Source organism: Microvirga sp. RSM25 (assembly GCF_044784385.1).
GTDB classification, from domain to species: Bacteria; Pseudomonadota; Alphaproteobacteria; order Rhizobiales; family Beijerinckiaceae; genus Microvirga; species Microvirga tunisiensis.
The window spans coordinates 742,540-800,210 of the sequence record NZ_CP173040.1; the positions used below are offsets into that span (position 1 = coordinate 742,540).

The following is a 57,671-nucleotide window of genomic DNA, read 5'->3' on the forward strand; positions in this document are numbered from 1 at the left end:
CCGCCGCAAAGCGTCCTCAGCCCGCCTGCTATCTTCAATGTCGGTCAGGACGCCATACCACTTGATGATGGTGCCGTGCTCATCGCGCAGCGGCACGGCACGGTCCAAGAACCAGCGATACTGCCCGTCCGCCGCTCGGCGGTAACGCGACTCGTTTTCGTACGGCTCGCCCGCCGCTGCGCACACCTTCCACTTCTTCAAATTGCGGTCCAGGTCGGCCGGATGAACAACGCTTTGCCAGCAGGATCCGGCCGTGTCCTCCTGAGACAAGCCTGAGTATTCTCGCCACCCCCGGCTGGCAAACGCAGCAATAGGCCCGGAGGGCCCCGGCAAAACGATGTACACCATGGCCGGCAGGTTTTCGATCAGATCGCGCAGCTCTTGTTCGCTCCGCCGGGCTGCCTCTTGGGCGCGCTTGCGCTCAGTAATGTCTTCACATGCGACCAGGATGACGAGGCAGTTCCTCAACAGCACGGACCGGGCCGTCTCGCGCACCCAGAGCACTGTGCCGTCCTTGCGCACCTTGCGGGCCTCCCAGCTCATCGCCTGATTGGGTTGAGCGAAGCAGCGGGCGACATGGCTCTGGACGGCCTCTCGGTCAGGCTCGTAGAGTACACTCAGCACCGGGGTGCCGACCAGTTCATTAACCGTATAGCCGAGTTGCTCGGCCCCGAAGGGATTGACGGACAGGATGATGCCGGCCGCGTCCGCCATGAAGTACATGGTCGGGTTGTTCTCGAAGACCGCCTTCCATTGCTCCTCGCTCTCCCGCAGCGCCTCTTCCGCCTGCTTACGCGCGGTAATGTGCCGCCCAACGCCGCGGTAGCCTATGAAGTGCCCCGTCTGGTCAAAGACCGGCAGCCCCGAAACGGATACGTAGCGCTTGCCGCCGTTGGGTGTCGGCCGCGCGAGCTCGAAATCACGGAATGGCAGGTGAGCATCGAGCGTCTCCCGGTGTTTGCGCCAAGCTTCTTCATCTGGCTCCAGGTAGGGCACCTCCCAGCGTGTCTTCCCGATTTCAGAGCCCGGCGCCGGCGCGTCGGCGACGCTTTCGGCGAACTCCTGGCGGATGAAGCGATGCTGCGCGTCGGTCTCCCAGTACACGTCGAAGGAGAATTGCACGAGAGTGCGAAAGCGCTCCTCGCTCTCCCGCAACGCCTCCTCGGCGCGCTTGCGCTCGGTAACGTCCATAGCCGCCCCGACGATCTCAAGCAGGTCGCCGGATGCGCTGTAAACGGGATGGCCTATACCGTGCAGGTGCTTGATCTCGCCGTCCGGAAGGACGACCCGGAAATCGGTTTCGGAATCGCCCCTGATACGAATCGCGATTTCCGTGTTCGCGAGCCACTTTTCTCGATCCTCCGGATGGATGCGCTGGAGAAGCGCCTCGAAGGACGGGATCCCTGCTTCCGGATCGAAGCCAAACAAGCGGTAGCGTCCCTGCGACCAGTAGGTGATCGCCTTCGTGGCGGGTTTCCATGCCCAACTGCCGCTTTTGCTCAGCGCCTCCGCTTCCGCCAGGTAGGCCTCGCTGCGCCGCAGTTCCTCCTCCGTCCGCTTGCGCTCGCTAATGTCATTGTTGATCTCCAAGATCGCGACGGGGCGGCCCCGCGCGTCCCTGTGCATAGACCACCGACTTGCCACGATGGCCTGCGTGCCGTCTCTCTTGGTGTGTACGAGTTCTCCTTCCCAGCGGCCACTGCGGTGCAACTCGGCCATGATCTCTTTGAGTGGCCTGGGAAAGATCGTCTGCGTGAGTTGGTGAGAGACCTTGCCGACAGCTTCCTCCTTGCGCCACCCGTACAGCTCCTCGGCGCCGCGGTTCCAGTAAATGATGACGTCGTTCATGTCGCGCACGAAGATTGTGTCGTGGGTGAGGTCGAGAAGCCCGGCCTGTTCGCGCAGCACCATTTCTCGCGATCGTCCTCGTGCGGCGAGGACGGCCGTCACGCCGATCGCCGCAAGGCTAAGAAGGCGGTTTGAAAGAGCAATGCTTGGCGATGCATCGTGCTGCGACAGCACATAGCTGAGTATCGTCAGCACCATGCATCCCACTGACACCAGCGCAACACCTCGCGTCTGAAGATACCTCGCTGAGAGCAGCACAACCCCCACGTAGAGCACGGCGACTGCAATCTCTGTGGAACTCATGGTGTCAAGAATGAAGACCCCAATGGCGATGGCAGCGCTAATGACGGGAAGAACACGCGACGTGACAATTGTCGATGAAGGCGCATGATCTTGCATTTGCTTCTACTCCAGCCGCATGTCCCGCCTTGCGAGGGACATGGCGAGGATCCCAGTTCCGGAGCGACGGAGCCAAACCGCTGGCCCCTATCGCCAGTCGCTCCATTTGCAGTGTTGGTAGTTTGTCTCGATCGGCCTTGCGGGTAAAGCGGCAGCATCGAAGGCGTTGACGAAGCGTAACAACATGGCGCTGACCGAGAAGACGACCAACGGCTGACACGGCGTTGCCACGTTAACGTGAGCATGAGGGAGCGCCGAGCAGATCGACTGGCATGTCCATGCCGTCAGCTACAAACGCCACCGGGTCCGGCCCTAAATCATCGCTCATGGGGTCTCGTAGCGCCGCCAACTTATCGGGAGAGTTGTGCTTACCCCGGGTTCGGTTCAAAATTATCGTGCAAAAAGGGCTGCGCCTGGAGGAGAAATGGATCCAGTGCCGCAGCCCTAAGTTCGCCTAATATGCAGGAGGGAAGTTCAAGTAGTATTCGATGTCACCCGGAGATGATCAACCTGAAATTGGTTTCAGGTTTGAAGTCTTAAGGTATGAGATCTCTATACGGAAGTTTACTCGGATCAGTAGCTGCGCGAGAGCGGAGAAAGCGGCATACGGACTATGTTCGTGGGCCCTGAACAAAGCAGTTTCAGGTGACTGGCCTTGGATTCCAGGCAACCTGAGAAGTATCCGATTGCGCGGATGAACTCATCAAGGCTGCCATGAGCCAAGCGACAAAAAGCCTGAGCCAGTTCAGGCTCAGCCGCAGATTTTGCCCGGCGGCCACCAGCAGCGCATTGATCGCATCCCCGGCTGCTCCGAGCAGGTGATTACGTCCCAGCCGCCCGTCCGCCTTCATGGGCCCGATCATCGGCTCGATTGCAGACCGGCGGCTCAGCTCGCGCTTGATCGTGGGCGTGAGCCCCCGCCGCTGGCGGGTGATGAACACGCGCTCCTTGTGCGCATAGCCGTGCCCGCGATAGCCCTGGTCGACATAGATGCGCGAGGGCTCCACGCCCGTCATGGCCACGACCTGATCCATCGTCGTGCGGAGCGTGTGACGGTCATACGGGTTGCCCTCCAGCGATTTGGAGGCGAGCACAAACCCTTCGCGGTTGGTCACCGCCAGCGCCACCTTGGAGCCGAACTCATACGGCCGATGTGCCTTGCCTTTGGCGATGCACACCACCTCGGGCGCATGCAGGCTGTAAAGTTTGTTCTGGCTCGTGCGCTCCTGCGTCAGAAGACGCTCTGTCAGGCTTAGCAGACGGGCAAAGCGAAGGGTGAGGCCCTCATCCGCGGCGACCTTGCGGGCGACATCGCGGTACACGCGTCCCAAATAGGTCTTCAGCCGTTTGAGCTCGCGCCGCGTCTGGCGCGCATGGGTATAGCGGCCCACCTGCACGGCTGCGCGTTTGGCCAGACGCGTGTGAGCCTGACGCAGCGTGAGGCCGCACTTCTTGGCGTGCCGCACCAGGGCGAGGAGAGCCTTGAGAGAGAGCTTTGCGTCGGTGGGATGAGTGATCGCCGTGGGCTGCACCGCGCCGCTCTCCAGCCCGGCCTGGATCGTGGCCGCCAGCAGCATCTCCAGTCCCGCTGGTCCAAGCCGCTTGCGCCAGCGCGTGAGCAAGCTCGGATCACAGGGCAGCTGATGCTGGAAATACTCGCAGCCGCAAAACCACTGTTCGCGGTAGGGATGCCTGTTGCCAGGCACCCCCGCACAGATCTGAACGTGCCCCATTCAGGCATTCGACCCTACCTCGGGTGTGTGCCGGTAAACCGCTGGTCGAGCCACGGATGAAGGATACTCGCCTTCTTCCGCAGCCTTGCGGCCTGCCGGACACGGTTCAGCCCCGGTGACACGCTGGCCCGGCTCTGGGTCCGGGGCGTGCGTGGATGGCCCGTGTTCCCCTCGGTCCCCGCCCTTGGCTCCGCCCCCTCCGCCGCCAGTGTCCCGGCTTTGTTCGCAGGCTTCGTTGCTACTATGGCGAGGTCAGACTTCTCCGGCTCGTGCATCATCGGCTTCGGCTCCTCGCCTTCCCGATGCGGACCGTCGGCTGATACGCACACTGACGGTCGAGCCGGAGATCTCCCGGTTCCCGCGCAAAGAGCGTGCGTGCATGCCAGGGTCTGCGACCACGCCGGATCCCCGCAGCCCTTGCGCTGGCGCGCTGCGGGATGTTGCCTTCCACGTACTGGAGCGTGTCGGCATCCGGGATAAGAACCCTATCGTGGCTCCATGGCTGGCCTGCACGTGCCCCTGCCGACACTTCGACGGCAGCCTCGCGGCGGCCTTCGCACGGCTCGGGGTCGATGTGGATCGCTACTCCTTCATCGCGGTGGACTTGCACCACCTGCTCTTTGCCGGTCTCCCGGCGCTCCCAATACGGGTTCTCGATCCAGCGCTGGACCACCGCTTCATCAGACAGGTTGAAGGTGTGCTGAAGATAGGACAGACCCACCATCAGGCGCGTCGGCTTCGCAGGCCTCCCGAGTGGGCAATAAAAGCGGCCAAACTCCTGATCGAAGCCGTTCCAGCCGATCCGCCCTGCCAAGCGAAAGAGCTCATGGCGCTGATCGAGGATCGGATCGAGACGGCTGCGGTAGAGATCGCCGGAGCTCGGCAGCGTCGGCTTGGGTCCCATGGCAAAACACCAAGTTTGAGCGGGTCAGTCCCCAGATACTCTGGCATTCTACGATATACTCTGGCATTCTACGATGCTTCGCGAAGCCGAAGAATCCTTCACCCTCAACAAGTTGTGGGTTGTTCAGGGCCGACTATGTTCATCTCCTGATAGGTGTCAGAACTAAGGCCGGATCCGACAGTGGACCCCCCTTTGGAATCCTACCTGTGCTTCCTTTCTCGAAGGACCTCATTCTGTGTGAACCGGAGGGCCACGCCAACGAAAAACTAGGGTCACATTTTAGGCATGATGAGCTAATGCACAGCCATACTCACGTATGATTTCCTTCTTCGTGACCGAGTCGTATTTATCTTGGCGAGGTCTATGATCCTAAGTTTCTTGTTTCTCGCACGCAGAAGGACACGCAGAAGGACGAGCCGCGTGCAAAAATCCTCGATTATCACAATCATTGACGATGATGAATCCGTCCGAGCCGCGATCAAGGGGCTTCTAAGGGCGATTGGATACACGGTATACACATTTTCATCCGCCGAAGATTACCTGGGCTCGCCTCGTGTGAACGACACGTCGTGTCTTATCACGGATGTTCAGATGCCGAGCATGAATGGATTCGAGCTGCAACGCCACTTGGTAGGCAAAGGTCAGCGCACGCCCATCATTTTCATAACGGCTTTCCCCGAGGAGCCAATCCGGGCGCGTACACTGGATACCGGAGCTATCTGTTTCCTGAGCAAACCTTTCGATCCACAAGTCTTGATTAACTGTCTTGATCGAGCTCTGAAAGAAACCTGATAGTGCTACTGAGGGCCAGTTCCAAACATAGGCTGGACAGGGATGGATAGGCTCAGCCAGGCGGCGAGCCACTATCCACCCAAGGTCGATTGTTTCCTCCGCCGGAATCGCCAGCTACCCGGTTCGATTTTGCTGACGATACAGCCGAGCTTAATTATGCCAGGGTACCCCGGTCACAGGCATTCCCTTGCGTGAAATCAAGCTGTTCTGTTCTCCACTTTCACCGCTCAAGGTGCTAATTTAATTGCGATCGTCTGGTAGTTGGAGAGATGCCTCATGTCGCACCGTTCAGCTCCAGTGCCTGCGAACGCCGAAGAGCCGGTCATCTTTATCGTGGATGACGACGAATCCCTGCGCGATGCACTCGGAAGCCTGTTTCGCTCTGTCGGGCTCAAAGTCGAGATGTTCAGTTCCGCCGCCAAACTACTGCGCAGCACCTTTCCGGACGTGGAAAGTTGTCTGGTGCTTGATGTCAGGTTGCCAGGACTGAGCGGCCTCGACCTTCAGGCGGAGCTGGCCAAAGCAAATATTCACATTCCGATCATCTTCATAACGGGCCATGGTGACATTCCAATGTCGGTGCAAGCCATGAAGGCTGGAGCCGTCGATTTCCTGCCCAAGCCGTTTCGCGATCAGGACATGCTGGATGCGGTCGCCATGGCGCTCGAGCGCAATCGTCAGCAGCGACGGGCCGCGAACCAGCTGTCGGACCTGCGGGTCTGTTTCGAGACCCTGACTCAGCGCGAGCGCGAGGTGATGAGCCTGGTCGCCGCCGGTCTGATGAACAAGCAAATTGCGGGGGAGCTGAGGATCAGCGAAATTACCGTCAAAATCCACCGTGGCCAAGTCATGCGGAAAATGGGCGCACGTTCGCTGGCCGATCTGGTGAGAATGGCCGAGGTGCTCAGAGGCCACTCGTCCTCACAGTAGGCCTACGGGTACGGAGACAGCACGAGGGGCCCGCGCTGAGATGACAAATTCCCGCTCAATGAACAGCGAGGAGCCATGGCAGGCCGTATTCGAGAACAACCCGACCATACTTCATCACCGATGTGCCCGGCACCATCCTGTCCATCAATCCCTTTGGCACTGTGCAGCTCGGCTACACTGTCGGCAAGCTGACTGGGCGGTCTGTGCTGAGTCTCTTCCATGAGGCCGATCGGGAGCCCCTACGCGAGACACAAATAGAGCTGGCGCATGTCACCGGCGTCACGACGGTGGGGCAACAGGCGGCCTCAATCGCCCATGAGGTCGATCTGCCGTCCGAAGCGACGGCTGAGTTTAGCGGAAGTGGCGAGAGTGACTGGGTCTCTGGCGACACGCACGAGGCCATCGCGCCTGTAAAACCTAAGTATGATATCATTGGAGTATATTCGCTTCATACTCTTGGCACTTACAGCGGCTTCGTAATCAGAGAGCTTTCCATTCCCCACATCGGGAAGGTTGGCCACTTGTCCAAAGTTCCGATCATTTCGGTCATCGACGATGACGAGTCCGTTCGGACGGCGATGAACAGCCTTCTGAGCTCGGTTGGAATGATCGTTCATCTGTTTGAATCCGCTGAAGACTTCTTGCAGTCCGCGTACGTGAGCGATACGGCGTGTCTGATCACGGATGTTCAAATGGCGGGCATGAGCGGAATCGAGCTGCACCGATTCTTGATCGCCCAAGATCAGGGCATACCAACAATATTTATCACGGCTTCCCCCGAGGAGAGCATTCGGCCGCGACTGCTGAAAACTGGAGTGGTTTGTCTCCTGAGCAAGCCGTTCGACGAGCAAGCGCTACTCCAATGCCTCGATACCGCTCTGAAGAGAAATAGGGATGAGGATGTCATGCAATAGTTTCCCAGTCGCTGGTCCTCAGGTCAGCGAGCCAGTACGAAGGGTCAAGCGGCTTGCAGTTCACTTTACGCCTATTGCCATTTAGACGGTCGCTCGAGACGCCGGGGTATAGAGCTCGAAGCCAGGCAGCCGCACCCGGTCTTTTGGTCTGCGAGACAGTCTCCAGGATGGCGCCAATTGAGCAAACCTGTAGCGTACAATCCTGCGACGGTAACCTAACGTCAGTCAACATGACAGCCGAAATCACCTAGTGATAGAGCTCGCGCCGGTGCCGCGCCTTCAGCACCAAGTCTACGGCCATGGCCAATTCGGCTTGATCGAACTCAAAGCATCCGAGACTATCAACCGCCGAGCGGGTGGTATGCGAGTAAATCTCGAGCCAGAACGGCGGCAGATCCTGCACGCCGGACGCGTCCGGAAGTTCGCTGAGACGCACCTCGAGGGAGCAGAACCGTGCAACAAGAGTGGTTCGAACGCCGGCTGTATTCTCGGCCGCGAACACGAGCTGGACGTAGGCGCGGATGATCTGTTGCTCAATCTCGTCCGGGGAGAGGTCGGGCAAGGGAGAATGACCGGTATCAATGCGACAGTCCCATGCCATTCGAAGCTCCATTGTTGTCTCGCTGCATTCTCAATTCTCCAAGGGGAATGGGCGCGACGCACCTTTTATGCAGCGCGTCGATGCTCGCTGAACCCGAGCGGAGCAGCGGCTCGCGCCGCCTGTGTCCCCTCAATGACATGCCGAATTGTTTCTGACACGACAGTCACTGTCGGCTCGTTCAGGACGATGTCGCCGCGCGCCGAGAGGCATGTGGTGTGAGCGGCGATGATGACAGGGCGGCTGGGATAGGCGTCGTGATACTGGTCTGCCAGAATCCAGCCATCGATCAAGCCCGGTAGAGCAGCACGGCAGTATAGCCAGCCGATCCGGTGCTGCCGATGCCTGAGGATGAGAAGGGCCCGCTCGCCCGTGTGGGCGGTCAAAACAGTGTAGTTGGCAACCCGGCACTCCTGCGCAAGCCGCTCGCAAAAACCCGGATTGCTGTCCACGATCAGGATGCATTCTTCGATGATCGGGCTCATAGCGGTCTCCTGCACGATGGCGCTTCGCCGGCTCTCGCTGGTGAAGTTCACCTCGAGAGCCTTGACGTTCTGACATTAGCCGATTTCATCATTGGGCTCGATTGTCTTTGTGGGTGGGCCAATCATCGGGAGAGATTGCGGCGGTCATACTTTGGTTTGGGTCGATCGATACGACGATCCTCGTGACACGACCGGTCTGAATAGAAACCCCTTAGGACATCCAGTTGGCACGGTGATGATGAGATGATGTGAAGCCAAAGCGGACATGGACCGCCGGAACTGGCAAACCCGTGGCATTGTCTTGCGTCAGTCAAGCGCGATAACGTGAGAGTGACCAGCTTCAGCGTAAAACATCAGGGCCTGCGGTCATGTAGCACCGCGCTTGGAGGCCGGAGACATGACTGCACCCGCCCCGCGAGGCACAAACGTCATCAACAATCACATTGCCAAACGGGCGCCATCCAGACATGACACCCCCAATGGCCGGACGTGGCGTGGCGATGGATCGTGCCATCATCCAGCGCTGGACGGATCACTAGGCCTCGCTCTTGTTGGAGCAGTTCAACCTCCGCAGGCGTCCGGTCACTGGCGAGTGGCAGTATTTCTACCGCGCCAGTGATAGCACCGGTGACACGGTTAATGTCTGGTTTAGCGAGTGGCAAATTTTCACCGCCGCACAACGCTTTCTTCGCAAGGCTTTCAAGCGACACGGCCGACCAGGGCGGATTACCAGTGATGATCGCCAGACCAACCATGAAGCGATTCTGTCCTGCGATATGACGGAGAGGCTGCAAGAAAGGCGCAAGCTGAAACCAATCTGTATCCGGCAGAGCATCGATCTCAATAATCGCGTTGAGCAGGACTATCGGGCCATCAAGGGGCGCGTCAGTTCAATGTTGGGTCTGGAGTCAATCAGCAGTGCCCGTGTGATTCTGAGCGGGATCAAACTGGTTCACATGGTGTGCAAAGGGCAGGCGAAGTATGCCTGCCGCTCGAACCTCTCGCTTGTAGAGCAGTTCGATCTGATCGCTGCATGAGGTGGAGCGAAGCTCGGATCCATGCCTTCAACTCTAGCCAAGAGTTGCGATAGGGTCGTACCTGATGTCCACATGTGACAGCGCCGACTAGCTTGTGCTGCCGTCCTCAACCAGAAAGTTGAGTGTGCAGACTGTCGCACCCGCCAAGTCGGTGACCTGCAGCCGCCACTCGCTTCCGCGCCACCCTTTCTTCCCAGCATCTCTGAGGAGTTCACCTGCCACCGTAATTGCATGGGCGCGGGCCTCGTCACGGCTGGCGAGGACGGTGCCTTGCTCGTCGAGAGCCTCTTCTCCGTCGCAGATGTGAAAGAAATACCTGAGCATGGTGGATACCTGCACTTAGATTTGCAAGGAAGCAACTTCAAGACAGCGATCGCAGCTCTGGAATTGGCTTGTGCTTATGGTCCTCTGCTGCATCATTCAGTATCATAAAGGCGGCGACTGCCGCGGCTAGAGCAATGAGCGCTAAGGCAACATCAATGATTCCGCACTGATGCTTGCGCAGAGAGATACTCATCTCCGATGCCGGTGAACAGTGATGAACAAACTCTGTCGCAATTACTGACGCCGAAGTAGAGGCGCTTCGATCTCGGCACGTGGGGAACGTCGCTTCGTGCATCCAGTTGCTCCTTGGGTGCGTAAAAACTCGCAGATCGTGGTCCTCAGCTTGCTCAGGTCGCAATACCCGGAGAGAAGCATCGTATGCGAATAGTCTCGGTTTCATCATGGAAAGACCAGACGACATCCTCGACATCCGGGTTGCCTTAAGCCAAGGTGAATTCGGGTCCCTCATACCAGCTCCCCTCAGTCAGGACATGATACTTGTCCCGCTCCATCTTCCGGCCTTCGGTGCTGCTGCCGTCATTGTAGCTGCGGCATAAGCCGCCCAGCTTATTCCTGGCCGAGTTGCACCAGAACCCGCTGCGCTGACGTGAGCTGAGGGCGGCTCTCTGGCGGAAGCGCATCGGCAACCAGGCTAAGCAAGCGGTGTTACACGACGGCTGCTACAGCCAACACTGCGAGCACATTGTCGAAGCGTTCGAGCATGGACAGACGTCCTAACGCGCCATTGATACTTACTTTTCAAGACTACGCCGCAGTTGCGAACCTCTCGATTGTACATGGGTTCGGCTTGGGACGTACCACGGTGCGACGGCCCTCCGCCCTAGGGACCAGGTTACTTATACCTTGATGTTACTGCTGTCTCGCATCTAATGATCTTCACGAAAGTCCTGCAACCGAGAGACCTGCGTGCCGAAAGAAGCTGACGATCATCTCGGGTCGGCGCTGCAGGCGGCTGAACTCGCGCGGCGCCAGAAGGTGGAGATCGGCCACTGATCCAGGTAGCGCATTTTCCATGGCTCGCTTGACGAACGCATTGCACTGCTCCTCTGAATTCAGTTCGGGTGCATAGGCCGGCAGGTAGGCCACGGCAAAGTCCTGCGGATGGGCCGCGATGAAGGCGGTGGTGACCTGCGATCGATGCGCGTTGAGCCGATTCCAGACCACCAGCAGCGGCGTGCCGACTTTCCGACGAAAGGAGCGCAGAGCCGAGATCACGGTCTGGCTTGGGATGCTGGTGCGGAAGTGGCGAGCGTAAAGGTGTCCGTCCGGCGTGATCACTACGATGCTTGACACCTCCCGCCGCTTGCTCACCCGCCGCAATACCGGGGTCAGCCCGCGTCGTGCCCGGCCGAGCGCGGAAGCTGTGGCCCGTCTCATCCACGAGCAGGAGCATCCAGTGCTCCCGCTGCGCTTTTCTCTAGGACGGCAAAGCTGGCTTCTCTATTCGGCCGTTTGGGGTCAAGCGCTTTTGGCTGGCTGATCGCACAAGATGGCATTGCATGTCCCGCGGGCTCTCGCTTCTCTCCGAATCGGCTCTTGGCCCTTCCACTATGGGGTCAGACCAATGAAGCGGAACAATCTGTCTGGCGTCCTCCTGACGCCATGAGGCGCAAGGAGCTACCGGCTTTGCGAACTCACTTCATCCATCGTCCCGCGAGGGACACACGTCCGCTCAGGCGCGGATCCTGGACGTCCTCCTTGACGGGGCAGTCTGTGTGTGGATTTGCTTCGGTTTTGTGGAGAGCGGCTTTGTAGCTATTCGGCCAGCGTCTCGAACTGAACCGGACTGACATAATCCAGTGTCGAATGACGCCGGATGGGATTGTAGAAGCCGTCGATGTACCGGCCGATTGCCGCCTTGGCTTCAGCTCGGGTCTGGAACACCGTGCGCCAGACCAATTCGGACTTCAAGGTCTTGAAGAAGGTCTCGACCACCGAATTATCATAGCAGTTGCCTTTGCCGGACATCGAGATCCGGATGCCGTGCTTTCGCAACTCGGCCTGATACTCGATCGAACAGTATTGACTGCCACGGTCAGCGTGATGGGTCAGCCCCTCACCGGGTCTTCGGATGACCAGGGCTTTGCGCAGCGCCTCGAGAGCCAGCTCCTTGTGCAGCCAGCTCCTTGTGCAGCCGGTCACTGACCGCCCAGCCAACCACCCGGCGAGCGAAGAGATCGAGGATCACGGCCAGTAGAGCCAGCCCTCACTGGTCCAGATGGACGAGATATCAGCGTTCCATTTCTGGTTCGGACGGTCGGCCGAGAAGTCCTGCTCGAGCAAGTTGGGCGCGATCGGAAAAGCATGATGGCTGTCGGTGGTGCGTTTGAAGCGCCGTTTCTGCCGGGCCTTGAGGCCGTTCTCGCGCATCAATCGAGCCGTCCGACGGCGCCCGATCGGCAGGCCCTGATCCTGGAGTTCGCGCGTCATGCGTGGGCTGCCATAGGTGCCATTCGACTCTCTAAAGGCGGACCGGACATGGGCGAGCAGCACCAGATCGTCGCGCTGACGCTGGCAGGCCGGACGACTTCGCCAGGCAAAGTACCCGCTCTGGCTCACCTCAAGAACTTGGCACAGGCGCTGGATGGGGAATGCCGCTTTCGCCGCATCGATGAACATGAACCTCATCGACTTCCCTCCTTGGCGAAAAAAGCGGTGACGGATTCAACGGGTCAGCGCACCATGATCGATTTTTCGGTGTCTGAAAGGATCCATGATGGCGCGTACGGGGCGGCCGGGTTTATCGGCAGAGCAGAAAAGGGAACTCTGGGCCCGGTGGAGAGCTGGCGAGTCGCTGAGTGACATCGGCCGTGCTCTTGGCAAGCATGCCGGGTCAGTCTTTGGCGTCGTGCTCGCCAAGGGAGGCATTGCTCCATCGCCGAGGACACGCTCTCGGCTTTCGCTCACGTCTGAAGAACGCGAGGAGATATCGCGTGGCCTCGCAGCTGGATGGTCATTCCACCAGATCGCGAACCGGCTTGGGCGATCACCCTCGACCATCAGCCGAGAAGTCTGTCGGAACGGGGGATGAAGGAGATATCGTGCCACGCAAGCTGACGAGCGTGCCTGGCAACAAAGTTTGCGTCCGAAAGCCTGCCTTCTGGCGATCAACAAGTCCCTCCAGGAGTTGGTAGCGGAGAAGCTTCAGAACCAGTGGTCTCCTGAGCAGATCTCAGGGTGGCTCAAGGCTGAATATCGCGATGACGGAACGATGCGTGTATCTCACGAGACAATCTACAAGAGCCTGTTCATCCAAGCCCGCGGCGTTCTCCACAAGGAGCTGACCCGCCACCTGCGGAGCAGACGGGTCATGCGGCGCGGCAAGACAGCGAGCACGGCCGGCCAGCCGAGAGGCCAGATTATTGATGCTGTCTCCATCAGAGATCGCCCGGCCGAGATCGAGGACCGGGCTGTGCCGGGGCATTGGGAAGGCGATCTGCTCGCGGGCGGCAAGAACACGCATATTGCCACCCTAGTTGAACGCCAATCCCGGTTTGTCATGCTGGTCCATGTCGAAGGCAAAGACAGCGCCAGCGTGGTGGAGGCTCTTGTTCGCCAGGTGCAGCAACTTCCTCAGGGATTGATGTCGTCGCTGACGTGGGATCGAGGCATGGAACTGGCCCAGCACAAGCGGTTTAGCGTCGCGACTGACGTGGACGTCTACTTCTGTGATCCGCAAAGCCCCTGGCAACGCGGGAGTAACGAGAACACCAATGGCTTGTTACGCCAGTATCTCCCCAAGGGATCGGACCTGTCCGTCTACAGTCAGAATGATCTCGACGCGATTGCCCTTAGACTCAACACCCGGCCGAGGAAAACCCTTGGCTTTAGGACCCCTGGCGCTATGCTAGCCGAAGCTGTTGCGCTGATCGATTGAACTCACCGTGGCCTTCTTGAGGATGTCGCGCTCTTGGCGCAGCACCTCGTTCTCGCGCCGCAGCCGCTTGAGCTCCTCCACGACGTCCTCATTGGGCGGCGTGGCCGACGAAGGCCGCGTGTCCTCGTGCTCCGCCATCCAGCGCGCGAGCGTCGAACGGTTCACCCCAAGATCGTCGGCGATCGCGCGTTGGGAGCGCCCACTCGTCAAGGCGAGGCAGACGGCCTCATCCTGAAACTCTCTCGTAAAACGGGTCTTCGGCATGGAGATCCTCCTGCTTCATGAGAAGCTCGCCATTTTTCCGGAGCAAGTCCACCATGCCGCCTTGCAAGCAGAAGGCCATCGGGTCAGCCGCGGACGGATCGAGCGACTGATGCGCCGGCATGGCCTTCGCGCCCTGGCCCGTCGGCGCTTCCGGCCTGCAACGACGGACAGTCGTCATCAGCTGCCGATTGCGCCCAACCTGCTGCAGCAGAAGTTCACCGTCTTCGAGCCGAACCGGGTCTGGTTGGCCGACATGACCTACATCCCCACCGATGAGGGCTGGCTCTATCTGGCCGTGGTGCTGGATCTGGCCACCCGGAAGGTGGTGGGCTGGGCCATGCGCGATCACCTGCGCGCTGAGCTGACCCTGGGAGCATTGATCATGGCAGCCCAGCGCCAACGACCAGGCCTTAGTCTTATTCACCATTCGGATCGTGGAAGCCAATACGCAGCTGAGGCGTATGCCCGGCAGCTTGCTGCGATGGATGCCAGGCCATCGATGAGCCGGACAGGCAATTGCTTTGACTGTGAGAATATCAGAGCCGCTCGGAGGGCCTGACCCTTGCTATGATTGACCGCGTGTCATTGCGTTGACGTGTCGGTCCTCCGGGCGGCACCTGGCAGTCTGCTGTCGCGTGACTTGATAGGAGCTTGAGGGATCTTGTCCCGTCACAGTCCTGTCCGCCCGCAGGAACCCGCCAGGACCTCACCCGCGGAGGACCAGGAATGCATGACACCGATCCCGCCGAGATCATTATCGGCATCGACACCCACAAAGAAGCCCATGCTGCTGTTGCTCTCAATGGACTGGGCAGCCGCCTTGGCGCGATGACCCTGCCGGCGACCCGTAGAGGCTATCAGGAGCTGGAGGCCTGGGCCCATTCATTGGGCCGCGTCCGAGCCTTTGGCATTGAGGGAACCGGGTCCTATGGGGCTGGCTTGTCGCGCTTCCTACAGGAGAGGGGCCATCGCGTCATTGAGGTCAACCGACCTAATCGCCAGATCCGGCACCAGCACGGCAAGAATGATCCACTGGATGCCGAGAACGCGGCTCGTGCCGTTCTCAGTGGCCAAGCCCGTGCGACTCCCAAGTCGGGCACCAGTTCAGTTGAGATGATCCGCCACCTCAAGGTGGCGCGCGACACCGCCGTGAAGAGCCGCACCCAGGCGATGGTCACCCTCAAGACGATCATCATCAACGCTCCCACTGCCTTGCGAGAGCCTTGAGGGGCTCACCGGCACGATGGCGCTGATCCGGCATCTCGCAGCCCTGCGGCCAGGAGGGATGACAGACCCGACAGCCTCCGCCAAAGTAGCCTTACGCGCTCTGGCCCGACGCTGGCTGATGCTCGATGCTTTGACCACCGCCTACGCCCCAGCTCTGAAGGAGGCTCATGGGATGGCGACCGGCACGGCGGCCGAGATGTTGATCCTGGTGGGCGATAATCCTGAGCGTATTCGCTCCGAAGCGGCATTCGCCAAACTGTGCGGGGCCTGTCCCATTCCCGCCTCGAGCGGCAAGACCTCGCGGCACCGGCTCAACCGCGGCGGCAACCGTCAGGCCAACGCCGCTCTGTATCGTGTGGTCATTCCCCGGATGCGCAGCCATTCTCCCACCCGCGACTACGTCCGAAAGCGAACGGCAGAGGGTAAGGGCAAGATGGAGATCATTCGCTGTCTGAAGCGCTTTGTTGCACGGGAGATCTTCGGCTATCTCTGCCGCGCCAGCAGGCCTCCCACGACCATCTCTTCAACCCCTTGACCTCTATAGGAGCATCAATGCCCCGATGGAATCCTTCTTCCATTCCTTGAAGGTCGAGCTGGTTCATCAGCGTCGCTGGACGACCCGCGACGAGGCGCGACGGGATCTGTTCGGCTATATCGAGAGCTACTACAATCGGCAGCGCATGCACTCGGCCCTCGGGTATCTCACACCCGAACAGGCCGAGCGGACAGCGAGCTAACCCGGTGTCCACTCAATCGGGGGAAGATCACTTTCCGGCTCCCCGCCGCTGAGCCACTCGCATGGCCCAGGTCTTGAGCCACGACCACTTCGTCACTCGTGTGAGCAGGGCTTGCGCGGCTTCGAACAGCAGGGTTCGCACCATGGCATCACCGTATAATGAGTTCCGGCCGACCCGGCGGCTCTCGCCCGATTGATGCTGGACCGAAGTCAAGCTCAGGGCAGATCCCACTGCCTTGGAATTCTGGAACCGGGCGAGGATGTCAATTGCCGAGACAAAGGCCAAGGAGACCACGGGGCCACCCCAGGAAACGTCATCAGCCGGCGGCAGGTTTCGTCATCGCGCACCACCGCCAAGAGCCGGTGGTGAAGAGTGGCAAAGTGCTCGCGCAGCACCTGTCGGGCTTGGAGCAGGGGCGCGATGATCTCAGCCAGATCCGGCATGCCCTCCATGAGCCCATGGATGCCCGCCTCGAACTTGACGGCGCCGATGACACCGACCTTGAGGCCGAAGTTGCGCGACAGGCCGCGGATGTCGTTCTCAACCGCGAGGGCTTTCTCCTGCAGGAGCTTGCGGGCGGTGAGCAGGGCTCGGCGCTTCTGGCTTGAGAGCATTTTGACGTGAACCGGTCGGAACAGGTTGACCCGCATCATCTGGGCGATGCCGCGCGCATCGTTGCGGTCGCTCTTGTTGATCTGCGCCTTGAGAAAGGCTTTGGCATGTCGGGTTTCGATGCACACGACAGGCAGCCCGGCCTGGGCCAGTCCCTCGAAGAGCCATTGCGAGAGCGGCCCCGCCTCGAGATCAATCCGCTCAAGGTGCCAGGCGGGATCTTGCAGAAGCTGCAGCAGGTCCTCGGGATGAGAGACGACCTTGATCTCACGGCAGATCTTCCCTGTCTCGTCAACGATGCACACCGACGTCTCTTTGACCGAGACATCCAAACCCGCATAGTGTTTCATGCTGCGCTTCTCCCTCTGAGGCCTGAGGCCGCTCCGAACGATCCTCGTTGTACCATCAGCCTGCAGTGCAGCACCTCACCGGGAATCGAGGGCTCCGGCGGCAGGCCGAATACCCATCAAAATCCAGCATACGTCTGACGAGAGCGGCAAGCGGCGGAATTCTGGGCTGATCTGTGCGGAGGCCGTGGTCGTCCCCTCACGGAGCTCAGCTCGCCGATTGACGGCTCTACGAACTCGGATGCTCCCCACAAAAACGTCAGGCCTCCGGCACCTGATGTCGGGTTTGTCAGGTCCACGCCATGGTGCTGTTCCGCCCGGCTTCCTGCCGCACTCTCATGGAAGTCCTTGAAGCATAAGCACAACATTCCTTCTGAGGCTCGATCCGCCAGAGTGGCACGAGTTTTGAAACTCCTTCGGTGCGAGGCACCAGGAGCGGCCGACTGGCATTCATGGCGTGCGGGTTGCCACGATCGATGGAACGAAGGAAGGAAAGCACCATGGCAGGGTGGCACCGTCACCCTAACGAGTCTACTTGCCTTTTTGAACATATCGGCCGGGAGGCCGGCGACGTCCTCTTAATGGGTGAGGGTTGGTCGGAGTGACCTGAAAGAGCGCTTCTCGGCTCAAGTTGACGAAGCCGAATTGTCTATCATGGCTTATGATGATCATAGATCCCCGGATCGACCGGCATATCCAAGTTCTGTCGATGAGGATTTCGCCCCCTCCTAAGTTCAAAGGAATCCGATGACCAGTCAACAGCCTTCATGGGATGGGTAATTATTAGCGGGATTGTCGCTTTGCCTTTATGTGCTAGTGATCCTATCTTGAAGGACGCTCTACTTGAGACAGGACAGCAGGGCCCTGGGGCTTCATCCAAGTTCTTCGACTATGCGCGTGCTCCATCACTTGAGAAGGTGATTTCAGTCGGGGCAGATTTCATCGTCCGCACTGATTGGACCATCATACGCTTGCTGGCGCTCGACCGTCAGTTGGTGGACTGGGACGCAATTCTCAACCCTATGCAGCCCGACGGCGTGCGCGCAATCGATGACCGTGCAGAATTTCGGGCCGCGAACTAAACGGCCAAGGGATGCCGCTCTTTCAGGCAAGACCCATCTTCAAGCAGAAGGATGAGCAACCGGCAAAAAGATCGTTGAAATCATTCGCCACGTTTGCGACCCGCCGGGGCGGCGCAGAAATCAATCTATCGCAGCGAGAAGGCGGGCCATTGCGGGCATGTAAACCGCACACGTCAGAGGTGGCCATCCTGATGGACTGGTGACCGGTCATGCAGTGATTTTCAAACTAGGCTATCATTCAAGGCCGTCCACTTCCGGCATCCTTGCCTTTCAATGCTCAACAACCTAACCACTCTGTGCAGGTCACCATGGAACGGCAGAACTCATACCGCGGTCTGTTGAAGATTCCTGGCCTATTCCGTCTGATCCTTGCTGCTTCCCTGTCCCGCCTGGCCGGATGCATGTTCGCCCTCACTTTGGTTTTGTTTGTGCTGGCGCAGTTTTCGTCACCGGCCCTTGCAGGGTGGCTTACATTTGGGGCGATCGTTCCTGGCCTGATTGTAAGCCCTGCCGCGGGCGTTCTGCTTGATCGGGTAGGGCCAACAATTGCGATCAGGATCAACATGATCGCCAGCGCTGTCTTCATTGCCGCGATCAGCTTCGCCGGTTGGGCCGGTTGGTCCAATCCGCCGATCTTGTTCATCCTGGTGATACTATTCTCGCTCACTGACCCTTTGGGCGCCGCGGGAACCCGCACTCTGCTGCCGCGACTCGTTCCACACCACGCGCTTGGTCGGGCCAATGCGCTGGACACCGCGGTCTATGCCATCGTCAATGTCATTGGGCCGGCGATGGCGGGCGTGGTCGCCGCCTGGCTCGGGCCGGAAGCTGCAATGTCTATGATCGCCGCAGTCTATGCAGGTGCCGCGATTTGCTTGTCCAACGTCCAACGCTTGCCGGGATTGGCTTCCACACAGACATGTTTTCTGCGCCAAACGATCGAAGGCATTCAGATGGTGGCTCGGCAGCCGACGCTACGCGGCCTGGCCCCCACCTATTCACTGTATCAGATCACATGGGGTGCCCTCAACGTGGTGGTTCCGGTGTTCGTGGCCGATCACTACGCCACGGCGAGCAGTTCAGCAACCGGGCTTTTGTGGGCTGCGATGGGTATTGCCGGAGGTGCCGGTGCGATCTTCGCCGGGCATATGCGCGTCATTGGACGCGAGCGCTATGTTATGGCCGCCGGAATGGTCGTCACCGCCCTTGCAGCATGGCCGGTTGCGGCGGAGTTTGGATTCGGCGGTCTGGCAATCGGCCTGATGCTCGCCAGCGTGATGTCCGGCCCAATCGATGTCGCGCTGCTGACCTTGCGCCAACGGTGCACCGATCCGCAACAGCTTGGCCGCGTAATGTCCATTTCGATGAGCCTGAATCGCGCAGGCTCCGCGGTGGGCTCGGCCATTGCGGGGATGGTGATAACGGAATCATTGACAGCCACATTCGTTTTGGCTGGCATCGCCTCTGTCGGTGCAGCCATCGCAACCGTGTCTATTCCTCCCGATACAGCGCCAGCGGGCTAAAGTTCCGTTGCTGTAACGTCGCTCTTCAGTGACCGAGGAGTTGGGAGGGCTTCTAATGATCTTTACGGGATCCCGGAAACGGAGAGACCTGCATGGCGGAAGAAGCGGACGATTATCTCGGGGTGACGTTTGAGGCGGCCGAACTCGCGACGGGCGAGCCGATGCAGGCCGTCGACTGAGCCGGGCAGAGCGTTCGCCATGGCGCTTGACGAACGCATTGCACTGCTCCTCGGGCTTGAGAAGCTATGGGGACGCGGCGAGGACAGTGCATCATCGTCGGTGGAGTTAGCCAAAGGAGCGCCCCATGCCACAGTCCCATGACTTGAGCCGGTCCCGGATCGCACTCGCGCAGGACAGCACGATCATCGCAGTCGTCGAGATGAGCTAGGCCAGCTGGCTCGTGGCCGCCATGGTGCCAGGTGTCGAGCGCCATCCGCTCAAGAAGCTGGAGCCGGACCAGGACGGGCTGCTGCGCCTTCTGCACCGCTGGCAGGACGAAGCCGTCCAGGCTGGCTGCACGATCACCCGCATCGCGGTCGCCTTTGAGGCTGGCCGTGACGGCTTTTGGCTGGCCCGCTGGTTGCGGGCGCGGGGCATCGAGGCCTACGTGATTCATCCCACCAGCATCGCCGTCTCGCGCGAGCATCGGCGGGCCATATGTGGACATCGGATAATCGCGGGTAGCGCGAGAGCTCTAGCGGAGACGCCGATCAGGCGACAGTCTGGTTAGCCCAACAGAGCAGGAGCAGATGATGACCCACTATGCCGGTTTGGATGTGTCACAAAAGGAGACCACGATCTGCATCGTCGATGAGCAGGGCCGCCTGTGGCGCGGCACGGAGCCGACCGATCCCGAGGCTATCACCGAGATTCTGCACCGGCACGGTTGCGACCTCCAGGTCGGAGTTGAGACTGGTCCGATGATGCCCTGGCTTGTGCACGGACTGCGTCGCAATGGCTTGGAGGTGATCTGTCTCGATGCCCGCCACGCCAAGGCGGCTTTGGCCATGCAGCTCAACAAGACCGACCGCAATGACGCTGAAGGGTTGGCGCAGATTGTTCGCACCGGCTGGTACCGCAGCGTCCACGTCAAATCCTTCGAAGCGCATCGGCTCCGCGCCCTGCTCGGTGCCCGCCGGCAGCTGGTTGGCATGACCACGCAGCTGTCCAACCACATCCGCGGCATCCTCAAGGTCTTTGGCCTGGTGGTCGGGATGGCCCATGGCCGTACGTTCTCTGAGCGGGTCGAGACCCTCGTGACGGATCAGCCTGCCGTGGCTGGGATCGTGCGGCCGATGCTGCAGGTCTGGCGCGAGCTGAAGGACCAGATCACCCGCTTCGACAAGGCCGTGCGGCAGGAGGTGCGTCGGCGTGCCGAATGCCGGCTTCTGATGAGCGTGCCGGGGATCGGGGCCCTCTCGGTGCTGGCCTTTGTCAGTGCCATCGAACACCCTGATCGCTTTCGCCAATCCCGCAATGTCGGAGCGCATCTGGGCCTGACGCCGCGGCAGTACCAGTCCGGCGAGGTCGACCGACGCGGCCGCATCTCCAAATGCGGGGACGAACTGGTACGATCATACCTGTTCGAGGCGGCCGGTGTCCTGCTCACCCGGGTGCAGCGCTGGTCGCCGCTCAAGGCCTGGGCGGTGCGGCTGGCGCAGCGCAGTGGGTTCAACAAGGCCCGGGTCGCCCTGGCCCGCAAGTTGGCTGTGGCGTGTTAGACAATGGTGCAAAGTTTGCGATCAGCTTTGTCCATACAGTCGCTCGCGAGGCGCTCCGGCGTCACACCACAGATCCCACGTTAAATCCTTCAACCGGCTCTGGACGAACCAGAGACCGATGAAGGACGAGGACCGCCATGGTCAAGCTTTGCAAGAGGCGCCGCCCCCTGCGCCTTGAGATCGGCTTCGAGGTCAGACGGGGCAGTCGGGATGTCTTGGGACGCGCCTATGAACGCCTCCTGCCCCTGCGCACCGGGTCCCGGCCATCAAGGGCACAGGCCGCTATTTCCGAGGGAGCATGCGATGAGAACTCAGCACCTGAGAGCCGTTTCGGCCCCACAGCCCCTGCAAGTCGCTCTCTACGCCCGTGTTTCCTCCGACCAGCAGGCTGAGCATCACACCATCGACAGCCAGTTGGCGGAGCTGACCGCACGGGCACAACAGGATGGCCATTGCATCCGAGATGATTTGCGGTTCATCGACAACGGCCACAGCGGCGCCAGCCTGATCCGTCCCGCGCTGGAGCGTTTGCGCGATCTCGTGGCGTTGTCGGCGATCGATCTCGTCTATGTCCTGTCCCCGGATCGCCTCGCTCGCAGTTATGCCCATCAGGTTCTGTTGATCGAGGAGTTCACCCAAGCCGGCACCCAAATCGTCTTCCTCAATCATCCGATCGGGACCACGCCCGAGGACAGCCTGCTGCTGCAGTTGCAGGGCATGTTCGCCGAGTACGAGAGGGCCAAGGTGCTGGAGCGCAGCCGGCGCGGCAAACGCCACCGCGCCCAAACCGGGGCCGTCAGTGTCCTGTCCCGTGCGCCCTTCGGTTACCGCTACATCAAGCGTGAGGCTGGCGGGGGAGATGCACGCTATGAGATCGACGAGGAGGCCGCCCGGATTGTGCGCCAGATCTTCACCTGGGTCGGGCACGAGCGCTTGACACTGGCCGGGGTCTGCCGGCGCCTGCACGACAGCGGGATTCCAAGTCCGACTGGGCGGCTCCACTGGAGCCGGGCGATGATCCATACCATGCTGCTCAACCCTGCCTATGCGGGACAAGCCCTCTATGGTCGCCACCAAAGCGTGCCATGGCGGCCGCCGCTTCATCCGCCGCGCGGCCATGATGGCCTGCCGCGACGGCCCTGGCGGCAAGTGCTCGCCCCGACTGAGCGGCATATCAGCATCGCGGTGCCGGCGATTGTCGGCGAAGAACTCTTTGCAAGTGTCGCCGAGCAGTTGGAGGAGAACCGCAGACGCTGTCGCCAGCGGCTTGCGGGCGTCCAGTATCTGCTGCGCGGCCTGCTGGTCTGCCAGAAGTGCGGCTATGGGTTCACCGGCCATCACCATCGCGGGCAGTGGCGCTACTATCGCTGTTGCGGCACCGACCGCAGCCGCTTCCACGGTGCATTCCGGTGCGATGCCCGGCTGGTCGCCACGGACTTGCTTGATGAGGCGGTGTGGAACGAAGTTCGCCGGCTGCTCGGCGATCCGGCACAGGTGATTGCAGAGTATCAGCGGCGCCTGGACGCGGTGCAGGCTACGCCGCATCGGCTCGAACTCGATGCCCTTGATCGTCAACTCGCCAAGGCCCGCCGCGCAACCGAGCGGCTGATCGACAGCTACACGGAGGGACTGATCGAAAAGCCCGAATTCGAGCCGCGCCTGGCTGCGTTGCGCCGCCGAACAGCCCGGCTGGAAGCCGAAGCCAAGGCTCAACAGGAGGCCGATGAGCAAGTCCGCTCGCTGCACCTCGTTATCGGCAAACTCGACCTGTTTGCCACGACGGTGCACGATCGGCTCGCGGGTGCGGATTGGGCGACGAAGCGCGACATTATCTGTACCCTCGTCAAGCGCATCGAGGTGGCCGATGATGTTGTCCGGGTGATCTTCCGGGTTGATCCCGGCTTCTCAGGTCCACCTGAGACAGGCCGAACTTTGCACCATTGTCCAATACGTCGTCATCCTGCATGCGATCTGGCGGACGGGGGAACCCTTCCGGTGGAGCAAGATGGAGGCAGGTGCCGCATGAGAATGGGGAGGAGAGAGATGAGCCCAGCGTTTGTCATGAGGTGAGTGCTGGGTGCTGTGCTTGCTCCTCGGGGCGAGGGTACGGGTCATTCCGTGAGCGGGGCCTGTGAGAGCTGGAAGCTCCAGCTGATCACGCTGTGGACCTTGGAAGGCTCGTGCTGTTGAACCCGATCATGCGGCGGCCAGTGCCGACCGCGGAGAGAACCGTGATCCGGGGAGAAGCAATGGTGCCAGAACTCTTTGCGCTTGACCGGAGACCCGCGATTGGAGAACGGCCCCCGCCTCGCAAGGGTGTTGGACAGTGTTTTGGTCGGATCGCTTGCGGTCATATGTCCGGCCTGTTGTTGCGCTCGCACATGACCGTTGGCCAAAATGGCTTCCGCGACACGAGGTCCAAACAAGACGGCGACCTGTCAAGGCCATTGGCCCGCACGGAATCTCTCGTGTCTTGGATCGATCGATCACACCATCTCCTCGTTTCCTTGCAAGGCCCGGCCTCAGCCCGGGAGCGGGATGGGCGGCTCCCGTCTCAGGCTGATCTCTAAACGGCGTGCGCCCGTGCCGGCGGGGCAGATTGAGGTTGATAGACCTCACCCGTGACCATCAGCTTCCAGGCGATCCGGGCGATTTTGTTGGCCAGCGCCACCGCGGCCAGCTTCGGCGGCTTGCGCTTGAGCAACGCCGCCAGCCACGGCGAGGCGGAGCCGCGGCCGCGGCGCACCTGCTGAAGCAAGGCCGTGGCGCCCACCACCAGCACGCTGCGCAAGGCCTCGTCGCCCGCTCGGGTGATCACCCTCAGCCGCACCTTGCCGGCGGTCGAATGATCCTTCGGGGTCAGGCCGAGCCAGGCGGCAAAGTGCCGGGCCGATCGAAAGGCCTCCAGGGCCGGCGCCTTCATCACCAGCATCGAGGCGCCGATCGGCCCGACGCCGGGGATCCTGGCGAGACGGCGGCTGCACTCGTCGGCGCGATGCCAGGCCATCAGCTTGTCGTCGACCTCCTCGAGCCGGGCCTGCAACTGGGTGTAGTCCTTGGCGTGGATGTCGAAGAGCTCGCGGGCCAGAGGCGGCAGCGTGTCATCCGCTTTGATCCGCTCCAACAGCGGCTCGACCCGGCAGATCCCTGTAGCGGCAATCAGCCCGAACTCGGCCGCGTAGCCACGAATGGCATTGGCGAGCTGGGTGCGCTGGCGGATCAGGCGATCGCGCAAGCCCACCAGCATCAGGGCCGCTTGCTGCTCAGGGGACTTGACCGGTACAAAGCGCATGGTCGGCCGGCTCATCGCCTCACACAGCGCCTCGGCGTCAGCGGCATCGTTCTTGCCGCGCTTAACGTAAGGCTTGACGAACTGGGGTGGGAGCATCCTCACCTGATGGCCGAGCGACTGCAGCAAGCGCGCCCAGTGGTGCGATCCGCCGCAGGCCTCGATCCCGACCATGGTCGGCGGCAGCTTCGTAAAGAAGGCCACCATATCCTGGCGCCGCAGCTTCTTGCGCAGGACCGGCTCCTCGCCCGCGTTCACCCCGTGCAATTGGAAGACGTGCTTTCACGTATCCATGCCGATGCGAATAATGTGGTCCATGGACGGTCTCCCGTGTTTGAGATCTGCAACGACCTCATTCTGGCACAGCGATGCCGTAAGGGGGCCGTCCACCCCAACACACAGATCCTTATGCTTCCCCCTGCAACCTGTCGGCCGAAGCAGCCGCTTATGATCGCGCGAAATGTTTGCTCACGATCAGATGAAACGAGCGCTCACCATCGCGTAAAATCGCCGCTCACGATCAGCGAAATCCGCACAGCCCCGGTCTCAGCTGTCCTGGAAAGGTCGCCCGTGCGAAAAAAGCGTTGGTGTCACTCCACTAGCTGGACTAAGACGATCCTCGCGATTGGCTGCCGAGGCGTGCTCGATGGCACGGTCAGAAGGACCTAACCATGCGTTTTGTGATTGCCGCCACCCTTGCCTTTGCCGTCGTCCAGGCGCAACCTGCCGCGGCTGCCTCCTCCCAAACCTGCGCTGTGGTCAGCGAGGCCGACATCGCCGAGCTCTTCGACCGTTGGAACGACTCTCTCGCCACGCTGAAGGCCACGGAAGTGGCGAAGAACTACGCGGATGATGCCATCCTGCTCCCGACCCTGTCGAACAAGCCGCGCCTGACCCAGGCCGAGCGCATCGACTATTTTGAGCACTTCTTACAGAATCACCCGCGCGGCAAAGTCGATAGCCGTGTCATCAGGATCGGCTGCAACTCAGCGGTTGATGCGGGCACCTACACCTTCACGTTCAAGGACGGCTCGCAGGTTCCGGCCCGCTATACCTATACCTACGAGTACAAGAATGGCACGTGGCTGATCTCCTCGCATCATTCCTCAATGATGCCCGAGAAGGCGTTGGCACATTGAGCACGTAAAGGTTCTGTTGCAACTTTTGACATAGGTCGGGCGAAGGCCAACAGGGACGCGAGTTACGCGACTTCACCGAACAGGTTAGCCATGAAGTCGCGCTGAGCGCCCATGGCATTTGCTAGTGCACAGACAACCTGTCCCTTGCGGAGCATCGCCATTGCCTCAGAGCCAGCAATGGTCTGCAAGCTGGTCGAAAAGCTTTTGAAATCCAGCCCCGACCGGACCAGACGCTTGATGCGCCGGCGGTCCTGCTCGACATGCGGTTGCCCCAAGGTCTTGCGGAAGAACGTCTGGGCGGCAGTCGCATCCCGCTTTGGAGAAAGCAGAAAGTCGATGGTCTGCCCGGTTGCATCGACGGCGCGGTAGAGATAAACCGAGTCACTTTCACCCGAATGCATGTTTCGTCCACACGCTAGGAGCCGTTTGTCATGCGCCGATGCGGACGGATGCGCTGGTCCCGTTCTGGTACATAAGCCTGAATCCAGCGAAACACCGTCGTATCGTCAACTTGGAGGCCTCGATCAGCCAACGTGCGAGCGGTCATCGTGCACATGGCTGATTACGAGACGGTTGCTCAGTGGCTTCAGGATGAAGCGGATCCTTTGCTTGTTAAGAGCTTCGACATGGAGATTACCACCAACCAGTTCCTTGGGCTATTCAAGTGCTTCAGCGTTGACCTGGCGAATGGGGGTCTCAATCTGGCCGGACCTACACCTCCAATAGGTAGCTCAGTATGAGGGGGAGGCGGTCGCTTCCCTCTTGGCCTGGGGTGTCCTGACGAAGCGGGCTCGCGGCTAATTTGCCTGTAGGCTTGCTGGTGTGATAGGCAGGCGAAACGCCGGCACATACTAAGGTTTGGAAGCAGTTACGACAGGCGACCCAACGCTTGGGAGAAGAGGGGCTGCGATGATCCCAGCAATCAGCACGAATGCCGCAACGATAAGTCCCACCCGCCCATAGACAGCAATAAGATACCCTCTCCTCATTCTCCACCCTTGTGTTATTGAAGTTGCCGGAGTTATGCAGCTTGACTGTGACCAGATCAAGACACGGCCCAAAGCGGCTCTCCCCATTACTAACGATCTTTAACGAGTGCACGTGACGTTGAATCGGTTGCTCAGACCGTGGCGATGCCGTTCTAAGCACCCTAGACATCTGATTCAAACATCAACGCCCTCGTTGCGAAGCCAAGTGCAGACGTTTCATGTCTCGCAAAGTCCCATACGGCGACCGCTGGCAGGCATTGTCAATGCAGGACTTGGAAAAGATGCCCCAGAGTGAGAACGGCATCTTAAAGGCTCCCCCAGACGAACTCGATAGTGGCTCTGAAAGCAGGCGCAGCCGCAAGGGCATGGAACAGATAGAAGCCATCATCCGACATCTTGGACGTGGAACGGTGCCCCTGGAGCAAGAATGGCTTCTGCGGCCTTCTAATGAAGCGCGCTGCTCCGGCGCATGAGGTATTCCCAGCTTTTGAAGCGCCGAAGGATCCAGGCCACCGCATCCTCGAGGCTCGGGAATGTTTCCTGCACTCCGGTGATCGGACCGAACCCAGCCTCTATGAACCAGCTGCCCCTGAGCTCAGGGCCTTCGCAGTCATCCGGACGGCAAAGCAGAATGGCTGCAAGCGTACCGTCCACGAAGACGAGCCGCCCGTCTTCTTCCCGGGTCAAGCCGCTTCCGACGCGAGCACATTGCCAAGTGACTTTCATGCTCGCGGGCGAATGCCCGCGCTGGGACGCAGGGTTCATTCACATATGATGGGCTTGTCTGGTCGCGTACCTGCACAGGAGCTGGCAATTCGGACCAAGTGTTTAGATGGGTTGTCTAATCGCAGCTCATTGATCAAGTCCTTTCTCGCAATTGCTCAACGATGTCATTGCCGGTCTTTTGACGGGCGGCGAACAGAAGGCAGATATTGCGGCCGCGCTGCGTACTCGTTTGGCGCCATTGATGGCCGGTTGCCGGGAGCAGGGTTGTCTTCGCGGTCGACACTGGGAGCATAAGGATCTGTGGTGCACTCAGTCATGAATCAGTTTCAGGAGCCCGCCATCTCACCATGTTTACCTGCCCGTCAGCGAGAGCTGCCCTCGAGCGCTCCATAGCCGCCCCAGAAAACCTCATGCTCTCGTGACTCCTGTCTGAGAGGTGGGCTCCAACACCTCATCTTCTCAGGCAGGACGCACCTCGGCAACCGTGCTCGTCACGCCGCGGAGCGGCTTCGTTCAATCTCACGCCAACATGCTCAGCGACAGCCATCCCTGGAAATTTGTTGGGCCCCCGACACCTCTTATCGGCTTTGTGGAGTCTCCGACACGGTGCTGTGTGGCCTAGTATCCTGCCGCACTCTCATCGAAGTCGTTGAATAATCTGCAGAACATTTCTTCTGCAGCTCTTTCTGCGCAGTTGGCTTGCCTTTTGCAACTTCCTCGTTGCGCGGCGCTGTAGCTGCCGACCGGATCTTCAGGTTTGGGTGACAGCGCGATCAATGGAACGAGGGAAGAAAAGCAACGTGTCAGGGCAGCACCATCAACTTAAGCTGATAAACGCTCCTTCAGGCCATCCCGTGATGCTAGAAGCGCATGTATGATCAAAATTTTGTCTCGCGTGGACGAACGTGAATCTCAGTCGCACTTTACTGGGATCTGGCGCTGACCATCGCCGCGGAGGAGGTCGTCTACATGCCGTCTTACGTCATTCGCTGCCCGCAGCGCCTGCGGTCACCTTCCGCCCTTCCATCGCTTAGAGAGTGAAATGCCACCATGTCCGAACAACCCTTGCCGACGCTGCCGATGTGGCGCGTCGATCACATCGAGCCCTCGCCCGAGATATTGGCGCTATGCGCCAACGGTCCGATCCACCGCGTGCGCGTCCCGTCCGGGCACGAAGGCTGGTGGGTGACAGGCTACGACGAGGCCAAGGCGGCGCTGTCCGACGCGGCGTTGCGGCCCGCGGGAATGCCGCCGGCGGCATTCACCCCGGATTCGGTGATTCTCGGTTCGCCGGGGTGGCTGGTCTCGCACGAGGGGGCGAGCATGCCCGGTTACGCACGATCGTGGTGCCGGCCTTCAGCAACCGCAGGGCGAAGCTGCTCGCGCAGCAGGTCGAGGCGATCGCCGCGCAGTTGTTCGAGACGCTGGCGGCCCAGCCCCAGCCCGCCGACCTGCGGCGCCACCTCTCCTTTCCGCTTCCGGCCATGGTCATCAGCGCGCTGAGGGGCGTGCACTACGAGGATCACGCCTTTTTCGCCGGGATGTCCGACGAGGCGATGACGCACCAGCATGAAAGCGGCCCGCGCAGTGCGTCGCGCCTGGCCTGTGAAGAACTGCGCGCCTACATTCGCGGCAAGATGCGGGACAAGCGCCAGGATCCGGGCGACAACCTGCTGACGGATTTGCTCGCGGCGGTCGACCAGGGCAAGGTGACAGAGGAAGAGGCGATCGGCCTGGCGGCGGGCATGCTGGTGGCGGGGCACGCGAGCACCGTCGCGCAGATCGAATTCGGCCTGCTTGCCATGTTCCGCCATCCGAAACAGCGCGAACGCCTGGTCGGCGATCCATCTCTGGTGGACAAGGCGGTGGAGGAAATCCTGCGCATGTACCCGCCGGGCGCGGGCTGGGACGGCATCATGCGCTATCCGAGGACCGACGTGACCATCGCGGGCGTGCATATTCCCGCGGAGAGCAAGGTGCTGGTCGGCCTGCCGGCGACGTCGTTCGATCCGCGCCATTTCGACGACCCGGAAATCTTCGACATCGGGCGGGACGAAAATCCGCACCTGGCGTTCTCCTACGGGCCGCACTACTGCATCGGCGTGGCGCTGGCCAGGCTGGAACTCAAGGTGGTGTTCGGTTCGATCTTCCAGCGCTTTCCCGCGCTGCGCCTGGCGGTGGTGCCCGAAGAACTGAAGTTGCGCAAGGAGATCATCACTGGCGGGTTCGAGGAGTTCCCGGTGCTCTGGTGATGGGCGGACGCCGCCGGGAATCGCGATCTTCTCCGTAATTTGCCAGAGCGCCTGGCGCGCGCCGGTCAGATCATCCAGCCAACAGGTAACCAATATGGACGTGCAAGAAACCACGGCAGCATGCCGGGACGCCTTCGCCGAACTGGCGTCGCCAGCGTGCATCCACGACCCGTATCCGTTCATGCGGTGGTTGCGCGAGCACGATCCGGTGCATCGCGCGGCGTCGGGCCTCTTTCTGTTGAGCCGCCACGCCGACATCTACTGGGCGCTCACGGCCACGGGCGATGCGTTTCGGGGACCGGCGCCGGGCGAACTGGCGCGCGATTTCCCGCGTGCGGCGACCAGCCTGTCGCTCAATCTGCTGGCGTCCACGCTAGCGATGAAGGACCCACCGACGCATACGCGTCTGCGCCGGCTGATCTCGCCCGATTTCACTATGCGCCAGATCGACAACCTGCGGCCGAGCATCGCGCGCATCGTCGCAGCGCGCCTGGACGGCATGGCGCCCGCGCTGGAGCGCGGGGAGGCGGTGGACCTGCATCGGGAATTCGCGCTGGCCGTGCCCATGCTGGTTTTCGCCGAACTGTTCGGCATGCCCCAGGACGACATGTTCGGGCTCGCCGCCGGCATCGGCACCATTGTGGAAGGCCTAGCCCCGCACGCCAGCGATCCCCAGCTCGCCGCGTCGGACGCGGCCAGTGCCAGGGTGCTGGCCTACTTCGGTGACCTCATACAGCGCAAGCGCGCCGATCCCCGCCACGACATCGTGTCGATGCTGGTCGGCGCACACGATGCCGACACGCTGTCGGATGCGGAGTTGATGAGCATGCTGTGGGGCATGCTGCTGGGCGGCTTCGCCACCACTGCTGCGACCATCGACCATGCGGTCCTGGCGATGCTGGCGTATCCCGAACAGCGGCACTGGCTGCAGGGAGACGCCGTGGGGGTGAAGGCATTCGTCGAAGAAGTCCTGCGCTGCGACGCGCCCGTCCTGTTCAGCCCCACTTCGCGTATCGCCCAGCGCGACATCGAACTGGGCGGCGTGGTGATCCCGAAGAACGCGGACGTGCGCGTGCTGATCGCGGCCGGCAATCGCGACCCGGACGCCTTCGCCGATCCCGACCGCCTCGATCCCGCGCGGTTCTACGGCACCAGTCCTGGCATGTCGACCGACGGGAAGATCATGCTGAGCTTCGGCCACGGCATCCGCTTCTGCCCCGGTGCGCAACTGGCCCGGGTGCAGTTGGCCGAGAGCCTACCGCGGATCCAGGCGCGCTTCCCCGCGCTGGCATTGGCCGAGCAGCCGACCCGGGAGCCCTCCGCGTTCCTTAGGACGTTTCGCGCGCTGCCGGTGCGGCTGCATGCGCAGGGAGGCTGAGATGCGCGTCGTGGTCGACCAGGATCTGTGCGGAACCACCGGGCAGTGCGTGCTGACGCTGCCGGGCACCTTTCGCCAGCGCGAGCCGGACGGCGTGGCCGAAGTGTGCGTGGCGACGGTCCCGCAGGCGCTGCACGCCGCCGTGCGGCTCGCGGCCAGCCAGTGCCCGGTCGCCGCCATTCGGGTCATCGAAAACGACGCTGGCGATGACGAGCGCGCCAGCGCCGACCCCGCGCCTTCTCCGGCGGAGGCCGAGCGGCATGCCGCGAAAGACCAACGCAATCCAGGAGGACACGATGGGACGGTTTGAAGGCAAGGTGGCCGTGGCGACCGGCGCCGGCATCGGCAAGGCATGCGCCCTCGCCCTCGCGCGCGAGGGCGGCAGAGTGGTGGTAGCCGATATTGATGGCTCGGCGGCCATGGCCTGCACCGCGCAGATCGCGGCCGAAGCGGGCCACGCGCTGGCCCTGGCCATGGACATCGCCGATGCGCAGGCGATGGCAGCGCTGTTCGAGACGGCGGAGCGGCACTGCGGTGGGGTCGACCTGCTGGTGAACAACGCGAGCGCCATGCATCTGACCCCGCGCGACCGCGCGATCCTCGACCTGGACCTCGCGGTCTGGGATCAGACCACAGCGACCAACCTGCGCGGCACGCTGCTCTGCTGCCGGCAGGCAATCCCACGGATGATCGCCCGCGGCGGTGGCGCGGTCGTCAACATGTCGTCGTGGCAGGGGCTCAGCGGTGACACCGCGCAGACGTCCTACGCCGCGTCGAAGGCGGCGATGAACATGCCGTCGGCCTCGCTCGCCACCCAGTACGGATCATGCGCAGATCCGCTGCAACGCGGTTGCGCCGGGTGTCACCATGACCGAGCGTCTCCGCGTCAAGCTGGACGAGTGCATGCAACGGCATCTGCGCCGGCACCAGCTCCTGCCACGCGTCGGCCGCCCCGAGGACGTGGCCGCGCTGGTGGCGTTCCTGCTCTCCGACGATGCTGCGTTCATCACCGGCCAAGTCGTGTGCATCGACGGCGGCATTCTGGCGCATGTGCCGACGTACGCCGACGGTGGCAACAGCCGCGCCGCGCGGCCTGCCGGCGACACCGCCGAAGCGGCCGCGGCGCCGCGCTGCTGATTGACATGCTGCTCAACCCGCTGGACCGCCGGCACCGGCTGCGGTACGACATCCCGGTCGAGCCCGGGGCTTTCCCACTGGTCGGACATCTTCCCGCCATCGTCTGCGACCTGCCGCGGCACGCGGAACGGACGCTGGGCAGCCACTTCTGGCTGGATTTCGGCCCTGCCGGACACCTTATGACCTGCGCGGATCCGGATGCGTTCGCACTGCTCCGGCACAAGGACGTGTCCTCGGCGCTGATCGAAGAGATCGCGCCCGAATTGCTTGGCAGAACGTTGGTCGCCCAGGACGGCGGCGCGCACCGGCAGGCGCGCGACGCGATCAAGGCGGCGTTCCTGCCCAAGGGGCTGATCCAGGCCGGCATCGGAGACCCCTTCGCGCCCGTCATCCGGGCGCGGGTGCAGGCGTGGCGCGACCGCGGCGACGTAACCATCCTGCGCGGAACCGGCGACCTGATGCTCAAGCTCATATTCAGCCACATGGGAATCCCCGCGCAGGACCTGCCGGGATGGCATCGCAAGTACCGGCAACTGCTGCAGTTGATCGTCGCGCCCCCGGTCGACCTGCCCGGACTGCCCTTGCGGCGCGGCCGCGCCGCCCGCGACTGGGTCGACGCGCAGTTGCGCCAGTTCGTCCGCGACGCGCGCGCGCATGCCGCGCGCACCGGGTTGATCAACGACATGGTGAGCGCCTTCAATCGCAGCGACGCTGCGCTCTCCGATGACGTCCTGGTCGCCAATATTCGCTTGCTGCTGCTTGCTGGTCACGACACCACCGCCTCGACGATGGCCTGGATGGTGATCGAGCTGGCGCGGCAGCCTGTGCTGTGGGACGCCCTGGTCGAGGAGGCGCAACGCGTGGGCGCGGTGCCGACCCGGCACGCGGACCTGGCGCAGTGTCCGGTCGCCGAGGCGCTGTTCCGCGAGACTCTGCGCGTGCATCCGGCGACCACGCTCCTGCCGCGTCCCGGGCTGCAGGAACTGCAACTCGGCCAACGGCGCATTCCCGCGGGCACCCATCTGTGCATCCCGCGGCTGCATTTCTCGACCTCGGCGCTGCTGCACGGGGCACCTGATCAGTTCCACCTAGCGCGGTGGCTGCAACGCACGGAGCCGATCCGGCCAGTGGACATGCTGCAGTTCGGTACCGGCCCACACGTCTGCATCGGCTATCACCTGATATGGCTGGAACTGGTGCAGTTCTGCATCGCCTTGGCGCTGACCATGCACAAGGCCGGGGTGCGGCCGCGGTTGCTGAGCGGCGACGAAAAAAGGCCGGCGTTACTACCCGACCGCACATCCCATGACAATCCGCATCGGGTTCTCATGAGCTGGCATCGCATGCCCCGTGTGGCGAGGCAGCGGCGAGCCCCCCGGCATTGCTGCACTCGGCGCGCGCTCGGTGCGACGCCGGCAACACCGCGGGGGCTCGCCGCTCGCCGTGGCCGTCTCCTGTCAGGGACAAGGACATGAACAACATACAGACCGGTTCCACGCTACACGACGACCGAGCTGGCGTTTCCGCGCGCGGCGCATCCGGCAGGCTGCTGCCGGAGATCTGGATGCAGGACGGCGCAAAGCGGGTCGAACAGGCGCTGGCGCGTCTTCTCTGCGCCGAAGACGACGGTGGGACCGAGCTGATGGCGGCAATGCGCTACGCCACCTTGCATGGCGGGAAGCGCACCCGCGCCTTGCTCTGTCTGGCTGCCAGTGCACTGGCCGACACGCCGGCGCACATGCTCGACGACGTCGGCGCCGCCATCGAGATGATGCACGCCTGTACCCTGGTCCACGACGACCTGCCCGCGATGGACGACGACGTGCTTCGCCGCGGCCTTCCGACCGTGCACGTCAAGTTCGGCGAAGCCACTGCGATCCTGGTCGGGGATGCGCTGCAGGCGCACGCCTTCCTGACCCTGGCAAGCCTGGATGCGCCGGGCGACAACCGTATCGCGCTCGTGCGCGAACTGGCGCAGGCGGTGTCCGCCGAGGGTGCCGCAGGCGGGCAGGCCATGGATCTCTCGCTGGTCGGAAAGCACGTCGAGCTGGACAGGATCGTGGCGATGCACCGGATGAAGAGCGGAGCGCTAGTGCGCGCGTCCGTTCGCATGGGCGCGCTATGCGCCATCGCGGAGGATGCCGCACACGCTGCGCTGTACTGTGCGCTCGATCGCTACAGCACCTGTTTCGGCCTGGCGTTGCAGGTGGTCGACGACATTCTCGACACGACAGCGGATACCGCGACGCTGGGCAAGACCCCCGGCAAGGACGCGGCGGCGCAGAAGCCGACCTGCGCGTCGATCATGGGGCTGCAGGCAGCGCGCCAATTCGCGCTGGAACTGTTGCGCGACGCCGCGGAGGCCATCGCCCCGCTGGGGCCGCGTGCGGAACGGTTGGCCCAGATGCTGCAGCGGGCCAACGCGTATCTGTTCAAGCACGCGCCATGCGCATGAGTGCGCCCGTCCGCATGGAGTCGCCCCTGTGCCGCTGCGATCGGCCGGCGGCAGCTGTGCATGCTGCACTGTGTCCGAGTCCGCGGCGCCGATCGCAGCGGGTGCCCAGCACGGCCGCGGCGCACGTGGCGCGCTGCGCGCAAGCCTATGCGGCGGACCGGCGCCAGCATCGGGGTGCGTCGCCGCGCCGGAGCAGGGCGGCCGTCCGGCGCTGCCCATGCGCCGGACCGCGCCGGGCCTGCGGCGACGTGCGCAGCGTCTGCCCGATCCTGATTCTCGTCAACTGTCTGCAGAAGGAGCATCCCGCGTGAACGCGCTGTCCGAACAGATCCTTTCCGAATTGCGCCACCTGCTGAGCGAGATGAGCGACGGCGGCAGCGTCGGTCCGTCCGTCTACGACACGGCGCGAGCTCTGCAGTTCCACGGCAACGTCACCGGTCGTCAGGACGCATACGCGTGGCTCATTGCGCAGCAACAGGCCGATGGCGGATGGGGAAGCGCAGACTTCCCGCTGTTCCGCCATGCGCCCACCTGGGCGGCGTTGCTGGCATTGCAGCGTGCCAATCCTCTTCCCGGCGCTGCTGACGCAGTCCAGGCTGCAACCCGGTTCCTCGAGCGCCAGCCCGATCCCTACGCGCATGCGGTGCCGGAAGACGCGCCGATCGGCGCGGAGCTGATCCTGCCGCAGTTGTGCGGCGAGGCCGCATCCTTGCTGGGCGGCGTGGCGTTTCCGCGCCACCCGGCGCTGTTGCCGTTGCGGCAAGCGCGCCTGGTCAAGCTGGGGGCGGTGGCGACGTTGCCGAGCGGCCATCCGTTGCTGCACTCCTGGGAAGCCTGGGGGACGTCGCCGACCACCGCATGCCCGGACGACGACGGCGGCATCGGCATCAGTCCGGCGGCCACCGCCGCGTGGCGTGCGCACGCCGTGACACAGGGGAGCACGCCGCAGGTCGGGCGCGCCGACGCGTATCTGCAGGCGGCATCGCGGGCGACGCGCAGCGGCATCGAAGGTGTCGTTCCCAACGTCTGGCCGATCAATGTGTTCGAGCCATGCTGGTCGCTGTACACCCTGCATCTGGCCGGGCTGTTCGCGCATCCCGCGCTCGCCGAGGCGGTGCGCGTGATCGTCGCGCAGCTCGACGCCCGCCTAGGCGTGCGCGGTCTGGGCCCGGCCTTGCACTTCGCGGCCGATGCGGACGACACCGCCGTTGCGTTGTGCGTCCTGCGCCTTGCAGGCCGCGACCCGGCGGTCGATGCGTTGCGCCATTTCGAAACCGGCGAGCTGTTCGTCACCTTCCCCGGTGAGCGCAATGCCTCGGTGTCGACCAACATCCATGCCCTGCATGCGTTGCGACTGTTGAGAAAGCCCGCCGCCGGCACCAGCGCCTACGTCGAGGCCAATCGGAACCCGCACGGTCTATGGGACAACGAAAAATGGCACGTTTCGTGGCTGTATCCCACCGCGCATGCGGTCGCTGCGCTGGCGCAAGGCAAGCCCCAGTGGCGCGACGAGCGCGCGCTGGCGGCGCTGCTGCAGGCGCAGCGCGACGACGGCGGCTGGGGCGCCGGTCGCGCGTCCACATTCGAGGAAACCGCCTATGCGCTGTTCGCGTTGCACGTGATGGACGGGAGCGAAGAGCCGACAGGGCGCCGGCGCATCGCGCAGGCGGTGGCGCGTGCGCTGGAGTGGATGCTCGCCCGCCATGCGGCGCATGCATTGCCGCAGACGCCGCTGTGGATCGGCAAGGAACTGTATTGCCCTACCCGGGTCGTGCGCGTGGCCGAACTCGCTGGGTTGTGGCTGGCGCTTCGTTGGGGGCGGCGCGTCCTGGCCGAGGGAGCAGGAGCGGCGCCATGATCCAGACCGAACGCGCGCTGCAGCAGGTGCTGGAGTGGGGGCGTTCCCTGACCGGGTTCGCCGACGAGCATGCCGTGGAAGCGGTCAGGGGCGGCCGGTACATCCTGCAGCGCATCCACCCGAGCCTGCGCGACACCAGCGCCCGCACCGGCCGCGATCCGCAGGACGAAACGCTGATCGTGGCGTTCTATCGCGAACTGGCGCTGCTGTTCTGGCTCGACGATTGCAACGACCTTGGCCTGATCGCGCCGGTGCAGCTCGCTGCGGTGGAGCAGGCGCTGGGGCAGGGCGTGCCGTGCGCGCTCCCAGGATTCGAGGGCTGCGCTGTGCTGCGCGCTTCGCTGGCCGCGCTCGCCTATGATCGTCGCGACTATGCTCAGCTTCTCGACGATACCCGGTGCTACTGCGCGGCGCTGCGCGCCGGACACGCGCAGGCGGCAGGGGCGGAACGCTGGTCCTACGCCGAGTACCTGCACAACGGCATCGATTCGATCGCCTACGCGAACGTGTTCTGTTGCCTGTCGTTGCTGTGGGGGCTAGACATGGCGACCTTGCGCGCGCGTCCGGCGTTTCGCCAGGTCCTGCGGCTCATCTCCGCGATAGGGCGCCTGCAGAACGATCTGCATGGACGCGACAAGGACAGGTCGACCGGCGAGGCCGACAATGCGGGGATCCTGCTGCTGCAGCGCTATCCGGCTATGCCTGTGGTGGCGTTCCTCAACGACGAGCTAGCCGGCCATACGTGCATGCTGCACCGAGTGATGGCGCAAGAACGCTTTCCCGCGCCGTGGGGAACGTTGATCGAGGCCATGGCGGCTATCCGCGCGCAGTACTACCAGACCTCGACCAGCCGCTACCGCAGCGACGCTGCGGGGGAGGCCAGCGTGCGCCGGCCTGAACGCGCGGGAGGCGGCGTGCGCACGCTGCCGTCGGTCCGATCCGACGCAACGCCGTCGCCCGGTGCGACGGATGGAGCGAGCGTGAGCGACACCGTCCTGAGCCGGCGCAAGGACGACCATCTGGACATCGTGCTGGATCGGCGAACGGCGCCGGCCACGGTCGCCGCCGGCTGGGAGTACATCCGTTTCGAACACTGCGCATTGCCCGAGTTGGACCTGACGCAGATCGACCTGCGCGCCTCGCTGCTGGGCAAGACCATGCGCGCGCCGCTGTTGATCAGCTCTATGACCGGCGGCATGCCACGCGCCGAGGCCATCAATCGGCATCTGAGCGAGGCAGCGCAAGCCTTGGGGATCGCTATGTGCGTCGGTTCGCAGCGCGTGAGCCTGCAATCCCGCAACTCCCAGGGGCTGACGCGCGCGCTGCGCCGCCTGGCCCCAGACATTCCCTTGCTGGCCAATATCGGCGCCGCGCAACTGCGCGAGGCCGACGGCCTGGAACTGGCGCGCCGGGCGGTGGATGCGCTGGAGGCTGATGGACTCATCGTCCATCTCAATCCGCTGCAGGAAGCGGTACAGCCGGAGGGCGACCGCGACTGGCGCGGCGTCCTGGCGCAGATCGCTCGCGCCGCGCGCAGCGTGGGCGTGCCGATCGTGGCCAAGGAAGTAGGGTCGGGTCTGTCCGCCTCGGTGGCCTGTACGCTCGTCGAGGCGGGCGTGGCGGTGATCGATGTCGCCGGCGTCGGCGGCACTAGTTGGGCCGCGGTGGAGGGCGAGCGCGCCCGCGATGCCGCCGACCGTGCAGTGGCGATGGCGTTCGCCGATTGGGGGATTCCGACCCCGGCCAGCGTGCAGGCGGTACGTCGGGCGCTGCCAACGGTGAAGCTGATCGCGTCGGGCGGGATCCGCGACGGCGTCGACGTGGCCAAGGCCATCCGCCTGGGCGCGGACATCGCCGGGCAGGCGGCCGGCGTGCTGCGCGCGGCGACGGTGTCCACCGAGGCGGTTATCGCGCATTTCGAGATCGTCATCCGCCAGTTGGCCGTCGCCTGTTTCTGCACCGGCTCGGCTGATCTGGCGGCGTTGCGTCAGGCGCGCTTGTTGCCCTCGGCGCATCTGTCCGCCGGTTGATGCCGGCGTCGCCCGCACGTGGCGGGACAAGTATCTGGCATCTCTACATTCAAGATTGGCGGAGATCATATTACGAGCGGAAGCCATGCACTATGAGTGCTGATCGAATCAGAAGAGTGTGACGTCACGATCGCCTAGATTCGGACTGCGAGGTCGCATATTTGCCAGAAATAAATTGGCTCAAAGATTTTGAATTCGCAAACGCTCATTCCAGATTCGAAAAATGGCACTTTCAGCAATAACGGCCTCAGCATCGCGTACCCTCTCAATTATTGACCGCAAGTCATTTTCCCCGAAACGCGGCTGATTCGGATCGACAAGTGCATCAATGAGGTCAAGCGTTGCGTGCGGATGCTTATCAGGATGCTTCGAGGCTTCTAAGTAGGTCTTCATAAGTCTTGCAACGCGAGCACTGCGGGTGTTTCCTGGGGAGCATGCAACGACATGATCACTCTCCCGAGACGTGGCTCGACGAGGCGGATCGCAAGCGGCTTGCCGCAGCGCTTGCTGGCGCCCGTGAGGCCCGTGTTTATCGCCGCCTCGAGGCGCTGCTGCTGGTGGCCGAGGGGCATTCCATGGCTGAGGCGGCCCGCCGCTGCCGCGTCAACCGCTCCAGCGTCCACCGCTGGTTGATGCAGTACAAGGCTGAGCATGAGGCCACCACGCTCCGCGACCGGCCGCGCAGCGGGCGGCCCCGCCGGCACCCGAGGCTGACGCCGCAGCGACTGGCGGCAGCCCTGGCACGCGACCCGCGCCGCTGCGGCTACCAGGCCACAAGCTGGACGGTGCCGCTGCTGGCGTACGACCTGGCGGCGAAGGGCCTCGTGATCCTCCCTCGCATTGGATACTGCTGGCGAACGGGCGCGGATTTTCAATCCGCCTGTGGCGGGAGAAACAGGGCGCCCTATGATCGACCGTGGAGGGGAGCGGCCGATGTGAATGTGGTGGTCCCAACCCCGATGGCGAACATGGTCCACGGGCTGCTGCGCACTTGAGAGTGGTGACGCCCAGGCGATCCCGGTTAGGAATGTGATGATCTCGCACAGCCCCGCCCTCCGTTGATGTCTCGAGGAGGAGCCTGCCATGACGCGCAAGTCGCCATCCCGCCTGCAGCGGGATCTCGCCCCGGTCCACCCCCATGCGGCCGCCGTTGATATCGGCGCCCGGATGCATGTGGCGGCCGTCTTGCTCCGCTGTGATCCCGAGCCGGTGCGCACCTTCGGCACCTTCACGGGCGACCTGCAGCGCCTCGCCGACTGGTTTGAGCAATGCAGGGTCGCCACGGTGGCCCTGGAGTCGACCGGGGTCTCCTGGATCCCGCTCTACGAGATCCTCACCCAGCGCGGCTTTGCCGTGGTGGTGGTCAATGCCCGCGAGGTCAAGCAGGTGCCGGGCCGCAAGACGGACGTGTGCGACGCCCAGTGGCTGCAGCGTCTGCATGAGTACGGGCTTCTGCGGGCCAGCTTCCACCCGCAAGGCGAGATCGCCACGCTGCGCTCTTATCTGCGCCAGCGCGAGCGCCTCCTGGAAGCCGCCGCCGCCCACATCCAGCCCATGCAGAAGGCGCTGATCCAGATGAACCTGCAGCTCCAGCACGTGGTGGCTGACATCACTGGCCAGACGGGGCTGCGCATCATCCGGGCCCTTGTCGCCGGCGAGCGCGATCCCGACCGCCTGGCCGCCTTGCGCGACGGGCGCTGCAAGACCCCGCTTGCGACTCTGCGCGCCGCGCTGGTCGGCAACGATCGGGAGGAGCACGTCTTCGCCCTGGCCCAGGCGCTGGAGCTGTATGAGATCTACCAGACCAAGGTGGCCGCCTGCGACGAGCGCATTGCGGCCGTACTGGAGCGCCTGCAAGCCCAGAACCCGCCTCCGGCGGCGGCGCTGCCGCTGCCCCGTCGCGCGCAGCCGCAGGCCAATGAGCCGGCCGTACCGGTGCGCGCGGCCCTGCATGCGATCCTCGGGGTCGACCTGACCCAGATCGATGGGATTGGACCCGACCTGGCGCTCAAGCTGGTCAGCGAGTGCGGCACGGATCTCGCGGCCTGGCCGAGCGCCCAGCACTTCACCTCCTGGCTCGGCCTCGCGCCGCACAACAAGATCTCCGGGGGCAAGGTGCTGTCGAGCCGCACGCGCCGCTCCGGCAGCCGGGTCGCGGCGCTGTTGCGGCTGGCCGCGGGCGCGGTCGGGCGCACCCAGACGGCGCTGGGCGCCTTCTACCGGCGGCTCGCCGCGCGGGTGGGCAAGGCCAAGGCGATCACCGCGACGGCGCGCAAGATCGCGGTGCTGGTCTACAACACGCTGAGCCACGGCATGACCTATGCCGATCCCGGGGCGTCCTACTACGAGGAACGCTACCGGCAGCGGGTGCTGAGCAATCTCCGCCGCCGCGCCAAGTCACTCGGCTATGTCCTGGAAAAGGCAGAGCCCGCCTCAACCGCAGTAGTTGTTTCTTAGGAATTCATCATGCTGGGATGGGAGCCATCATGAGCTTGGTAAAGGCGGATTGCCGCGTTCGTGCGAGCGGCGTGCCCGCAAACCAAGCCCCGAGTCGGATGAGGTTCATGGCGGCTGCCGTCAGCACGTGTTGAAGGTGCGTTTTGGCGAGACCGATATAGCGCGAGCGCCGCAGATGCATGACCCGGACGCCTGCCGAAATCGTTCCCTCGATGCCAGCGCGCCGTCGATACTCTTTTGAGAAGGCAAGCTGCCCCTCGCGCTGGCGAGCCGCCTCCAGCGTCTCGTGTTCCTCGCGTGGTCGTAGCGTGAGCAGTCGCCGCCCGCTTCGGGTACACTGTGTCTTCAGGGGACAAGGTCGACAATCTGTTGTCGAGAAACGAACCTTGAAGGCGGTCCGTCCCTGATGGTCGTCGGGACTCCAGCTCTTGCTCTGATGCCCGGCCGGGCAGGTCGCCACTTCCCGCTCCCAATCGAGGCGGAAGTCCTGCACCGTGAAGCCCTCGCCTGAACGGGCCTGCCACTGGTAGTCCTTGGGAGCCGGGCCTAACAGCGCGACACCCTTCCTCCGGCTGGCGACAAGCTGGTCGGCCGCAACATAACCGGCATCGGCCAGATGAGTACCGGGCAGCAGGCCCTTGGCTTCGAGCGCTGCATGGATGTCTTCGAGCGCGTCGCGATCAACGACAGGTGCCGGCGTAGTCTCCACATGCGTGATCAGGTGTGGTCCGCCCTCATCGCACGTCTCGGTCAGATGCACCTTGTAGCCGATCCAGATCGTGGACTGCTTCCTGGCGTAGTGCACCTCCGGATCGTAGGGCGAGGCGAGCATCAACAGCGAGGGTGGAAATCCCTCCTGTTCGGTCCGCCATCGCACCAGGGGAGTGGCCTTAGATCCGGCGGCCGGGACATCGCCAATGATGGAGAAATTCTGGAGCCAGGCCTGCCGCAGCAACTCAACGGCCGGGATCTGACGCAGCCATATCGGAGCGCCAGGAGCCATGATGGCCGCAAGCAACTGATGACCATCGCGGCCGATCTGCTCGGCATGAGCACGCCGCTTCGTCTCGCCTTGCGGCACGTCATGATCGCCAGCCCGCCGGTCATATCGCTCCAGCCAAGCAGGATCCGCCTCAGCGCGCAGCCACTCGGGGGCCGCTATCGCCAAGGCATTCAGGGCCGCGCGCAGGGTTTCGGTCACGCATTCGAGACGGTTCAGGGAACGGACGGTTCCGAGCACATGGGTCGAGTCGGTGCGCTGCCGGCCCCGGGCACTGAGCAGCTTCAGGTCACGGCACAGCGCCAACAGCGTGTCGAGCAGATGCTCCTCCGCGCCGCCGGCCACGAGACGGCCGCGGAACTCGCTCAGAACCGAAGCGTCGAAGCCAGGGTCGGTCAGCTCCAGGCCGAGCAGATACTTCCAGTCGATGCGACCGCGGACCGCATCGGCCGCGCGCCGGTCGGGCAGGTTCTCGGCGAACTGGAGCAGGGTCACCAGCGCCAGCCGCCACGGGCATTCCGCCGGTTGCCCGCAAGGGGCGAAGAGGGGTGCGAACTGGGCGTCGGTAAAAATCGTCCCGAGGTGGTCACGCAAGCGCAGATAGGGATTGCCACGGGGAAAGGCCGCACGGGCAACGGTTGCGGTTGACGCTGGGACATTCCCACTCAAAGTCGGGCGGAGCGACATGAGAACCCTCCAGGTCTGAACCCAAGCCCCCTACAGCCTGAACGCCGAGCCTGCCTCAATCGCTCCACCCCGTTCGCCAGCAGTATCTTAACCGAAGCAAGACCAACTGCCGGTTCACCCGGTCGCGCGGGCACGGCACGCCAGCGTCGCTGAGTGTCGTCCGGATGCTCCTGCCGCGAACCACTCCTTTGAGGCCCATCTGCCGCATCAGCCGGGCGACGGTGCAGCGCGCCACCGCAATCCCTTCGCGCTGCATCTGGCGCCAGACCTTGCGGACCCCATAGACGCCGAAGTTTTCGGCGAAGACCCGGCGGATCTCCTGGCACAGGTCGGCGTCCCGGCGTTCCCGGGCCGGTCTGCGGTCGGGATTGGCCTTGCGGGCGGCATGTTCGTAGTAGGTCGACGGGGCGATCGGCAACACACGGCAGATCGGCTCGACCCCGTAGACCTCACGATGCTCGTCGATGAATGCCTTCATGGCTTGAAGCGGCGGTCGAGCTCCGCCTGGGCAAAATACGCGCTCGCCTTGCGCAGGATCTCGTTGGCCTGGCGCAGCTCCCGCACCTCCCGCTCGAGTGCCTTGATCTTCTCCTGCTCCGCGCTCGTCGGCCCGGGGCGCAGGCCCTGGTCGCGCTTGGCCTGCCGCACCCAGTGGCGCAGCGTCTCGCGCGAGCAGCCGATCTTCGCCGCAATCGACAGGATTGCCTCATACTGCGAGGCGTACTCGTCCCGGTGCTCGAAAACCATCCGGACCGCCCGATCGCGGACCTCTGGTGAATAGGGGGTGTTCTCTTCGTCATGGCTCCATCCTGTCAGGAGTTGGAGCCTCCGGGAATCCCGGCGCGGTTCACCAAAGTTCTGGAGCCAGACCTGCCGCAGCAACTCAACGGCCGGGATTTGCCGCAGCCATATTGGCGCACCAGGAGCCATGATGGCCGCAAGCAACTGATGACCATCGCGACCGATCTGCTCGGCGTGAGCCCGCCGCTTCGCCTCGCCTTGCGGCACGTCATGATCGCCAGCCCGCCGGTCATAGCGCTCCAGCCAGGCAGGATCAGCATGGACGCGCAGCCATTCGGGCGCTGCGGACGCCAAGGCATTCAGGGCAGCCCGCAGGGTCTCGGTCACGCATTCGAGGCGGTTCAGGAAGCGAACGGCTCCGAGCACATGGGTGGAGTCGGTGCGCTGCCGGCTCCGTCCACTGAGCAGCTTTTGCTCACGGCACAGCGCCAGAAGGATGTCGAGCAGATGCTCCTCCGCGCCTCCTGCCACAAGGCGGCTGCGGAACTCGCTGAGAACCGAAGCGTCGAAGCCAGGGTCGGTCAGCTCCAACCCAAGCAGATCCTTCCAGTCGATGCGGCTGCGAACAGCATCGGCCGCTCGCCGATCGGACAGGTTCTCGGCGAACTGGAGCAGGGTCACCAGCACCAGCCGCCACGGGCATACCGCCGGTTGTCCGCAAGGGGCGAAGAGCGGCGCGAACTGGGCGTCGGTGAAGATCGTCCCGAGGCGGTCCCGCAAGAGCAGATAGGGATTGCCATGCGGGAAGGCTGCACGGGCAACGGTTGCGGTCGAAGCGGGAACATCACCACTCAAAGTCGGGCGGAGCGACATGGAAACCCTCCAGGTCTAAACCCAAGCCCCTGCAGCCTGAACGCTGACCGCGCCTCAACCGCTCCAATGCGCATGAATTCCTAAGAAACAACTACTGCGGTTGAGGCGGGCTCTGCCTTTTCCAGGACATAGCCGAGTGACTTGGCGCGGCGGCGGAGATTGCTCAGCACCCGCTGCCGGTAGCGTTCCTCGTAGTAGGACGCCCCGGGATCGGCATAGGTCATGCCGTGGCTCAGCGTGTTGTAGACCAGCACCGCGATCTTGCGCGCCGTCGCGGTGATCGCCTTGGCCTTGCCCACCCGCGCGGCGAGCCGCCGGTAGAAGGCGCCCAGCGCCGTCTGGGTGCGCCCGACCGCGCCCGCGGCCAGCCGCAACAGCGCCGCGACCCGGCTGCCGGAGCGGCGCGTGCGGCTCGACAGCACCTTGCCCCCGGAGATCTTGTTGTGCGGCGCGAGGCCGAGCCAGGAGGTGAAGTGCTGGGCGCTCGGCCAGGCCGCGAGATCCGTGCCGCACTCGCTGACCAGCTTGAGCGCCAGGTCGGGTCCAATCCCATCGATCTGGGTCAGGTCGACCCCGAGGATCGCATGCAGGGCCGCGCGCACCGGTACGGCCGGCTCATTGGCCTGCGGCTGCGCGCGACGGGGCAGCGGCAGCGCCGCCGCCGGAGGCGGGTTCTGGGCTTGCAGGCGCTCCAGTACGGCCGCAATGCGCTCGTCGCAGGCGGCCACCTTGGTCTGGTAGATCTCATACAGCTCCAGCGCCTGGGCCAGGGCGAAGACGTGCTCCTCCCGATCGTTGCCGACCAGCGCGGCGCGCAGAGTCGCAAGCGGGGTCTTGCAGCGCCCGTCGCGCAAGGCGGCCAGGCGGTCCGGATCGCGCTCGCCGGCGACAAGGGCCCGGATGATGCGCAGCCCCGTCTGGCCAGTGATGTCAGCCACCACGTGCTGGAGCTGCAGGTTCATCTGGATCAGCGCCTTCTGCATGGGCTGGATGTGGGCGGCGGCGGCTTCCAGGAGGCGCTCGCGCTGGCGCAGATAAGAGCGCAGCGTGGCGATCTCGCCTTGCGGGTGGAAGCTGGCCCGCAGAAGCCCGTACTCATGCAGACGCTGCAGCCACTGGGCGTCGCACACGTCCGTCTTGCGGCCCGGCACCTGCTTGACCTCGCGGGCATTGACCACCACCACCGCGAAGCCGCGCTGGGTGAGGATCTCATAGAGCGGGATCCAGGAGACCCCGGTCGACTCCAGGGCCACCGTGGCGACCCTGCATTGCTCAAACCAGTCGGCGAGGCGCTGCAGGTCGCCCGTGAAGGTGCCGAAGGTGCGCACCGGCTCGGGATCACAGCGGAGCAAGACGGCCGCCACATGCATCCGGGCGCCGATATCAACGGCGGCCGCATGGGGGTGGACCGGGGCGAGATCCCGCTGCAGGCGGGATGGCGACTTGCGCGTCATGGCAGGCTCCTCCTCGAGACATCAACGGAGGGCGGGGCTGTGCGAGATCATCACATTCCTAACCGGGATCGCCTGGGCGTCACCACTCTCAAGTGCGCAGCAGCCCGTGGACCATGTTCGCCATCGGGGTTGGGACCACCACATTCACATCGGCCGCTCCCCTCCACGGTCGATCATAGGGCGCCCTGTTTCTCCCGCCACAGGCGGATTGAAAATCCGCGCCCGTTCGCCAGCAGTATCTTTTTCGATGCAAGTCCAAGATCAGCATAGTCCTTATAGGTGTGAACCCGCCGTTGCACGGCGTGCTCGCTCGTTGCCCCGGTCTGCCACAGGATCTTGAGCCAGACCTGCCCTGTGATCCTCTTCTGATCGAGGATCACCTCGCGAATAACGAAGCGCAGGATGCGTTTGCGGTCCGCCGCCGTGGTGGTCACGGCATGCCACACCTGCGGCAGGTTCTGGCCCAGAGCCTGCAGAGTGGCACGATCATCAGCGCTCAAGACCAGAGGCTGCTCACGCCGCCAGCGATCATGCTCCTGCTCGACCGCCTCGACCGCGCGCAGCTTCTCCTCCCAGACGCGTTCCAGAGAACGGGCCACCAGCCGGTTCTCGGGCTCGACCGCATCGTACTGGCGCCGGGCGCGCTCCGCCTCATACCGGGCGCGCTCGCGCCGCAGCCCCCACTGCCGCTCCAGCTGCCGCGCCTCCCGATCCAACTGTCCGAGGGCGGCCAGCGCAATGGCGATCTGGTCGGGCTTGAGCGCTTCCAGCAGGATCGCCTCGACGCAGGCATCCACCGCCAGAGCCCGCACCTCCTGACAGAGAGGCGCCCCGGTCTGATCCCGGTCGGCCCGGCAGCAATAGACCGGATAATCTCCCTGCGGGCCCGTGTAGCGCAGCGTCATGCGGCGGCCGCAGCGGCCGCACACGGCAATGCCCTGCAGCAGCGCTGCACCTTTGCGCGGGACGCCGGCATGATCAGCGTCGTAGCGGTTGACGTTATCGGCCAGACGCCGCTGGTTGGCCATGAACTCCTCCCAGCTGATGTAGCCTGGGTGAGATTCCTGCAGGCACACCTCCCATTCAGCAACGGGAACCTTGATCGTGCTCGGGCGGCGTGATCCTGCCCGCGCCTGACCGGGAGCTTGCCGCCGCCGACCATACACATACGCGCCGGCGAGGGCGGGATTTTGAAGAATGCTGCGGACGCGGGCGCTGGTCGCCTCGCGCCAGACCACGTCTTGCGGTGAGGCCCCCCTCAGCGGCCGCACCGGCAGCGGCAGCCCATTCGCCCGAAGATAGCGCCTGACCGCATGGGCGCTGTGCAGTTCGCGGAATTTGGCGAAGACCAAAGCCACACGGGCTTGGACCTCCTCATCCGGGTTGAGCGTTACGGCGCCGGAGCGATCATGGGCCAGACCGGCCGGAACCGGCAGACGCAGTTCGCCGCGAGCCGCCTTCTGACGTTCGCCCTGATGCAGGCGCAGCCTGATCTGGTGCAGTTCCGCTTCGCTCATGATGCCGGACAGGCCGAGCAGCAGGCGATCATGATACGCACATGGATCAAACAGCCGCTCGCCATCGGCAATGAGAACCCCGAACAGCGAGCACAATTCCAGCAGCTGATGCCAGTCGCGGTTGTTGCGCGCCAGCCGTGAGGCGTCGAGGCTCATGACCAGGCCGGCATGGCCGAGACTGATCTCGGTGATCAGCTTCTGGAAGCCCTGACGTTCGGTCGTGCCGGCGCCGGATTTGCCGAGATCCTCGTCGATGACCTGGATCCGGTCGCGCGGCCAGCCCAGATCCGCGGCGCGATCGACCAGGCGGTACTGCAGTTCGGTGCTCTCCTGGTGGTGCTTGATCTGGGTCACCGTGGACTGGCGCACGTAGATATAGGCGAGCTTGGCGCGGCGGGCCGAGGTCAGCCGCTCGTCAGAAGGGTTCGTGACGCTCAGCATCGGTCTTCTCCCTGGTCGGCGGCATCGGGTGCATCCGGCGCACAAGCTCGGCCACAAGCTGAGCCATCTGCATTTGCGTCTCGGCCGGGAGGCTCGGCCACGGCCGGATCGGTTGGTGCCGAGAGCGGTGCAGGGACAGCCTGGTCGGAGAAGCGGGCTCCCGGTTCAAGGGACAGCGTTGGGCCATGGTGGATCACCTTCGGTTCGGACGCGGTGATCATGGTGGCCAAATGCTGCGCCAGTGGGAGCAGGGTGCGAATGCTGACCCGGAGGGTCTCTGGTGCCATCCCTGGATGCTGGCCGTGGCCGGCCGCGGCCAGATCGGTGATGGAGCGGCGAATGGAGCGCCGATGGCCATCGGGCAGCGCAATGACGACAAACGAGGCGCCGCGCGGGGAGTGCATGGACACGAGCTCGAACTGCTGTCCGCTCAACGCGTGTCGGGGATCGATGACCGTCACATGCGACACGAGCCGGTCAAGGATCGAGGCATTCTGCAATGTTCGGGAAACCGCGCCTCGCGCGTCTCTGATGGGATAGGAAGGTTCATCACGCGCCCTCCGTATGATGGCACTTCCGACTATACCCCGACCCGTCAGTTTATGACACAGTAGTATTAGCAGGCTGTTGAAGAAGTCAGCTGCGTTCGCAGACGAAGCCTGAATCATCGCCATTGTGGATGTAGAAGTGGCCAACGAGACGGCCTGCACTGCCAAGCGCGACCCATCCCCGCCCGCATGCTGGGTCGTTGTCGTCGGAGCCCTCCCACGAGAACTCGGCACATGCCGCGCCATCGCGCGAGCCATAGCGGACATCCAAGACGCCCTGGAGCGCGCCGAAAGCGATCTCCCCGTCCGCTTCGCCGGTCAGTGTAAGATGCGCCTCTTCGACGAGATCGAGAAAGTCGTTGTCCCAAACATCCATCTCGACGATCCGCCAGCGGCCGACAAAGACTTTGGCAAAGGCTGGAACTTTGGCCATCAGTGGCTCTGCGCCAGCAACTTGGGCAGGCGCACCAGATTGTAGGCAGCGGCTGCGAACGTGAAGGCCAACTCCACCCGATCAACACCGCGGAAGCGGGTCTTGGCCTGGCCGGCAACCGTTTTGATCCAGCCGAACGCCTCCTCAATGCGCTTGCGGATGCGCTGGCTCACGGCGTAGCCGGCATGGCGGGTGGTGCGGCCATCAATGGCCGAGCGCCGCCCGTTCGTGTTCTGCGCCACATGCGGTGTGACCTTCATGGTCCGCAGATCATGGACGAAGTCCTGGGTGTCATAGGCCTTGTCGGCGCCGAGGGTGATCGCCCGCGACCGCTCGGCATGGGGTTCGATCAAAGCCAGGGCGGCCACGCGCTCGGCATGGCCATCAGCGCGCGTCAGACAGGCGTCGACCACCAGGCCGGAGCGGTTCTCCATGAGTGCATGTCCGAGGAAGCACAGCTTCGCCTCCTTGCCGGCTCCCTTGCGGTAAAGCCGCGCGTCCGGATCGGTGGTCGAGGCATGGGTGTCGTTCGACCGCTTCTCACCCCGAAAGTTTGCCTCCGCGTTGCGCCCGCCATCGGCCGGCGGATCGCCCGCGCCGTCCTTCGACTTGAAGCTCTTCATGGAAGCCCAGGCTTCGATCAGGGTACCATCGACCGAGAAGTGCTCGGTCGAGAGCAGCTTCTTCACCCTGGGCTGGGCCAGTATGGCGGCCAGGAACTGGGCCGCGATGTCACCATCGAGAACCCGATCGCGGTTCTTGGAGAAGGTGGAGTGATCCCAGACTGCGTCATCAATGCCGAGCCCGACGAACCAGCGAAACAGCAGATCGTATTCGAGCCGCTCCATGAGCTGGCGCTCGGAGCGGATCGAGTAGAAGGCCTGCAGCAGCATGGCCCGCAGCAGCTTCTCGGGCGCGATCGAGGGTCGACCCATGCGAGGGGCGTACAAGACTGCGAACTCGCGCTGCAGCACTGCGAACGCCGTGTTGGCGATCTGGCGGATCGCCCGCAATGGATGATCCGCGCGCACCCGGGCCTCCAGATCGACATAGGAGAATAGTTGCCCCGTCTGTTCGTCTCGCCCGCGCATTCATTCCCTCCGGCTGCCCGACTCGAATGAATCACAGGCGAGCCTGCGCCGCTACGGACTTTTTCAACAGCCTGCTAGAGTCACAACACTAGCGCGGCTAACCCCGAGCTCCCGGGCGATGTCTGCTTGCAGAGAGCTGCCCCTGCCGCAACAGCGTCGCGGCCGCCAGGCGACGCTCCTCCATCTGCTCCGACGTCAGATTCGTTGGCCGCCAAACGTCGCCTTCCATCGCGCACCTCCTCACGATGACGGACACCGCCCTATGTTATACCTGTCGCGTGAAGATCAATAATCTATCCTACGCCCGCTCTAAAGGGACTGAAGGCGCATGTTTAAGAGCGCTGGACTAGAATGGCCCCGTTACCTAACCCCAGACCCTGGTCCGGTTTGACGCGTCGAATCTTCAGATCGATTGTCTGGGCGACCGGCCCCGCCGCCGGCGGCGGGGCCGTAATCTCTATTGCAGAGAGGTGCAGTGCACGTGGACGCATCCGTCATGCGGATTACTTATATTCAAACAATCAATTACTCTAATTGTCTGATAAGGAGTAAAGGCTTCAGGTGGTCGGGCTAAAAAATCACAAGGAGTGCTCGTGAAGTACAATTTTATCTCAGGTAGCTTGGGTAACTCAATCATCGACGGCACCGACGGTGCCGATGTGATCCTCGATTTTTCGGGTAACGACTGGATCAATGGCCTTGGCGGCAACGACAGGATCTGGGCTGGCCCAGGCAATGACTTTGTCTTAGGCGGCAAAGGCAGCGACAATGTCCAAGGCGGCGAGGGCGACGACGCCCTCTACAGTGACAGCAGTTCCAACGTGCCGCGCAGCTATGTCGGTGACAGTGATGACACGCTCGGCGGCGGCCCAGGAAACGATACTCTCGTCGTCAGTGACGGCAGGGCTTTGCTAGAGGGCGGCACCGGCGATGACAGTTTCGCTTTCCGGTTCCATGACCCGAAAGGGGGGCGAGCCAAGGCTACGCCACCGTTTTGGATTTCGACTCGGCGCATGACACGTTCTTCTTCGATGCGGTGGGCCTCGGCGGCGACGCTGATGGCGCGAACTTCATCAATCACTCCAGCGGCAAGACGAGCCACCTTGCGGTGGATACCTTCTACAGCGGCGCGGCCTCGGGGGCGAACGGCGAGCACGTCACGGTGATCACAGACCGAAGTTTCGCTTCTGCCTCCGACGCCGCGAGTGCGATCTCCGACGAGCATGCCGGGGACATCATCGTCTATCTCGCCTCCAGCACCGGTACAGCGAATCTGGCGTATGTCACCTCCGAGAACCACATGGACGAGTTCGCCCGCTTGGCCAATGTGAACAGCCTAGCTGAACTGCGCGGCTTGCACCTGACCGCGTGGGACTTCATGTTCGTCTGAACCAGACATCTGATCCGAAACTAACCCCGAAAATTCATGGAGGGTTGGCGGGTGTAGCTCAAGGCCCTGAGATGACTTAGGATTTGGTTGTTGAATCCGATCCGCCTCATTTCTGGGAGAACCCACCCGCCATGAACCATTCTACGCTTCCACTGCCGGGCCTGTCACCTGTTGGCGGCAAAACCGTTGTGGCTCGGTTCGATGGCGGATTGCTGTCGTCTGATGCTGGCCTTCTCGCCCTGCGCGAGGTGGAGAAGCGTTTGGGTGTCGCCGAGCGGCTCGCCGCGTGCATCGATGACCCACGCTCTCAGGATCAGGTCGTTCATCGCTTGGCCGATCTGATCCGCTTCCGGCTGTTGATGATCGCTGCTGGTTATGAGGATTGCAACGACGCCACGAGCTTGCGCGCCGATCCAATCTTTAAGATGGCGCAGGACGTGCTGCCATCGGATCGCCATCTCGCCTCACAGCCCACGCTCTCACGCTTGGAGAATGTGCCCGATGCGCGCTCGCTGGTGCGCATGGGACGCACGATGATCGATCTGTACTGCGCCTCATTCCGACAGGTGCCGAAGCAGATCGTGCTCGACCTCGACGACACCTTCGATGCCGTTCACGGCGATCAGCAACTGCGCCTGTTCAATGCTCATTACGACGAATACGGCTTTCAGCCCATGGTCGTGTTCGACGGTGAAGGACGCTTCATCACCGCCGTGCTGCGGCCGGCCAAGCGGCCCAAGGGCACCGAGATCCGGGCTCATCTGCGCCGGCTCATCCGGGCGATCCGAACCCACTGGCCCACCACCCGCATCCTGATCCGGGCTGACAGCCATTACTGCGGTCCGCTGGTGATTGATTGGTGCCGAGCCAACGGCGTTGACTTCATCCTCGGAGTGGCCTCGACCTCGACCCTGCGCCGGCATATCGCTGGCCTGGAGGCGAGCGCCAAGGCGCGCTTTGCCGCGGCTCCCCTGCAAGGCAAGGTGCGGCGCTTCACGGAGTTCTTTGACGGTGCCGAGAGTTGGAGCCGGGTCGAGCGCATCATCGCCCGTGTCGAAGCGGGCGAGCAGGGCAGCGACACCCGGTTCATCGTCACCAATCTTGCCGGCGGCAAAGCCAGAACGCTCTATGAGCGGATCTACTGTCGGCGCGGCATAGCGGAAAATCACATCAAGGCCTGGAAAGCCCATCTGGCGGCCGACCGCACGTCGTGCACCAAAGCGACGGCAAACCAGTTCCGGCTGTTCCTGCACGCGGGCGCCTATTGGCTGATGTGGGGCCTGCGCGCGATGATGCCGAAGCGCTCGCTCTGGCGCATCGCGCAATTTGACACCTTGCGCCTGCGCCTGATCAAGATTGCCGCCCGGGTGGTTGAACGGAAGACCCAGATCCGGCTGCACCTGCCGAGCGCCTGCCCCGATCAGACGATCCTGCGGGTGGTTCTTGGCCGCATTCCGCGCCTCGTCACCTGAGGAACGGGGCGCGCACGCCCCCTGACCCGAGCCCTGTCCCGTCCACCTGCAAACCCGCCGCCCTCATCCGCCAAGCAGAACGCCTGGAGGTGGTGGGGACATGCCTGAAATCCGGTCAACTTTACCAGTAAGGCTCGTACAGCCAATCTCAGATGGGGCGCCGTGAATTAACCGGGTTAGGTGACTTATTGATCCGGCTTGGGTGATCTTGAACTACGCGGCATAACGGAAAGATGGATGCCTGAAGTAGCTGCGGATCCGGTCGGGCAACTTGGCGAGCCGGCGCATGTGACTGATGACAGCGCGCTTGAGGTCGGGCTTGCTGCGGGCCGGCGGTTTCCGCGTCACGGCGTGCTTCAGGTCAGCATTCAGTCCCTCGTCCGGGTTCAACTCAGGGCTATAGGAGGGCAGGTGGTAAACCTCGATCTGCTCCGTGCGTTTGGCCAACCAGCCCCGCACCGCCTGGGACCGATGGACCGGCAGGTTGTCCCAGATCAGGAACACCTTGCCGCGGGCATCCTCGATCAGCCGCCCAAGAAAGCGGATCAAGCTCGGGGCCGTGACGGCGCCCTCGAGCACCATCCAGCGCAACTCGCCCTTGTTGGTCACAGCCGAGATCAGGCCCAGCCGCGCGCGCCTGTGGCTGGGGCGCACGACAGGCGTTCGGCCTCTGGGAGCGAAGCTGCGGCCGCGCACATCATCGGAGCGCACGCCGGTCTCATCGCCCCAGAAGATGACACCCTTTTCACCTCTGGCTCGTGCCACAAGGGCTGGATACTCCCGCCGCAGCCAGCGCCGCACCGCCTTCGGCGACTGCTCATAGGCGCGCCGGAGCGGCTTCTGGGCCGTGAAGCCCCAGCGCGCCAGGTAGGTGCTCATCGTGCGCACCGCCAGCCGGACCCCACAGTGCTGCTCGATGAGCTCCCGCACCGCTGCCCGGCTCCATAGGGCAAAGGGTAGACCGAGGTCATCGGGCGTGTGCCGGCTGATCAGAGCACGGACCTCTGCTTCCTGCTCGGCCTGGAGAAATCGCCCGGTGCCGGGGGCCGGGCCGCGCGGCCCGCTGGCCAGTCCGGCCAAGCCCTGCTCGGCAAAGCGGCGGCAGATATTGAACTGGTCTTGCTTCGCTTAAGATACTGCTGGCGAACGGGGTGGAGCGATTGAGGCAGGCTCGGCGTTCAGGCTGTAGGGGGCTTGGGTTCAGACCTGGAGGGTTCTCATGTCGCTCCGCCCGACTTTGAGTGGGAATGTCCCAGCGTCAACCGCAACCGTTGCCCGTGCGGCCTTTCCCCGTGGCAATCCCTATCTGCGCTTGCGTGACCACCTCGGGACGATTTTTACCGACGCCCAGTTCGCACCCCTCTTCGCCCCTTGCGGGCAACCGGCGGAATGCCCGTGGCGGCTGGCGCTGGTGACCCTGCTCCAGTTCGCCGAGAACCTGCCCGACCGGCGCGCGGCCGATGCGGTCCGCGGTCGCATCGACTGGAAGTATCTGCTCGGCCTGGAGCTGACCGACCCTGGCTTCGACGCTTCGGTTCTGAGCGAGTTCCGCGGCCGTCTCGTGGCCGGCGGCGCGGAGGAGCATCTGCTCGACACGCTGTTGGCGCTGTGCCGTGACCTGAAGCTGCTCAGTGCCCGGGGCCGGCAGCGCACCGACTCGACCCATGTGCTCGGAACCGTCCGTTCCCTGAACCGTCTCGAATGCGTGACCGAAACCCTGCGCGCGGCCCTGAATGCCTTGGCGATAGCGGCCCCCGAGTGGCTGCGCGCTGAGGCGGATCCTGCTTGGCTGGAGCGATATGACCGGCGGGCTGGCGATCATGACGTGCCGCAAGGCGAGACGAAGCGGCGTGCTCATGCCGAGCAGATCGGCCGCGATGGTCATCAGTTGCTTGCGGCCATCATGGCTCCTGGCGCTCCGATATGGCTGCGTCAGATCCCGGCCGTTGAGTTGCTGCGGCAGGCCTGGCTCCAGAATTTCTCCATCATTGGCGATGTCCCGGCCGCCGGATCTAAGGCCACTCCCCTGGTGCGATGGCGGACCGAACAGGAGGGATTTCCACCCTCGCTGTTGATGCTCGCCTCGCCCTACGATCCGGAGGTGCACTACGCCAGGAAGCAGTCCACGATCTGGATCGGCTACAAGGTGCATCTGACCGAGACGTGCGATGAGGGCGGACCACACCTGATCACGCATGTGGAGACTACGCCGGCACCTGTCGTTGATCGCGACGCGCTCGAAGACATCCATGCAGCGCTCGAAGCCAAGGGCCTGCTGCCCGGTACTCATCTGGCCGATGCCGGTTATGTTGCGGCCGACCAGCTTGTCGCCAGCCGGAGGAAGGGTGTCGCGCTGTTAGGCCCGGCTCCCAAGGATGATCAATGGCAGGCCCGTTCAGGCGAGGGCTTCACGGTGCAGGACTTCCGCCTCGATTGGGAGCGGGAAGTGGCGACCTGCCCGGCCGGGCATCAGAGCAAGAGCTGGAGTCCCGACGACCATCAGGGACGGACCGCCTTCAAGGTTCGTTTCTCGACAACAGATTGTCGACCTTGTCCCCTGAAGACACAGTGTACCCGAAGCGGGCGGCGACTGCTCACGCTACGACCACGCGAGGAACACGAGACGCTGGAGGCGGCTCGCCAGCGCGAGGGGCAGCTTGCCTTCTCAAAAGAGTATCGACGGCGCGCTGGCATCGAGGGAACGATTTCGGCAGGCGTCCGGGTCATGCATCTGCGGCGCTCGCGCTATATCGGTCTCGCCAAAACGCACCTTCAACACGTGCTGACGGCAGCCGCCATGAACCTCATCCGACTCGGGGCTTGGTTTGCGGGCACGCCGCTCGCACGAACCCGGCAATCCGCCTTTACCAAGCTCATGATGGCTCCCATCCCAGCATGATGAATTCCTAAGAAACAACTACTGCGGTTGAGGCGGGCTCTGCCTTTTCCAGGACATAGCCGAGTGACTTGGCGCGGCGGCGGAGATTGCTCAGCACCCGCTGCCGGTAGCGTTCCTCGTAGTAGGACGCCCCGGGATCGGCATAGGTCATGCCGTGGCTCAGCGTGTTGTAGACCAGCACCGCGATCTTGCGCGCCGTCGCGGTGATCGCCTTGGCCTTGCCCACCCGCGCGGCGAGCCGCCGGTAGAAGGCGCCCAGCGCCGTCTGGGTGCGCCCGACCGCGCCCGCGGCCAGCCGCAACAGCGCCGCGACCCGGCTGCCGGAGCGGCGCGTGCGGCTCGACAGCACCTTGCCCCCGGAGATCTTGTTGTGCGGCGCGAGGCCGAGCCAGGAGGTGAAGTGCTGGGCGCTCGGCCAGGCCGCGAGATCCGTGCCGCACTCGCTGACCAGCTTGAGCGCCAGGTCGGGTCCAATCCCATCGATCTGGGTCAGGTCGACCCCGAGGATCGCATGCAGGGCCGCGCGCACCGGTACGGCCGGCTCATTGGCCTGCGGCTGCGCGCGACGGGGCAGCGGCAGCGCCGCCGCCGGAGGCGGGTTCTGGGCTTGCAGGCGCTCCAGTACGGCCGCAATGCGCTCGTCGCAGGCGGCCACCTTGGTCTGGTAGATCTCATACAGCTCCAGCGCCTGGGCCAGGGCGAAGACGTGCTCCTCCCGATCGTTGCCGACCAGCGCGGCGCGCAGAGTCGCAAGCGGGGTCTTGCAGCGCCCGTCGCGCAAGGCGGCCAGGCGGTCGGGATCGCGCTCGCCGGCGACAAGGGCCCGGATGATGCGCAGCCCCGTCTGGCCAGTGATGTCAGCCACCACGTGCTGGAGCTGCAGGTTCATCTGGATCAGCGCCTTCTGCATGGGCTGGATGTGGGCGGCGGCGGCTTCCAGGAGGCGCTCGCGCTGGCGCAGATAAGAGCGCAGCGTGGCGATCTCGCCTTGCGGGTGGAAGCTGGCCCGCAGAAGCCCGTACTCATGCAGACGCTGCAGCCACTGGGCGTCGCACACGTCCGTCTTGCGGCCCGGCACCTGCTTGACCTCGCGGGCATTGACCACCACCACGGCAAAGCCGCGCTGGGTGAGGATCTCGTAGAGCGGGATCCAGGAGACCCCGGTCGACTCCAGGGCCACCGTGGCGACCCTGCATTGCTCAAACCAGTCGGCGAGGCGCTGCAGGTCGCCCGTGAATGTGCCGAAGGTGCGCACCGGCTCGGGATCACAGCGGAGCAAGACGGCCGCCACATGCATCCGGGCGCCGATATCAACGGCGGCCGCATGGGGGTGGACCGGGGCGAGATCCCGCTGCAGGCGGGATGGCGACTTGCGCGTCATGGCAGGCTCCTCCTCGAGACATCAACGGAGGGCGGGGCTGTGCGAGATCATCACATTCCTAACCGGGATCGCCTGGGCGTCACCACTCTCAAGTGCGCAGCAGCCCGTGGACCATGTTCGCCATCGGGGTTGGGACCACCACATTCACATCGGCCGCTCCCCTCCACGGTCGATCATAGGGCGCCCTGTTTCTCCCGCCACAGGCGGATTGAAAATCCGCGCCCGTTCGCCAGCAGTATCAAAAGCGGAGCAAGACCACCCCGAGCTTGATCCGCTTTCTTGGGCGGCTGATCGAGGATGCCCGCGGCAAGGTGTTCCTGATCTGGGACAACCTGCCGGTCCATCGGTCCCAGGCGGTGCGGGGCTGGAGCAGGCTTTGGCGGCGGTGTGGGAGGGCGTTCCCCTTCAGCGCTGCACCGTGCACAAGCTCCGCAACCTGCTCGCCCATGCGCCCAAGCGTCTTTATGACGAGATCACGGCCGATTACACCGACATGATCTATGCGCCGACAGCCGAGGAGATTGAGGAGCGCCGCCAAGCCTTTCTCCGCAAGTGGCGGCTGCGTCACCCGGCAGTAGCCAACAGCCTGGAGGAGGCGGGCGAGGCGCTGTTTGCGTTCACGAGGCTGCCGCCCTCGCAGTGGAAGTCGGCCCGGACCA

38 protein-coding genes, 18 pseudogenes and 1 other annotated feature (2 of these 57 only partly in view) are annotated in these 57,671 nt (G+C 63.5%); of the genes and pseudogenes, 31 read left to right on the top strand and 25 right to left on the bottom strand.

Annotation, left to right across the window (positions count from 1 at the left end; all coding sequences use genetic code 11):
* From ACD578_RS29610 to ACD578_RS29620, 3 genes and pseudogenes are all read right to left on the bottom strand, one after another.
* Positions 1-2,046, bottom strand: the 5' portion of a protein-coding gene (locus ACD578_RS29610; protein WP_404294524.1) for a PAS domain S-box protein. The gene continues 1,110 nt to the left of window position 1, outside the view; 2,046 of the gene's 3,156 nt are visible here — the first part of the coding sequence; its start codon is at positions 2,044-2,046; its stop codon lies beyond the left edge, outside the window.
* A gap of 842 nt (positions 2,047-2,888) precedes the next feature.
* Positions 2,889-3,923, bottom strand: a pseudogene (locus ACD578_RS29615) (IS5 family transposase); the annotation flags it as partial.
* 694 nt (positions 3,924-4,617) lie between these two features.
* Positions 4,618-4,884, bottom strand: a pseudogene (locus ACD578_RS29620) (transposase); the annotation flags it as partial.
* Positions 4,885-5,304: 420 nt separating this feature from the next.
* On the opposite strand from ACD578_RS29620, the gene ACD578_RS29625 reads away from it, so the two are divergent.
* The 3 genes from ACD578_RS29625 to ACD578_RS29635 all read left to right on the top strand — a co-directional run bounded on the left by ACD578_RS29625 (position 5,305) and on the right by ACD578_RS29635 (position 7,520).
* Positions 5,305-5,676: a response regulator transcription factor gene (locus ACD578_RS29625; RefSeq protein ID WP_404294525.1), complete on the top strand. Its 372-nt coding sequence runs from the start codon at positions 5,305-5,307 to the stop codon at positions 5,674-5,676.
* A 276-nt stretch (positions 5,677-5,952) separates the two neighbouring features.
* The gene (locus tag ACD578_RS29630) at positions 5,953-6,606 is read left to right on the top strand and encodes a response regulator transcription factor (protein ID WP_404294527.1); all 654 of its coding nucleotides are present in this window, start codon (positions 5,953-5,955) and stop codon (positions 6,604-6,606) included.
* 113 nt (positions 6,607-6,719) lie between these two features.
* On the top strand, positions 6,720-7,520 hold the full coding sequence (locus ACD578_RS29635; RefSeq protein ID WP_404295546.1) for a response regulator: 801 nt from the start codon (positions 6,720-6,722) through the stop codon (positions 7,518-7,520).
* A gap of 247 nt (positions 7,521-7,767) precedes the next feature.
* Here ACD578_RS29635 and ACD578_RS29640 read toward each other — a convergent pair whose 3' ends face one another.
* Both ACD578_RS29640 and ACD578_RS29645 read right to left on the bottom strand, forming a co-directional pair.
* Positions 7,768-8,121 (bottom strand): hypothetical protein, encoded by a 354-nt coding sequence (locus ACD578_RS29640; RefSeq protein WP_404294528.1) that lies wholly within the window; start codon positions 8,119-8,121, stop codon positions 7,768-7,770.
* 65 nt (positions 8,122-8,186) lie between these two features.
* Entirely contained in the window at positions 8,187-8,603 is a 417-nt protein-coding gene (locus tag ACD578_RS29645; RefSeq protein ID WP_404294530.1) for a hypothetical protein, read from the bottom strand.
* 479 nt (positions 8,604-9,082) lie between these two features.
* Here ACD578_RS29645 and ACD578_RS29650 point away from each other — a divergent pair.
* Positions 9,083-9,640: pseudogene (locus tag ACD578_RS29650) on the top strand (DDE-type integrase/transposase/recombinase); the annotation flags it as partial.
* An 87-nt stretch (positions 9,641-9,727) separates the two neighbouring features.
* Here ACD578_RS29650 and ACD578_RS29655 read toward each other — a convergent pair.
* The 3 genes and pseudogenes from ACD578_RS29655 to ACD578_RS29665 all read right to left on the bottom strand — a co-directional run.
* A complete protein-coding gene (locus ACD578_RS29655) occupies positions 9,728-9,964 on the bottom strand; it encodes a DUF6894 family protein (RefSeq protein ID WP_404294531.1) in 237 nt (78 codons plus the stop codon).
* A gap of 897 nt (positions 9,965-10,861) precedes the next feature.
* Positions 10,862-11,362, bottom strand: a complete 501-nt coding sequence (locus ACD578_RS29660; protein WP_404294533.1) for a transposase — start codon at positions 11,360-11,362, stop codon at positions 10,862-10,864.
* Between the two features lie 378 nt (positions 11,363-11,740).
* Positions 11,741-12,637, bottom strand: a pseudogene (locus ACD578_RS29665) (IS3 family transposase); the annotation flags it as partial.
* A gap of 64 nt (positions 12,638-12,701) precedes the next feature.
* On the opposite strand from ACD578_RS29665, the pseudogene ACD578_RS29670 reads away from it, so the two are divergent.
* Positions 12,702-13,862: pseudogene (locus tag ACD578_RS29670) on the top strand (IS30 family transposase).
* On the opposite strand, the gene ACD578_RS29675 reads toward ACD578_RS29670, so the two are convergent.
* Entirely contained in the window at positions 13,833-14,126 is a 294-nt protein-coding gene (locus ACD578_RS29675) for a transposase (protein ID WP_404294535.1), read from the bottom strand. The pseudogene ACD578_RS29670 and the gene ACD578_RS29675 overlap by 30 nt on opposite strands.
* Positions 14,127-14,178: 52 nt before the next feature.
* Here ACD578_RS29675 and ACD578_RS29680 point away from each other — a divergent pair.
* From ACD578_RS29680 to ACD578_RS29690, 3 pseudogenes are all read left to right on the top strand, one after another.
* Positions 14,179-14,652 (top strand): annotated as a pseudogene (locus ACD578_RS29680) (IS3 family transposase); the annotation flags it as partial.
* A 200-nt stretch (positions 14,653-14,852) separates the two neighbouring features.
* Positions 14,853-15,888, top strand: a pseudogene (locus tag ACD578_RS29685) (IS110 family transposase).
* A 16-nt stretch (positions 15,889-15,904) separates the two neighbouring features.
* Positions 15,905-16,090, top strand: a pseudogene (locus ACD578_RS29690) (IS3 family transposase); the annotation flags it as partial.
* 30 nt (positions 16,091-16,120) lie between these two features.
* On the opposite strand, the pseudogene ACD578_RS29695 reads toward ACD578_RS29690, so the two are convergent.
* Positions 16,121-17,052, bottom strand: a pseudogene (locus ACD578_RS29695) (IS110 family transposase); the annotation flags it as partial.
* A gap of 824 nt (positions 17,053-17,876) precedes the next feature.
* Between ACD578_RS29695 and ACD578_RS29700 the strand changes: the two are divergent.
* Together ACD578_RS29700 and ACD578_RS29705 are read left to right on the top strand one after the other, a co-directional pair.
* On the top strand, positions 17,877-18,131 hold the full coding sequence (locus tag ACD578_RS29700; RefSeq protein ID WP_404294537.1) for a hypothetical protein: 255 nt from the start codon (positions 17,877-17,879) through the stop codon (positions 18,129-18,131).
* A gap of 308 nt (positions 18,132-18,439) precedes the next feature.
* Positions 18,440-19,654, top strand: coding sequence for an MFS transporter (locus ACD578_RS29705; protein WP_404294539.1), 1,215 nt, complete (start codon positions 18,440-18,442; stop codon positions 19,652-19,654).
* 62 nt (positions 19,655-19,716) lie between these two features.
* Here ACD578_RS29705 and ACD578_RS29710 read toward each other — a convergent pair whose 3' ends face one another.
* On the bottom strand, positions 19,717-19,872 hold the full coding sequence (locus ACD578_RS29710; protein WP_404294541.1) for a hypothetical protein: 156 nt from the start codon (positions 19,870-19,872) through the stop codon (positions 19,717-19,719).
* Between the two features lie 191 nt (positions 19,873-20,063).
* Between ACD578_RS29710 and ACD578_RS29715 the strand changes: the two genes are divergently transcribed.
* The 3 genes from ACD578_RS29715 (at position 20,064) to ACD578_RS29725 (ending at position 23,445) form a co-directional block, all read left to right on the top strand.
* A complete protein-coding gene (locus tag ACD578_RS29715; protein WP_404294543.1) occupies positions 20,064-20,384 on the top strand; it encodes a hypothetical protein in 321 nt (106 codons plus the stop codon).
* A 19-nt stretch (positions 20,385-20,403) separates the two neighbouring features.
* A complete protein-coding gene (locus ACD578_RS29720; protein ID WP_404294545.1) occupies positions 20,404-21,375 on the top strand; it encodes an IS110 family transposase in 972 nt (323 codons plus the stop codon).
* 303 nt (positions 21,376-21,678) lie between these two features.
* Positions 21,679-23,445, top strand: coding sequence for a recombinase family protein (locus tag ACD578_RS29725; RefSeq protein WP_404294547.1), 1,767 nt, complete (start codon positions 21,679-21,681; stop codon positions 23,443-23,445).
* 496 nt (positions 23,446-23,941) lie between these two features.
* Here ACD578_RS29725 and ACD578_RS29730 read toward each other — a convergent pair whose 3' ends face one another.
* Positions 23,942-24,931 carry an IS110 family transposase gene (locus tag ACD578_RS29730; RefSeq protein ID WP_404294548.1) on the bottom strand — a complete coding sequence of 330 codons (990 nt, stop codon included), beginning with the start codon at positions 24,929-24,931 and terminating at the stop codon, positions 23,942-23,944.
* Between the two features lie 404 nt (positions 24,932-25,335).
* Here ACD578_RS29730 and ACD578_RS29735 point away from each other — a divergent pair, with 404 nt between their 5' ends.
* A complete protein-coding gene (locus ACD578_RS29735) occupies positions 25,336-25,803 on the top strand; it encodes an SgcJ/EcaC family oxidoreductase (protein WP_404294550.1) in 468 nt (155 codons plus the stop codon).
* 62 nt (positions 25,804-25,865) lie between these two features.
* On the opposite strand, the gene ACD578_RS29740 is transcribed toward ACD578_RS29735, so the two are convergent.
* Together ACD578_RS29740 and ACD578_RS29745 are read right to left on the bottom strand one after the other, a co-directional pair.
* On the bottom strand, positions 25,866-26,204 hold the full coding sequence (locus ACD578_RS29740; RefSeq protein ID WP_404294551.1) for a DDE-type integrase/transposase/recombinase: 339 nt from the start codon (positions 26,202-26,204) through the stop codon (positions 25,866-25,868).
* A 1,032-nt stretch (positions 26,205-27,236) separates the two neighbouring features.
* Positions 27,237-27,479 carry a hypothetical protein gene (locus tag ACD578_RS29745; RefSeq protein ID WP_404294553.1) on the bottom strand — a complete coding sequence of 81 codons (243 nt, stop codon included), beginning with the start codon at positions 27,477-27,479 and terminating at the stop codon, positions 27,237-27,239.
* Between the two features lie 969 nt (positions 27,480-28,448).
* Here ACD578_RS29745 and ACD578_RS29750 point away from each other — a divergent pair.
* The 10 genes and pseudogenes from ACD578_RS29750 to fni form a co-directional block, all read left to right on the top strand.
* Positions 28,449-28,552, top strand: a pseudogene (locus tag ACD578_RS29750) (cytochrome P450); the annotation flags it as partial.
* Positions 28,553-28,568: 16 nt separating this feature from the next.
* Positions 28,569-29,770: pseudogene (locus tag ACD578_RS29755) on the top strand (cytochrome P450).
* Positions 29,771-29,864: 94 nt separating this feature from the next.
* Positions 29,865-31,148, top strand: a complete 1,284-nt coding sequence (locus tag ACD578_RS29760; protein WP_404294555.1) for a cytochrome P450 — start codon at positions 29,865-29,867, stop codon at positions 31,146-31,148.
* Between the two features lies 1 nt (position 31,149).
* A complete protein-coding gene (locus tag ACD578_RS29765; RefSeq protein WP_404294557.1) occupies positions 31,150-31,458 on the top strand; it encodes a ferredoxin in 309 nt (102 codons plus the stop codon).
* Positions 31,445-32,285: pseudogene (locus ACD578_RS29770) on the top strand (SDR family oxidoreductase). Before ACD578_RS29765 ends, ACD578_RS29770 begins: the two are co-directional and overlap by 14 nt.
* Positions 32,285-33,617: pseudogene (locus ACD578_RS29775) on the top strand (cytochrome P450). The pseudogenes ACD578_RS29770 and ACD578_RS29775 overlap by 1 nt, the downstream one beginning before the upstream one ends.
* 139 nt (positions 33,618-33,756) lie before the next feature.
* Positions 33,757-34,740 carry a polyprenyl synthetase family protein gene (locus ACD578_RS29780; protein ID WP_404294559.1) on the top strand — a complete coding sequence of 328 codons (984 nt, stop codon included), beginning with the start codon at positions 33,757-33,759 and terminating at the stop codon, positions 34,738-34,740.
* A gap of 307 nt (positions 34,741-35,047) precedes the next feature.
* The gene (locus ACD578_RS29785; protein ID WP_404294560.1) at positions 35,048-36,598 is read left to right on the top strand and encodes a hypothetical protein; all 1,551 of its coding nucleotides are present in this window, start codon (positions 35,048-35,050) and stop codon (positions 36,596-36,598) included.
* Positions 36,595-37,496 (top strand): annotated as a pseudogene (locus ACD578_RS29790) (hypothetical protein). The gene ACD578_RS29785 and the pseudogene ACD578_RS29790 overlap by 4 nt, the downstream one beginning before the upstream one ends.
* 25 nt (positions 37,497-37,521) lie before the next feature.
* Complete coding sequence (gene fni / locus ACD578_RS29795; protein WP_404295549.1) at positions 37,522-38,628, top strand: type 2 isopentenyl-diphosphate Delta-isomerase; 1,107 nt, start codon at positions 37,522-37,524, stop codon at positions 38,626-38,628.
* Between the two features lie 180 nt (positions 38,629-38,808).
* Here the strand turns inward: fni and ACD578_RS29800 are convergent, their stop codons facing one another.
* On the bottom strand, positions 38,809-39,021 hold the full coding sequence (locus tag ACD578_RS29800) for a hypothetical protein (RefSeq protein ID WP_404294562.1): 213 nt from the start codon (positions 39,019-39,021) through the stop codon (positions 38,809-38,811).
* Positions 39,022-39,062: 41 nt separating this feature from the next.
* Between ACD578_RS29800 and ACD578_RS29805 the strand changes: the two genes are divergently transcribed.
* Positions 39,063-39,623: a helix-turn-helix domain-containing protein gene (locus ACD578_RS29805; RefSeq protein ID WP_404294564.1), complete on the top strand. Its 561-nt coding sequence runs from the start codon at positions 39,063-39,065 to the stop codon at positions 39,621-39,623.
* A gap of 88 nt (positions 39,624-39,711) precedes the next feature.
* Entirely contained in the window at positions 39,712-41,085 is a 1,374-nt protein-coding gene (locus ACD578_RS29810) for an IS110 family transposase (RefSeq protein WP_404294566.1), read from the top strand.
* A gap of 7 nt (positions 41,086-41,092) precedes the next feature.
* Here ACD578_RS29810 and ACD578_RS29815 read toward each other — a convergent pair whose 3' ends face one another.
* The 8 genes and pseudogenes from ACD578_RS29815 to ACD578_RS29850 all read right to left on the bottom strand — a co-directional run bounded on the left by ACD578_RS29815 (position 41,093) and on the right by ACD578_RS29850 (position 49,870).
* Positions 41,093-42,772 (bottom strand): IS1182 family transposase, encoded by a 1,680-nt coding sequence (locus ACD578_RS29815; RefSeq protein ID WP_404294568.1) that lies wholly within the window; start codon positions 42,770-42,772, stop codon positions 41,093-41,095.
* 76 nt (positions 42,773-42,848) lie between these two features.
* Positions 42,849-43,519 (bottom strand): annotated as a pseudogene (locus ACD578_RS29820) (IS3 family transposase); the annotation flags it as partial.
* Positions 43,176-43,292, bottom strand: a sequence feature (AL1L pseudoknot). Its footprint overlaps the pseudogene before it by 117 nt.
* Before the next feature lie 510 nt (positions 43,520-44,029).
* Positions 44,030-44,386: pseudogene (locus ACD578_RS29825) on the bottom strand (transposase); the annotation flags it as partial.
* 80 nt (positions 44,387-44,466) lie between these two features.
* Positions 44,467-45,840: an IS110 family transposase gene (locus tag ACD578_RS29830; RefSeq protein ID WP_404294566.1), complete on the bottom strand. Its 1,374-nt coding sequence runs from the start codon at positions 45,838-45,840 to the stop codon at positions 44,467-44,469.
* A gap of 173 nt (positions 45,841-46,013) precedes the next feature.
* On the bottom strand, positions 46,014-47,798 hold the full coding sequence (locus tag ACD578_RS29835; protein WP_404294570.1) for a recombinase family protein: 1,785 nt from the start codon (positions 47,796-47,798) through the stop codon (positions 46,014-46,016).
* On the bottom strand, positions 47,792-48,268 hold the full coding sequence (locus tag ACD578_RS29840) for a hypothetical protein (RefSeq protein WP_404294572.1): 477 nt from the start codon (positions 48,266-48,268) through the stop codon (positions 47,792-47,794). The genes ACD578_RS29835 and ACD578_RS29840 overlap by 7 nt, the downstream gene beginning before the upstream one ends.
* Before the next feature lie 166 nt (positions 48,269-48,434).
* The gene (locus tag ACD578_RS29845; protein ID WP_404294573.1) at positions 48,435-48,779 is read right to left on the bottom strand and encodes a hypothetical protein; all 345 of its coding nucleotides are present in this window, start codon (positions 48,777-48,779) and stop codon (positions 48,435-48,437) included.
* Positions 48,779-49,870, bottom strand: a complete 1,092-nt coding sequence (locus ACD578_RS29850; protein ID WP_404294575.1) for an IS5 family transposase — start codon at positions 49,868-49,870, stop codon at positions 48,779-48,781. Before ACD578_RS29850 ends, ACD578_RS29845 begins: the two co-directional genes overlap by 1 nt.
* Positions 49,871-50,529: 659 nt before the next feature.
* Here ACD578_RS29850 and ACD578_RS29855 point away from each other — a divergent pair.
* The 3 genes and pseudogenes from ACD578_RS29855 to ACD578_RS29865 form a co-directional block, all read left to right on the top strand.
* Positions 50,530-50,643: pseudogene (locus ACD578_RS29855) on the top strand (calcium-binding protein); the annotation flags it as partial.
* A 221-nt stretch (positions 50,644-50,864) separates the two neighbouring features.
* A complete protein-coding gene (locus tag ACD578_RS29860) occupies positions 50,865-51,260 on the top strand; it encodes a hypothetical protein (RefSeq protein WP_404295635.1) in 396 nt (131 codons plus the stop codon).
* A 131-nt stretch (positions 51,261-51,391) separates the two neighbouring features.
* Complete coding sequence (locus ACD578_RS29865; RefSeq protein ID WP_404294490.1) at positions 51,392-52,732, top strand: IS1380 family transposase; 1,341 nt, start codon at positions 51,392-51,394, stop codon at positions 52,730-52,732.
* Positions 52,733-52,945: 213 nt separating this feature from the next.
* Here the strand turns inward: ACD578_RS29865 and ACD578_RS29870 are convergent, their stop codons facing one another.
* On the bottom strand, positions 52,946-53,839 hold the full coding sequence (locus ACD578_RS29870; RefSeq protein ID WP_404295552.1) for an IS630 family transposase: 894 nt from the start codon (positions 53,837-53,839) through the stop codon (positions 52,946-52,948).
* Between the two features lie 112 nt (positions 53,840-53,951).
* On the opposite strand from ACD578_RS29870, the gene ACD578_RS29875 reads away from it, so the two are divergent.
* Positions 53,952-55,631, top strand: a complete 1,680-nt coding sequence (locus ACD578_RS29875; RefSeq protein ID WP_404294577.1) for an IS1182 family transposase — start codon at positions 53,952-53,954, stop codon at positions 55,629-55,631.
* A gap of 7 nt (positions 55,632-55,638) precedes the next feature.
* Here ACD578_RS29875 and ACD578_RS29880 read toward each other — a convergent pair whose 3' ends face one another.
* Positions 55,639-57,012 carry an IS110 family transposase gene (locus ACD578_RS29880; RefSeq protein ID WP_404294566.1) on the bottom strand — a complete coding sequence of 458 codons (1,374 nt, stop codon included), beginning with the start codon at positions 57,010-57,012 and terminating at the stop codon, positions 55,639-55,641.
* Positions 57,013-57,364: 352 nt separating this feature from the next.
* Here ACD578_RS29880 and ACD578_RS29885 point away from each other — a divergent pair.
* Positions 57,365-57,671, top strand: a pseudogene (locus tag ACD578_RS29885) (transposase); its annotated part runs 68 nt beyond the window's last position; the annotation flags it as partial.

Coding starts and splice junctions, on each gene's coding strand:
- ACD578_RS29725 (WP_404294547.1), top strand. CDS start 21,679: ATGAGAACTCAGCACCTGAGAGCCGTTTCGGCCCCACAGCCCCTGCAA.
- ACD578_RS29705 (WP_404294539.1), top strand. CDS start 18,440: ATGGAACGGCAGAACTCATACCGCGGTCTGTTGAAGATTCCTGGCCTA.
- ACD578_RS29800 (WP_404294562.1), bottom strand. CDS start 39,021: ATGAAGACCTACTTAGAAGCCTCGAAGCATCCTGATAAGCATCCGCAC.
- ACD578_RS29715 (WP_404294543.1), top strand. CDS start 20,064: ATGGTGCCAGGTGTCGAGCGCCATCCGCTCAAGAAGCTGGAGCCGGAC.
- ACD578_RS29720 (WP_404294545.1), top strand. CDS start 20,404: ATGATGACCCACTATGCCGGTTTGGATGTGTCACAAAAGGAGACCACG.
- ACD578_RS29805 (WP_404294564.1), top strand. CDS start 39,063: ATGCAACGACATGATCACTCTCCCGAGACGTGGCTCGACGAGGCGGAT.
- ACD578_RS29655 (WP_404294531.1), bottom strand. CDS start 9,964: ATGCTCAGGTATTTCTTTCACATCTGCGACGGAGAAGAGGCTCTCGAC.
- ACD578_RS29740 (WP_404294551.1), bottom strand. CDS start 26,204: ATGCATTCGGGTGAAAGTGACTCGGTTTATCTCTACCGCGCCGTCGAT.
- ACD578_RS29765 (WP_404294557.1), top strand. CDS start 31,150: ATGCGCGTCGTGGTCGACCAGGATCTGTGCGGAACCACCGGGCAGTGC.
- ACD578_RS29760 (WP_404294555.1), top strand. CDS start 29,865: ATGGACGTGCAAGAAACCACGGCAGCATGCCGGGACGCCTTCGCCGAA.
- ACD578_RS29630 (WP_404294527.1), top strand. CDS start 5,953: ATGTCGCACCGTTCAGCTCCAGTGCCTGCGAACGCCGAAGAGCCGGTC.
- ACD578_RS29875 (WP_404294577.1), top strand. CDS start 53,952: ATGTCGCTCCGCCCGACTTTGAGTGGGAATGTCCCAGCGTCAACCGCA.
- ACD578_RS29865 (WP_404294490.1), top strand. CDS start 51,392: ATGAACCATTCTACGCTTCCACTGCCGGGCCTGTCACCTGTTGGCGGC.
- ACD578_RS29735 (WP_404294550.1), top strand. CDS start 25,336: ATGCGTTTTGTGATTGCCGCCACCCTTGCCTTTGCCGTCGTCCAGGCG.
- ACD578_RS29850 (WP_404294575.1), bottom strand. CDS start 49,870: ATGCGCGGGCGAGACGAACAGACGGGGCAACTATTCTCCTATGTCGAT.
- ACD578_RS29845 (WP_404294573.1), bottom strand. CDS start 48,779: ATGGCCAAAGTTCCAGCCTTTGCCAAAGTCTTTGTCGGCCGCTGGCGG.
- ACD578_RS29835 (WP_404294570.1), bottom strand. CDS start 47,798: ATGCTGAGCGTCACGAACCCTTCTGACGAGCGGCTGACCTCGGCCCGC.
- ACD578_RS29660 (WP_404294533.1), bottom strand. CDS start 11,362: ATGAGACGGGCCACAGCTTCCGCGCTCGGCCGGGCACGACGCGGGCTG.
- ACD578_RS29710 (WP_404294541.1), bottom strand. CDS start 19,872: ATGCGTTCGTCAAGCGCCATGGCGAACGCTCTGCCCGGCTCAGTCGAC.
- ACD578_RS29645 (WP_404294530.1), bottom strand. CDS start 8,603: ATGAGCCCGATCATCGAAGAATGCATCCTGATCGTGGACAGCAATCCG.
- ACD578_RS29815 (WP_404294568.1), bottom strand. CDS start 42,772: ATGTCGCTCCGCCCGACTTTGAGTGGGAATGTCCCAGCGTCAACCGCA.
- ACD578_RS29640 (WP_404294528.1), bottom strand. CDS start 8,121: ATGGCATGGGACTGTCGCATTGATACCGGTCATTCTCCCTTGCCCGAC.
- ACD578_RS29830 (WP_404294566.1), bottom strand. CDS start 45,840: ATGACGCGCAAGTCGCCATCCCGCCTGCAGCGGGATCTCGCCCCGGTC.
- ACD578_RS29780 (WP_404294559.1), top strand. CDS start 33,757: ATGAACAACATACAGACCGGTTCCACGCTACACGACGACCGAGCTGGC.
- ACD578_RS29675 (WP_404294535.1), bottom strand. CDS start 14,126: ATGCCGAAGACCCGTTTTACGAGAGAGTTTCAGGATGAGGCCGTCTGC.
- ACD578_RS29810 (WP_404294566.1), top strand. CDS start 39,712: ATGACGCGCAAGTCGCCATCCCGCCTGCAGCGGGATCTCGCCCCGGTC.
- ACD578_RS29880 (WP_404294566.1), bottom strand. CDS start 57,012: ATGACGCGCAAGTCGCCATCCCGCCTGCAGCGGGATCTCGCCCCGGTC.